We start from the raw sequence: 56,152 nt of genomic DNA, 5'->3' as shown, positions 1-56,152 counted from the left end.
GCGTTTGGCGACGGCTTCGGGACGTTGGGCGTCCAGGCCGGTCGCGTGCCTGGCCAGGGCTTCGGCCAGGTCGGGGCGGATGGCGTCCGGGTCCGCGGTTTCCTCGGCGAGTCCCGTGGCCGCCTCGCCGGCCGCCGACACCTCCACCATGACCAAGGGCCGGCCCTCCGCCACCATGTCGCCGACCCGTGCGGAAAGCGCCGTCACGGTTCCGGAGGCGGTCGCGCGCAGCACGTGCTCCATCTTCATCGCTTCGAGCACGAGCAACTGCTGCCCCGCAGCGACCTGTTCGCCCACCGCCACGTCGACGCTGACAACCGTCCCCGTCATGGGGGCGGTGACAGCCGCGTCACCCGGGAGCACCTGCCGAGGCTCGTCGGGCAGCGGCTCCGCGACATCGGGCAGCAGCTCCGCCATGTGCTCGGTCACGAAGCCCGTGTGCGCGCCGCCCGCGGTGAATCCCGGATGGGCGAGCAGCGCGCGGAGCAGGGGAATCCCGGTGCGTACGCCCTCGACGGCGAAGTCCGCGAGGGCGCGGGACGCGCGTTCGCAGACCGCGGCGAAGTCCCCGTGTGGTGTGTGCGCGATGACCTTGGCGAGCAGCGAGTCGTAACGCGCTCCGATCTCCGCTCCGTTGCGTGCCGCGGTGTCCACCCGCACTCCCGGCCCCGTCGGCACGTCGAAGCGGGTGAGTGTGCCCGTGGAGGGGAGGGCGGTGCCGTCGGACGCCGGGGACTCGGCGTTGACGCGCGCCTGGAGCGCGTAGCCGCGCGGCTCGGGCGGCGGACCCGCGAGTCCGAGGGCGGCGAGTGAGTCGCCCGCCGCCAGCCGCAGTTGGGTCACCACCAGGTCGACGCCCGTCACCTCCTCGGTGACCGTGTGCTCGACCTGGAGGCGGGGGTTCGCCTCGATGAAGTGGAACTCCTCGCCCAGGAGCAGGAATTCGAAGGTGCCGAGACCGGTGTACCCGCACTCGCGTGCCATCCGCAGCGCCGCGGACAAGAGCTTCTCCCGGATCGCCGGGGGGAGCCCGGGCGCCGGAGCGATCTCGACCAGCTTCTGATGGCGGCGCTGTGCGCTGCAGTCGCGCTCCCAGAGGTGGGTGATCTCACCGGTCGCGTCACCCAGGATCTGGACCTCGATGTGGCGGGCGCCGGACAGCAGCTCCTCCACGTACAACTCGGCGCGCCCGAAGCCCTGCAGGGCCTCCGAGCGACAGCGTTCCCAGGCGTCCGCCAGCTCGTCCGGGTGCCGCACGGCCCGCATGCCGCGCCCGCCGCCGCCCCCGATGGCCTTCACCATCACCGCGCCCGAAGGGCCGCGCCCGGCAAGGAATTCGGTGGCCTCGGGCAGACTCGTCGGCCCTCGCGTGCCCGCGAGGACAGGCACCCCCAGCCGCTCGGCGAGCCCGCGCGCGCGTGCCTTGTCGCCGAACAGGCCGAGCACCTCGGGTGAGGGCCCCACGAACCGCAGTCCGGCCTCCGCGCACCGAGCCGCGAAGTGCGCGTCCTCGCTCAGGAATCCGTAGCCGGGGTGCACCAGTTCACACCCGGAGCGACGGGCCGCGGCGAGCACCGCGTCCGCGTCGAGATACGCGGCCGGACCCGTTCCCTCCAACGGCTGCGCCTCGTCCGCCAGTTGGACGTGCCGAGCGGCGGCGTCGTCCTGCGCGTACACAGCGACCGTGCGCAGACCGGACTCCGTGGCGGCCTGCAGGACGCGGACGGCGATCTCCCCGCGGTTGGCGACGAGCACGGCGGCAGAACCCATGGAGCCCTCCTGAGGTATCCGGCGCCGCCATGCTCATTGACATTGGCGTCAACGTCAATAAGCTCGCCGCGTGGCACGACATCAGCAGCCCTGGGCGACCCGCACCGCCCGCGACCGCAGCGACGCCCCGGCCCGCGGGCGGCTTTTGGACGCCGCCGAAGCCGTGTTCACGCGGCGCGGGTACGGCGCGACGACCATCGCCGACATCACCGCGGAGGCGGAGGTCTCGCGGGCGGGCTTCTATGTGTACTTCGCGTCCAAGGAGGAGATCTTCCGCGTCCTCGCGGTGCGTGTACGGGACGCGTTCCTCGCCGCGCAGGACGTGCCGGGCGTCGACCGTGACGACGCCCGCGAGGTCGTGCGGGCCTCGACCGCCGCCTTCATCGCCGCCTACGCCCACCACCTGCCGCTGCTACGGCTGTTGGAGCAGCAGGCGCAGACCGACGACGACGTGCGCGCCCTGTGGGAGGAGACCCAGGAGCGCCCGGTCCACCGCTCCGCCCGCTACATCCGGCGGCTCACGGCCGAGGGCAGGGCCCGGCCGGTCGCCGATCCGCTCGCCGTGGCCCGCGCGGTCGGCGGCATGAGCATCCAGTTCGCCCGGCTCACGGCGTCGGCCCCGGAGGCGTACGACGCGGCCGTACGCGACGTGACCGCCATGTTCCTGCACCTGCTGGGAGTCGAACACCCGGGCGGGGCCCCGGGGACCCCAGGTCGAACCCCACGCTGAGGGGCGCCCCAGGCCCATGGAAGACCAGCGAGCAGCGCGATCACGAACTGCGGGCGGGTGGGCCTGCGGAACGCCGGGTTCGAGATCGTCGTCACGCACAGTTCACTGAGGGGCGTCACGCACAGTTCACCGACCGGCGTGCTCAATGAGGTGCGCGAAGGGAACGGCCGTACGGGACGTCCTGGTGGCCGACGACAGCGAGGCGAGGGCCGCGGCCGAGGGGCGCGCGCCGCTCGGCCGGACGGCCGGTGATCCGGATCCTTGACCAGCTGCCCCTGACCGCCACCGGCAAGGTCAACAAGGCGGAGCTCGCCGAGCGGGCCGCGACCGGGGCCGCATCCGTGTCTACGGCCGCGTCAGCGCGGCCAGGTGGTCCCAAGCCGCCTGCGCCGTGAACTCGGCCTGTCCGCCCCGCAGCAGCAGCTCCGCCGACGCGAACGCCGGTTGGTCGGCGTGGGCGGTGACGTAGGGGATCGCGATGCAGCGCATCCCCGCCGCGTGCGCTGCCGCCGCGCCGGGAGCGGCGTCCTCCAGGACCACGCAGTCGGCCGGGTCCGCGCCGAGGAGCGCGGCGGCGGCCAGGAAGACGTCGGGCGCGGGCTTGCCGTGGTCGACCTCGTCGGCCGAGACGACCGTGGTCAGGAGCGCGTCGAGGCCGGTGCCCGAGAGGATCGCCTCGATGGCGGGGCGGGACGACCCGGAGGCCACGGCCATCGGCACCCCGGCGCCGTGCAGCCGCTCCACGAATTTCCGCATCTCCGGGAAGACGTGCGTGTCGGCGCGGGCAAGAGCGAGATAGCGCCGGTCGAGCTCGGTGAGCAGTTCGGCCACCGGTACGCCGATGCCGTACCGGTCCTTCCACGTGGCGAGGGTCTCCTGGGTGCCGATGCCCACGTACCGCTCGTTGTCGGCCCAGGTGTACGCGACGCCGTGCTCGGCGAGCAGCTCGCGCGACGCCTCGTAGTAGTTCGGCTCGCTGTCCACGAGAGTGCCGTCGAGATCGAAGATGACCGAGGTGTTGCCGAGTATGCGCATGCACCCCAGCATGCCAAAGCCGCAGTTCAACGCAGGCCGAAGCCGCAGCTCAACGTTGCTCGGCGCAGGCCCTGCCGATCGACTGGACGAGCGGGAGGAGACGGTGCGGGACGCGCTCGCGCAGCGCCATCTCCGTACGGGTGCGCACCACGCCCGGCATCTGGATCAGTTGCTGTACCACGTCCTCCAGGTGGCCGTTGTCTCTGGCCACCACACGGGTCAGGAGATCACCGCCGCCGGTGATCGAGAAGGCCTCGATGATCTCCGGCACGGCGGCGAGCGCCTCACCCACCTCGTCCAGATGCCCCTGTGTGACCTCGATGTGCACGAAGGCGAGCACGGGGTGCCCGAGCGCGGCAGCCGACAGGGCGGGCCCGCTCCCGGTGATCACCCCGTCCCGCTCGAGCCGGTCGAGCCGGGCCTGCAGGGTGCCGCGGGCGACACCGAGCACACGCGCGTACTCACGGACGCTGGTGCGGGGCTGCTCCAGGAGGAGACGCAGAATACGGGTGTCGAGTTCGTCGACGGCCATGGCGCGGGTCTCCCGGGGACGAGGGATGAACCACGTGACTGTACCAACGGACCCCGGCGAGCAGCCGCTGGTGACCGACCTGACCTGCGGATACCACTCCGGCCGCGCACCTCACCCCGCCGCGTCCCGCCGGTGGATCGCCCGTACCGCCTCCACCAGGGCCATCACGCCCCGCTCGGCCTTCGCGCGCGGGCAGCCCGCGTTCAGGCGCAGGTGGCCGGGGGAGCCATAGGCCGTGCCGGGCATGATCGCCACCTTCTGCGTGTCGATCAGTTCGCGTTGGAGGGTCTCGTCCCTCACGCCCAGCGGGCTCACGTCGATCCAGGCCAGGTAGCCCGCCTGGGGCGGTTTCCAGTCCAGGGCGGGGAACGCCTTGTTCAGGTGGTCGGCGATCAGGTGGAGGTTGCCGCGGAGGTAGGTGCCCAGGGCCTCCAGCCACGGCCCGCCCTCTCTGTACGCCGCGATGTGTCCGACCAGCGAGAGCACCGCCGGGGACGAGAGGCCGTCGGCCTCCTTGAGATTGCGCAGGTACGCCTCGCGTGTGGCGGCGTCACCGATGATCGCGTAACTGCCCGTCAGCGCCGGGATGTTGAAGGATTTCGAGGCCGATGTCACCACCGCCCAGCGGCCGTCGCGGGCGCCGTGCAGGGACCACGGACGGTGGACGTGCGGCGGGTGGGCGAGGTCCGAGTGGATCTCGTCGCTGATCACCGCGACGCCGTACCGCGCGCACAGAGCCGCGACGCGGTCCAGTTCGGCCTCCGTCCAGACGTGGCCGGTGGGGTTGTGGGGAGAGCACAGCAGCAGCACGGCCGTGTCCGGCAGGGCGAGCAGCCGCTCCAGTTCGGCCCAGTCGCCGAGCGGGCAGCCGAGCAGCCGCCGTCCGTGCGCGGCGACGGTCTTGGGGAACGCGTCGTACGTCGGAGTGTGGACGACGACGCCGTCACCGGGGCGTGACCAGAGCCGCAGGAGCTGGGAGGCCTGGTAGATGACGGACGGGCCGTAGGCGATCGACTCCGGGGCCACCTCGGTCGCGTGGCGTTCGCCGTACCAGTCGACGATCGCGGAGAGGAAGTCGGCCTGTCGCCAGCGGGAGTAGCCGAGCACGCCGTGGTCGAGCCTGCCGCGGAGGGCCGAGAGGACCGCGGGCGCCGTCTCGAAGTCCATGTCCGAGATGGTGAACGGCAGCAGGTCAGGGACGCCGAAGCGGTCCTCGACGTAGTCCCACTGCGTGCACCAGGTGCCGTGCCGGTCGACCGGTGTGTCGAAGTCGAACTCGCTGAAGTCGAAGTCGAAGTCGGAAGGGTGGTCCACCGGTCAGCCCACCCGGACCATCGACGCGATCGCGTCCTTCACCGACTGCACCTGCGGACCGATGATGACCTGCACATTGTGCGCGTCGAGCTTGACGACGCCGACCGCGCCGAGCTTCTTCAGCCGGGCCTCGTCGACCCGTTCGGCGTCCGCGAGCGTCATGCGCAGGCGGGTGATGCAGTTGTCGAGGGTCTGAATGTTCTCGGCGCCGCCGATCGCCTCCAGGATCGCCACGGCGTCGTACTTCCCGGCGATCAGCTCACGCGGAGCCGCCGCGCCTTCCTCGACGGACGCCTCAGCCCCAGCCTCGGCCTCCTCCTCCGCCACCGGCTCGTCGCGCCCCGGCGTCTTGAGGTCGAAGCGGGTGATGGCCCAGCGGAAGAGGAAGTAGTAGCCGGCGAACCACACCGCGGCGATGACGGGTATCAGGTACCACTTCGTCGTCGTGCCCTGAAGGACGCCGAAGACCAGCCAGTCGATGACATTGCCGTCGGTGTTGCCGATGAACACCCCGAGGACCGCGGCGGTCAGGAACCCGAGGCCGACCAGTACGGCGTGGATCAAGTACAGCCACGGCGCGATGAACAGGAACAGGAACTCCAGCGGTTCGGTGATGCCGCCGACGACGCACGCCACGACGCCGGAGATCAGGAGGGCCTTGATCTCCGGGCGCATCTTCTTGTCCGCGCAGTGATACATCGCCAGGGCCGCGCCCGGCAGTCCGCCGAGATAGACCGCCATCTTGCCCTGGGACAGGAAATGGGTGGCGTCGGTGACCGCGTCACCGGGCGGGGTCGCGCAGTTGAGCTGGGCGTAGAAGAGGTTCAGCGCGCCGGAGACGTGGTCGCCGCAGACCGCGCCGGAGCCGCCGACATCCGTGAAGCGGAACATGGCGACGAGGATGTGGTGCAGGCCGATCGGCCGCAGGAGCACCTCGCCCATGCCGAAGAAGAACGGCCCGAAGACGCCCGCGTGACCGATCGCGCGCCCGAGATCGGTGATCCAGCCGTTGAACGTCGGCCACACCAGCGGAATGAGCAGACCGAGGAGGCTGAGGACGAGTGTCGAGATGATCGGCACGAACCGCAGGCCGCCGAAGAAGGCGAGCGCATCAGGCATCCGCTGGGCACGAAAGCGCTGGTGAAGGACGCTGACAACGATGCCAACAGCGACGGCGCCGAGCAGCCCCGTATCGATGGACTGGATGCCGATCACGTCGGCGATGCCGTAGTGGGAGATGACCTTCTCGTCCTCGAGGTCCACGCCCTTGGCGGTGAGGTAGAAGTTCACCGCCAGGTTCATCGCGGCGAAGCCGACGAAGCCGGAGAACGCCGCGACACCCTTGTCCTCCCGGGCCAGGCCCAGCGGGATGGCGATCGCGAACATCACGGGGAGGAACTTGAAGGCCACGAGCCCCGTGCTCGCCATCCACGTGAAGACGAGGTCGAAACCCTCGCCTTGGAGGAAGGTGAGGTTCTCGGTGACGGCTTCACTGGAGAGGGACGAGCCGATGCCCAGCATGATGCCGCAGAACGCGAGCAGGGCCACCGGAAGCATGAACGTCTTGCCGAGGCCCTGGAGAAATTCCCAGAGCGCGGACTTGGTCTTCTGCATGTGTGCGGGTCTTTCGGGCCTGAGCGGAGACGAGCGATGACCGGCCCACAGGCACGCGGGCCAGGACGGTGGCCGGTCACATGCTGCTCGCGGGGATCGCCCGCCGGTCAGCGTGGAAGGTCCGCCGATCCACGCCGAAGGTCGATCGACCCGCCCGGACGGATGAGATCACAGCAGCTCGGGGGCTGTCCATGGCCGTTGCACATGCTGTACGCGGCCTCAGGCGTCCCGCGTCCGCAACACCCATCCGCCCACGAGGAGCGCCACCCCCGCGTACGCGGCGAGCACCCCGATGCCGGCCCACGGCCCGATCGGCAACTGGTCCAGGTCGACGGTCGCCTGGATCGCGAGCCCGGCCGTCGCGGGCGCCGCACGCCGGGCGTACTCCTGCCAGTCGGGGTCGGCGAGCAGCCCCGCGAGCAGCGGGAAGGCGTAGAAGAGGCCCAGCACCGAGGTGACGGCTGCCGCCGTGTCGCGCAGCGCGGTGGCCGCGCCGAGGCCGATCAGGGCGGCGAGCGTGAGGTAGAGGACCGTGCCGAAGGCAGCGCGCACAGTCGCTCCTTCCATGAGGCCCGGTGTCGCGAAGCCGTCGGCGCCGAGCAGCATCCGCCCCACCAGAAGCGAGCCGAGCACCCCGACGGCCCCGGCCACCGCGGTCAGTGTGCACAGCACCAGGGCCTTCGCGGCGAGCAGCCGTATGCGGCCGGGCTCCGTCGTCAGCGTCGTACGCATGGTGCCCGTGCCGTACTCACCGCTCATCGTGAGCACCGCGAGGACGACGACCGCGCCCTGGCCGAGCCAGACGCCCGTGAGGCTCAGTTTCACCGTGTCCTCGCGGCAGTCGGCCGGGACGGGGCAGTCCCCGGCGGTCAGCGACGCGGTGGTGGCGGCGCCCGCGAGGACGGTCAGGACCACCACGGCGAACAGCAGCCACCATGTGCTGCGCAGCGTACGGAGCTTGGTCCACTCGGCCCGCGCCGCACCGAACGCCCGGCCGCCCCGGCCACGACCGCCGAGGCCGCCCCTCACGCGTCCCTCTTCCGGACGCGCCACACCGCGACGCCGAGCACCACGACGGCGTACGCGGCGAGCGTCGCCAAGCCGGTCCACGCGCCCTGCGGGTAGCAGCCGTCCTCGGGAAGGCACAGGCTCGCCACTTGGTCGTAGCGCGGCGTCGACTCCTGGATCGCGAACCCCGCGACGGGCGTGAGCCGTTGCAGCCACTGCGACAGACCGAGCGGCACCACGCTGACCAGGATCAGCGGCAGCACGATCACCACGACGACGGTGGTGATCGCCGCGGCGGTGCTGCGCAGCAGCGCGCCGAGCGCCAGGGCGAGGACGGCGATCAGGGCGAGTACGGCCGAGGTGCCGAGCACCGCCCGCACGACCGGTCCGTCGGTCAGGGAGAACTCGGGGAACCGCGGGGGCTTGTGACCGTTCTCGCGCAGTACGTCCATGCTGAGCAGGAACGACGCGAGGGACGCGACGAGCCCGGCGGCGAAGGTGACCGCGCCGATCACCACGGCTTTGGCGACCAGCACCCGGCCGCGCCTGGGGCTGGCCACGAACGTGGTGCGGATCATGCCGCGCCGGTACTCCGCGGTGATGAACAGGACCCCGAGCGCGGCGATCAGGACCAGGCCGAGCTGGGAGCCGTTCAGGGAAGCGGCGACGAGGTCGGGCTGCATGGGTGCGCCGGGCGCGATGTCGCCGGAGCCGGTGAGCATGAACGTACCGCCGGAGCGTTCCAGTTCACCCTGGGGCGCGCCTTGAGGGGGGCGGGGCCGGCCCTCCTCGCCGTCGGTGCGCCCGACGTCGGTCCGCTGCCAGTCGGCTCCGTCCGCCGCGCCCTCGACCGTCACCTCGTCGAAGCGCGCGGTCGAGCGGGAAGGGCCGTCGCTGAGTGAGACATTGCCGAACTCGCGTTTCATGGTCTGCACGTCGGGCGACGCCACGAAAAGACCGACCGCGACCGCGTCCTTCGTCGTATCGATCGTGGCCGACCCGACCTTGTTCCAGCCGCGGCCGTCGGCCGACGTGTACGCCGTGACCGTGGAGCCCGCCCGGGTCAGCCGCAGCCACCGGGGTTCGTCGGCGGACGCGGCTCCACCGGCGATGTCACCGGTGAAGTGGCTCTGGAAACGCACCCCGTGCCCGGGGGTGACCATCAGGGCCGCGTAGTCCGAGCCGCTCTCGGTGTCCGCCTTGACGAGCACCCCGGCCTTGGCCCAGTCGGGCGCCCGGTCGGGACGCACGCCCGTCGGCCCCGTCACCCGCGCGGTGACGCTGCCGTCGGCGGGTAGCGTGCGGTGCACGAAGGTGAAGTCGTCACGGATGGACTGCCCAGCGGGGCCGGTGGGCGCCGCCGAGCCACCGCCCGCGATCTCCACGCCCGAACTGGACGCGGAGAACAGGGAGATCAGTACGGTCACCAGGACCGCGGCCAGCAGAGCGAGGCCCCAGCGCCGCACCGTACGCAGCTTGGTCCACTCGGCGCGAAGGAGCTGCGGGAAGCCGTCGCGGCCGACCAGCACCGTGCTCGGCCTGCGAGGTGGCGTCTCGGTCGTCGTCATCGGATGCTCCCCTCGGCCGGGTGCTCGGCGGCGAACTCCACGTCGTTCCTGGTCAGTTCCATGTACGCCTCTTCGAGCGTGGCCCGGTGGGCGGAGATCCCCGAGAAGGAGACACCGGCACCGCCCAGCAGCTCCACGACACGTTCCGCCGCCAGATGGGAGACGGCGAGCGTGTCACGCCCGGTGGCCGCGACACTCGCCCCCGCGCCCGCGAGCACGGTCATCGCCGTCGTCCGGTCGGTCGTCCGCACCTCGACACGGTCGCCCGACGCGGCGGCGAGCAACTCCCGTACGCTCGTGTCGGCGATGACGCGTCCGCGGCCGACCACGACCAAGTGATCGGCGGTGTCCTCCAGTTCACTCATCAGGTGACTGGAGACGAGCACGGCCCGGCCCTCGGCGGCCAGGGACTTCAGGAAGCCGCGTATCCACCGGATGCCTTCCGGATCGAGGCCGTTGACGGGTTCGTCGAAGAGCAGCACGGGCGGATCACCGAGCAGCGCCGCCGCGATGCCGAGGCGCTGCCGCATGCCGAGCGAGTACCCCCCTGCCCTGCGCCGCGCGGCCTGTCCCAGCCCGACGAGTTCGAGGACCTCGTCGACGCGCCGAACGGGCAGCCGATGCGAATGCGCCATCCACAGAAGGTGATCGCGCCCCCGGCGGCTGGGATGCACGGCGCCGGCGTCGAGCAGTGACCCCACTTCCAGGAGCGGCGAGCGCAGCTCCCGATAGGGACGGCCGCCGATGAGGGCGGTGCCCTCGTCCGCGCGGTCCAGTCCGAGAACGATGCGCATGGTGGTCGATTTGCCCGCGCCGTTGGGGCCGACGAACCCCGTGACCTGCCCCGGCGAGACGGTGAAGGTGAGACCGTCCACCGCGGTGACCGAGCCGAACCGCTTGCGCAGTCCGCGCACTTCGATCGTGGCTTCGCCACCATCGGTTGTCGCTGTGATGCCATCCATGAGAAGTGAGGCTAGAGACGCCGGGCCCGCGGGTCGTCACGCGGTGGAGCCGTCTTCGTATCCCTCACGTGAGGGACTCCGGCAGGGCCCGCGCCGGTGACAATGACTCGTGTGAGGGCGAAAACTTCCGGGGCGGGCTCCGGGGCGGGTTCGGGGGCGGGCATCAGGGCGGGCCTCAACCGCGGCGTGGTGCGTGGCCGGTTCGCGCGCAGACTGCCGCGGACACCCCTCCCGGCCACGGCGCTGCTGGCACTCGGTGCCGTGAGCGAGGTACTGCTGCGCACGGACGGCGAAGTCCCGCTGCCGCTCGCCCTGTCACTCGCGCTCGGCACGACGGCGCCGGTGGCGGTGCTCGCCGGCGGCGACTGGGTGGCGCGCTCCATCGCAGGCCCGGCGGCGTCCCGCGGCTTTCTCGCCGCCGCTGTCGTCCTCGCCGGCACGGCGGGCATGCTCTCCCTCGCGCCGTTCCACGTGCTGACCGGCGCCGGGCTGTGCGCGCTGCTCGTCTCGTTCCACCAGGCCGGGCGCCGGGGCCTCAAGTACCTGGCCGCCGTCCTTCCCCTGCCCTTCATCGCGTACGCGGTGACCGGGCCCGCGGGCTCCGGCGCGGGCGACCGGTTCCTCGCCGTCCTCACCGCTGTGTGCGCCTCCGTCGCCGCCGGCACCGGCCTGGCCCGGAGCGCGCGCGACACCGCCCTCGTGAACAGCGCGACCGAGCAGGCCATCGCCGACACGCTCCTGGAGCACGCCGCCCGAGGTGAACGGGCCAGGATCGCCAGGGAGTTGCATGACGTCGTCGCCCATCACATCTCCATGATCGCGGTGCAGGCCGAGACCGCCAGGCTGACCACGCCGAGCCTGCCCGCCGTGGGCGCCGAGCGCTTTCTGGCCATCGGCGACACCGCCCGCACGGCGCTGACCGAGATGCGCAGGCTGCTCGGCGTGCTGCGCGAGGACGCCGGGAGCCCCGTACCGGACCGCCGCCCCCAGCCGGGACTCCGCCAGCTCGGCGAACTCGTCGACGAGGCCCGCGACGCCTCGGCCGCCGCCGTGCGCCTCATTGTCGAAGGACCGGTGCGCCCGCTGGATCCCGGCCTGGAACTCACCGCGTACCGCATCGTGCAAGAGGCCCTCACCAACGCCCGACGGCACGCGACCGGCGCCGCCGTGGACGTCGAACTCCGCTATACCGAGGACGTGTTGCGCCTGCGCGTGCGCGACAACGGACCGAGCCCGCACACCTCGGAGGGGCTCGGCGAAGGGCACGGCCTCGTCGGTATGCGCGAGCGCGCGGCGATGGTCGGCGGCGAGCTGCGCGCGGGGCCCGCACGGCGCGGCGGTTTCCTCATCGAGGCGACGTTCCCCGCGCCGGTGAGGGAGCATGCCGCATGAACGCCCCGAGCCCCTCACCGCTGCGCCTCGTCATCGCCGACGACCACGAGGTCGTGCGCGCCGGATACGCCGGACTCCTCGCCACCCAGCCCGACTTCACGGTCGTCGGCACGGCGGCCGACGGCGCCCGGGCGGTCGAACTCTGCCGGGAGCTGCTGCCCGACCTGGTCCTGATGGACGTACGCATGCCCGTGATGGACGGCATCGAGGCGACCGGACGGCTCGCCGGAACCGGCACGCGCGTGCTGATCCTCACCACCTTCGACCTGGACGAGCACGTGTACGACGCGCTGAGCGCGGGCGCCGCCGGGTTCCTGCTCAAGGACGTCACGGCGGAGCGCCTCTTCGACGCGGTGCGCGTGGTGGCCGCCGGCGAGGGGCTGCTGGCCCCCACCGTGACCCGCAGGCTCATCGCGGAATTCGCCCGCCTGCGGCCCGCTCCGCCCTCCGGGCCCGCGGCCCGCGTCGACGCCCTCACGCCGCGCGAGACCGAGGTGCTGCGACTCATCGCGGAGGGTCTGTCCAACCCGGAGATCGCCGGACGGCTGCACGTCAGCGAGGAGACGGTGAAAACCCATGTGAGCCGGGTGCTGGGAAAACTCGGCCTGCGCGACCGCACCCAGGCGGTGGTCGCCGCGTACGAGTCGGGGCTCGTGGTGCCGCGGGCGGGGGCCTGAGCGGGCACAACGGGTGCCCAGGCCCGGGTTCCCGTCCGGCGGGCGGCCCCCGCCGGGGTGCCGGACGGAGCACCAGAACCAGCCCCCCGGGAGCGGGAGTTCACCCCGGCGGCGCCCCGGTCATGAGCGCCGGCCGGAGCCGTCAGCCCAGCGGAACGTCCAGCCGGGCCTTGCGGTGGCTGAACGTGGCGATGGAGTGCGGGCCGTGGTAGTTGCCGACGCCGCTCTCGCCGACTCCGCCGAACGGCAGCTCGGGGACCCGGAGATGAGCCATTGGGAGGCCGAAGCCGAGCCCGCCCGACGACGTCTCCGCCGCGAGGCGTTGCCGCGTGGTCTCGCTCTCGGTGAAGCCGTACAGAGCCAGCGGCTTGTCGCGGTCGTTGATGAACGCGATGGCCTCGTCGAGCCCGCCGACGTTCACGATCGGCAGTACGGGGCCGAAGATCTCCTCCCGCATCACCGGCTCGTCGGGCTGCACGTCGGTGAGCACGGTCGGCGCGATGTAGACGTCCTCGCGGTCGCTCTGCCCGCCGAACGCCGTCTTCCCCGAGCCGAGGAGGGCCGAGACCCGGTCGAAGTGCCGCTCGTTGACGATGCGTCCGTAGGCGTCCGAGGACTTCGGGTCCGCGCCGAACACCCGCTCCACGGCCGTGCGCAGCTCCCGGGCGAGGGCGGGCGCGGTCTCCGGGTCGGTCAGGACGTAGTCGGGGGCGACGCACGTCTGTCCGGCGTTGCGGAACTTGGACTCGGCCAGGCGCGTGGCGACGGCGGTCAGGTCGACGTCCCGGTCCACGAACACCGGCGACTTGCCGCCGAGTTCGAGGGTGACCGGGGTGAGGTGCTCGGCGGCGGCCCGCATGACGATGCGGCCGACGGCGCCGTTGCCGGTGTAGAAGATGTGGTCGTACCGCTGGGCGAGCAGCGCGGTGGTCTCCGGCACGCCGCCCTCGACGACGGCGACCGCGTCCGTCTCCAGGTACTGGGGGATGAGCCGTGCGATCAACTCGGAGGTGGCCGGGGTGACTTCACTCGGCTTGAGGACGGCCGTGTTGCCCGCCGCGAGCGCGCCCACGAGGGGCACCAGCAGGAGCTGGACGGGGTAGTTCCAGGGCGCGATGATCAGGACGGTGCCGAGCGGTTCGTACTGCGTACCGGCGGTGGAACCCTCGGGGAGCCCCGCAAGGGCGTCGGCAGCGAGCGGCTGAGGGGTCAGCCACTCCCTCAGGTGAGCCAGCGTGTGGTCGATCTCCCGTACGGGAAAGGCGACTTCGGCGGTGTACGACTCGGTGCGGGGCTTGTGCAGATCGGCGTGGAGGGCGTCCGCGATGTCCTCGCGGTGCTCCGTGAACAAGGAGCGCAGCCGCGTGAGCTGCTCCTCACGCCAGGCCAGCGGCCGGGTGCGGCCGGTGGCGAAGGTGGCACGGAGCTTGGCCACCAGGGCTTCGGGGTCGAGGGCGCCGGGAGTGAGCGCTTCGGGGTGGTGCATGAGGGGTCTCCTCGGGATGTCTCAGGTACGGCTGTGTGTGGAGGGGGAGGGGGTCGGTCGGCCGGGCGTCGTCGTGGCGACCGGCGTTCCGAGCAGTCCGGCCAGGAGCGCGTCCGCGGCGGGGCCGAAGAGCTCGCGGCCGCCGGACACGGATTCCAGGCCTATGACCAGGGCGATGCAGATGTCGGCGGCCTCGGCGGGTTCCACCGCGGCCGGGGTGCCTGCCTCGGTGAACAGGTCGGTGAGCAGGCGCCGCAGCGAGCCGGTGAAGCCGTCGCAGATGTCGCCGAAGAGGCGGGCCTTCGCGTCGAGCAGTTCGGCGGAGTGCGGCGAGTCCCCTGCCAGCCGCAGGACCAGATCGAGCTTGGCGGCGAGGACGCCCCGGACGCGCTCGGCGGCTGAGGTGTCCTCGTCCGCCGCCTGCCGAGCCCGCCCGAGCGCCTCGTCGTGCAGGCGCTCGGCGAGCTTGCGGAAGGCGTCGTCCTTGTTGCGTACGTGCAGGTAGACCGCTGACCGGGACACGCCCATCGTGGAGGCGATGTCGTCCATCGTGGTGCGCCGTACGCCGTACCGGGTGAGGGAGTCGTAGGTGGCGTCGAGGACCTCGTCGAGCCGGTCGCTGCCCATGACGGTCAGGCCAGCTTCTTGAGGAGCTCGTCCGCCAGGGGAGCCGAGGACGCCGGGTTCTGGCCGGTGACCAGGTTGCGGTCGACGACCACCTTGGGGGCCCACGCCTCGCCCTCCTGGAAGTCGGCGCCCGCCGCGACGAGCCGGTCCTGGAGCAGCCACTTGGCCTTCTCGGCGAACCCGGACTGGGTCTCCTCGGCATTGGTGAAGCCGGTCAGCTCGTACCCCGCGAACGCGTTGGAGCCGTCCTCCTTGGTGGCGGCGAGCAGCGCGGCGGGACCGTGGCAGACGACGCCGAGCGGCATGCCGATCTCCAGCGCGGAGCTGAGCAGCCTGCCGGACTCCGCGTTGACGGCGAGGTCCTCCATGGGGCCGTGGCCGCCGGGGTAGAAGACCGCGGCGTACTCGGCGAGGTCGACCTCCTCCAGCTTGACCGGCGCCAGGAACTCGGCGATCTCCGCGAGGGTGGTGGAGATCTTCTCGGCGCCTTCCTCGCCGCCGTTGAACTCGGGCGCGAGGCTCGCCTGGTCCACGGTCGGCACGACGCCGCCCGGTGTCGCGACGACGATCTCGTGCCCGGCGGCCCTGAACGCCTCGTAGGGCGCGACGACCTCCTCGGCCCAGAAGCCGGTCGGGTGCTGGGTGCCGTCAGCCAGCGTCCAGTGGTCGGCGCCGGTCACGACGAACAAGATCTTGGACATGGTGTCTCTCCGAGGCTGGAATCTCTGACGTTCTGTGCTCAGGACGTCAGTCGGTGCTGTCCTCGAAGGTAGGCGGACGCTCCCAACGAAATCCAATAGGCTGAGCCATATGGGAGATAGGGATTCCGATGGATCGGCGGGAATAGCTTCCGGATCGGCGGGAACAGCTTCGGGGGCCGGAGCGAGCGGGCCGACCGCGCCGGTCCTGGCGCCGGCCGTGGCGCCGGTCGCCGGGGGACCTTTGGACCTGAACCTGCTGCGTACGTTCCTGGCCGTGTACCGGTCGGGTTCCTTCACTGCCGCGGCCCGTGTCCTCGGCCTCTCGCAGCCCACCGTCACCACGCAGATCAGGGCCCTGGAGCGGCAGGTCGACCGGGAGCTGTTCGAGCGGCTGCCCCGGGGTGTGGCTCCCGCGCCGTACGCGGACGCCCTCGCCGCCCGGGTCGTCGACCCCCTCGACGCCCTCGCCGCGGTCACCGGGCACGGCGGTCCCGTGGACGGCGCCCCCGCGGAGCCCGTCCATCTGGCGGGCCCGGCGGAGATGCTCTGCCACTGCGCGCTGCCCGCGCTGGCGCCGCTGGTCGAGAAGGGGGTCAGGCTGCGTGTGACGACCGGCCTGACCGACCGGCTCCTGGACGAGCTGCGGGCGGGGCGGCACGACCTGGTGATCGCCACGGCCCGCCCCCGCGGACGCTCCCTGAGCTCCGTACCACTGGCGGACGAGGAGTTCGTCCTGGTCGCGGCGCCCGCGTGGGCCGAGCGCATCGGCGGCGCGGCGCGGATCGCCGAGGACGGCCCCGCGGTGCTGCTCGGCGTCCCGCTGGTGACGTACGCCGAGGACCTGCCGATCACCCGCCGCTACTGGCGGCACGTCTTCGGCAAGCGGCTGACCTGCGAGGCCTCCGTCACGGTCCCCGATCTGCGGGGCGTGCTCTCGGCGGTCACCGCGGGCGCGGGATTCGCCGTGCTGCCGCGTTACCTCTGCCGTGACGCCCTGGCCGCCGGTGCTCTGACCCTTCTCCACGACCCGGAGGACGCCCCGATCAACACCGGCTTCCTCGTCCAGCGCCCCGGCTCGGCGGACAACCCGCACGTCGCCCTCGTGCACGACCACCTGATCCGGTCGGCTCGCGCCTGGTAGGCGCCTTACGCGTCGCCCGCGGCCTCCCGGGTGATCTGGTCCCACTGGGCGCCCATGGCCGCCGCGAGCGCCTGTGCGCCCGACAGGGGGCGGACCATCACCATCAACTCGTCGATCAGTCCGTCCTCATCGACGTGGAGGAAGTCGCAGCCGGTGATCTGCCGGTCGCCGACCCGCGCCTCGAAGACGAGCGCGGAGTCCCGGCCCTCGGCGTCGTTGATCTCGCGTACGTACCGGAAGTCCTCGAAGACCCGCGTGACGCCGCGCAGGATCGCGGCCGTCGTCGCCTTGCCGGGGTAGGGGCGGAAGACGACCGGGCTGGAGAAGACGACGTCCTCGGCCAGAAGCGCCTCGATCGCCGCGTGATCGTTGGCCTCGACGGCCTTGCGGAAAGCCTGCATGCCCACACACCTCGCGATTGATCGTCGATACGTAGATAGTCAACTTGTTGAGTAGGTGCAAAGGAGAGTAATCACATCGGTGTACGGTGTCCAGATGTCTCTCAAGTACGCGGTGCTCGCTGCGCTCCTGGAGGGCGAGTCGTCCGGCTACGACCTGGCCAAGATCTTCGACGTGTCCGTGTCGAACTTCTGGTCCGCGACTCCCCAGCAGCTCTACCGAGAGCTGGAGCGGCTGGCCGCCGACGGCCTGATCGACGCGCGCGTGGTGCAGCAGGAACGCAGGCCGAACAAACGGATGTTCACGCTCACCGACGCCGGTCTGCGGGATCTGCACGCCTTCGCAGCCGAGCCGCCCCGGCCCATCGCCATCCGGGACGAACTCATGGTCAAGGTGCAGGCCATGGACGGCGCCGACCCGGCAGCCACCCGCGCGCTGATCGAGGAGCGCATGGAGTGGTCGCGGGGCAAGCTGGCCCGGTACGAACGGCTGCGCCTGCACCTTCTCGGCGGCCGGGAGGAGGAGGCGTACCTGCGCGAGGCCGAGCGGCTCGGCCCCTACCTGACGCTGATGGCGGGCAGGTCCCTCGAGGAGTCGAACCTGCGCTGGGGTGAACGGGTCCTTGAGATCCTCGACCGACGATTCAACCATGCCGCCAAGGGCGGGACTTGAGGAGGCAGAAGTGGATGAGGCGTCTGAGGTGTCCGAGGTGTCCGAGGCGTCCGAGGTGCGACCGGCCGGGCCACCGCGTGCGGTGCTCACCGATTTCGGCGGTGTGCTGACCACCAGCGTGCTCGACTCTTTCCGTGCCTGGTCGACGCGGGTGAGCGACGATCCCCTCCTGATCGAGAGGCTGTTCCGGGAGGACACGGAGTCGTCGGCGCTCCTGGTGGAGCACGAGTGCGGGCGCATGAGCGAGGCCGATTTCGAGCGGGGCATCGCGGCGCGGTTGCGCGAGAAGGGCGTGGACGTGGAACCGGCGGGCCTCGTCACCGCGATCGGAGCGGGGATGCGGCCGGACGAGACGATGCTCGCGGCGTTGAACGGGCTGCGCGCCCAGGGCGTCCCGGTGGCGATCGTGTCGAACGCGCTCGGCGACGACTGCTACCAGGGATATGACCTGGACGCGCTCGCGGACGTCGTGGTGATCTCCAGCCGCATCGGCTCCCGCAAGCCGGGCCGCCACATCTACCGAACGGCCTGCGAACGCCTCGGCGTCGACCCGGCCGCCTGCGTCATGATCGACGACCTGGAACACAACCTGACCGGCGCGGCCCGCCTGGGCATCCGGGGCCTGCACCACCTGCACAGCGAGGAAACGGCGCACGCCTTGCGGGAGTTGTTCGACGCCGACGCCGGCCACGCGTCGGGCCCGACGGCCTGTTCTGGAGCGTAGGGCCGCCGGGCCGCACGCCGGGACCGGTGCTGCCGTCCCCGGCGCGAGCCGCTCGTCCGCTCACCCCGCCGCGTACACGTCCTCCACGTAGCGCCCGTTCGCGGTCAGCCCGTCCAGCCAGCGGGTCGAGTCCGCGGGCGTGGCCCCCGGGGTGCGGTCCTGGTGGAGTGCCCGCAGGGCGTCCCGCACACCCGGGGCCATGCGTGAGCCGTCGCCGCACACGTACACGCGGGCTCCGGCGGCCAGCAGGGCCCACACCTCGTCGGCCTCCGCCGCGATGCGGTGCTGGACGAAAGCCACCCCGTCGACGGGGGCGGCGCTGAAGGCGGGGCGCAGCGAGACCGCTCCGGCGGACTCGGCGGCGCGCAGTTCCCCGGCGTGCAGGAAGTCGGCGTCCGGGTGGTCGCAGCCGAAGTAGCACAGCGCGGGCGGCAGTTGGGCTCCCGCCGCGACCAGCGACGCACGGTCCGCGATGGTCCCGCGGAACGGGGCGAGGCCGGTACCCGCGGCGACCATGATAATGGGCGCGGTGTCCGTGTGGTCGATGCGGAAGGCCTCGCGGCAGGGCTGGACCCGGGCCAGGACGGTGTCACCCGGCAGCACCCGGTTGAGGTGACCGGAGCCCGTCCCGCGGTACAGCCGCCCGCTGCCCGAGCGGGCCGGGGCTTCCAGGAGGGACACCATCAGGTCGGCGTGAGCGGGGTGCGCGCCCGGCGACGACGACACCGAGTACTGGCGGGGCCGCAGCGGCGTGAGCACGTCGAGCAGTCGCGGCCACTCCAGGGCCCCGCGCAGGGCAGGGCAGGCCTCGACCAGTTCGAGCAGCGTGCGCCCGTCGGCCGCGCGGGCCCCGGCGTCGGAGGCGAGGGCGGCGAGTTCGGCCCGCTCCGGAGGGCAGGGGTTGGCGGCGGCGAGCACGGCCAGCTGCTCCGCGGTGGGCCGCCCCTGCAACTCGACGTGGTGCCTCAGCAGTTGGCCGACCGTCAGTGGACGGTCCACGGCGAGACCGTCGCGGCGCGGGCGGCTCGCGCGGATGTCGAGGACGGTGTCCAGGTCCACGCCGAGCGCGGCGGCGGCCCGGTCGACGAGCGCCGGGTCGTTGACGGGCAGCACGGCGAGGTGGTCGCCGGTGCGGTAGGCCATGCCGTCGGGCAGAGCGAGCCGCACGAAGCGCTTCGTGCGGGGGTGGCCGGGCGCGGTGAGGTCGTAGGCCTCGCTGACCGTCATCGGGACAAGGCCGTGCCGGGCGGCGAGCGCGTCCAGCGGGCCGCCGGTCAGCTCGCGGACCTCGTACGCGTCGGAGCGGGAAGCGGCGGCGTCCGGGGCCGTCGTCGCGTCGGGGTCGCCGTATCGCTCAAGGAGCGCCGTGCGCAGCCGCGCGGTGAACTCGCGTACGGCGCCGCCGAGATCACCCGAGGCGTCGGCCGCCGTACGCCCCAGGAGCCGGGCGCCGCCCAGTTCCGCGAGCCGCTCGTCGAAGCGCGTCGGGACGTGCTGATATGTGGCGGCCCAGTTGCGGTCGCCCACGCCCAGGACGGCGTACGTGACGTTCTCGGCGGTGGCCGGCGGGGCTCCGTCCAGCCAGGAGGCGAACGCCGTGGCGTCGTCGGTGGGGCGGCCGTTGTAGGAAGCGGCGGTGATGATGACGGGGCGGTCGGCGGGCAGCGCGCCCGCGTACTCGTCCAGCGGCGCGACCTGCGTGTCACAGCCCACCGCCGCCGCCTCGTCGGCGAGTTGCGCCGCGAAGTCCCGGCAGGTCCCGTAGTTGCTGCCGTGCAGGAAGAGCGCGCGGGTGCCGGGCAGGACGCGCGCGGGCAGGGCGGCGGCGTCGATGTCCGCCGCGGCGGGGGCGGCCGTCATGCCGGGCAGCTCGCCGTGCGCGCGGTCGGCGGCGGTGCGGGGCGTCAGGGTGAGGGTGAAGCCGTCGGGCTTGAGGGTGAGCGTCTCCTTGACGGAGAGCCGGTAGTCGGCGTGATCGTGCAGCCGGTAGCGATGAACCAGCATCCCGAGCAGCATGGTCGCCTCGTGCAGCGCGAACTGCCGCCCGATGCAGGCCCGTTCACCGGTGCCGAACGGCAGATACGCGTGCGGGGAGCGCGCGGCCTCCGCCTGTGCGGTGAAGCGCGCCGGGTCGAACAGCTCCGGGTTGTCGCCCCATACGGGCTGCCGGTGCAGCATCGGCGTCAGGACGGTGACGCCCTGCCCCTTGCGCAGCGGGATGCGACCGCCGAGGAGCGTGTCCTCACGGGCGTGCCGGCCGAACGCGGCGGCCGTCGGCCACAGCCGCAGCGCCTCGTTGAGGACCTGACGGGTGAACGTGAGCCGCCCGACGTCGTCGAAGGCCGGCTCCGGATCGGAGGCGTCGCCCCACAGGGCGTCGACCTCGCGCCGTACGAGATCGAGCACGGCCGGGTGCTTGGCGAGGTAGTACAGCGCGAACGACATCGCGCCGGACGTCGTCTCGTGCCCCGCGATCAGGAAGGTGATGACCTGGTTGCGGATGTTGGCGGTGTCCAGCTTCGTGCCGTCGCCCGGATGCGCGGCGCTGAGCATGAGGCCGAGCAGGTCATCGGCGGGTTCCGCGCCGGGCACGCCGCCCGACCGCGCGGAGATGACCTCGTCCACCACCTGCGCCAGATAGTCGGCGTCCGCCCGGAAGGCCGCGTCCGCCGCCGAGTGGTCACTGCCCGGCGTCCGGCTCAGCCGCGTCATGCTCCACTCCAGGCAGCGGACCATGGCATCGATGAAGGGATGCGGCTCCGCCCGCTCGAACGAACCGAAGTCATAGCCGAAGCCGGCGAGTCCGATGGTGTCCAGGGTCATCCGCGTCATGTCGCCCGGAACGTCCACGGGACGCCCGTCCCGCGCACCCCGGTCCCACGACTCGATCAGCCGCCGGGCGACGCGCAGCATCATCGGGTGGTACGTACGCATCGAACCCAGGGCGAACGCGGGCATCAGGATGTCGTGCGCCCGAGCCCAGTTGGGCTCGTCGTTGTACGCGGTGAACAGCCCGTCGGCCGTGAACTCACGCACGTTCTCCAGGGCGGGCCCGACATGCTTGGCGAACCGGGTCTCGTCGGCGAGCTCGGTCACGAGATCGAGATCGCTCACGAACAGCGCGTCGCGGCCGTGCAGCCGCCGTCGCACCACGGGCCCGTGCCGGCGGACCAGTTCCATGATCTGCTGCAGCGGGGCGGGCCCCGGCCCGGTGTCGGAGATGTCGATCAACGGTACGCCGTCGAGGCCGGAGCCGGCGTCCTGGGGGAGCGGTGCGGTGGTGGTGGGGGGCATGGCGTGACAACTGCCTTTCGCCGTACGGAAGTCACTCCTCACCAGCTTGATCGCCGATCCCCGCAGGTCCGCGCCGTACCCCTACATGATTGTGTAGTGGGGAACGACCCCCCGGTCTTGACTCACCCAACTCTTGACCGGCCCCGGTCTTGACTGCCCCCGCTCTCCCACCGTCCTCGGCTGGAAGGAGTCGCCCTGTGGACTCCACGGACTCCGTGCTGTGGCGCAACCGCGCCATGACCCTCTTTGACCGCATCCCGATGCCGATCGCGGTGTGCGACGCGAACGGGGCGGTCATCCTCGCCAACCCGGCGATGACGGCGGAATGGGGCGAGACCTCCGGTTCCCTGCGGGGCCGCAACGTACTGGAGTTGTTCCGCCCCGAGGAGAAGACGCAGGTCCTGCGGATCGCCGAGGCCGTGCGGCTGGGGCGCCGCTCGCGCTATCCGGTCGCGGTGCGCTGGGACGCGCCCGGCGGGGCGCGGCGCCACGGGGAGCTGACGGCGGAGCCGGTGAGCGACACAGCCGACGCGGTCCCCGGGCTCCTGGTGCTGCTGCGCGTCCTGGGCGAGGAACGTGCCCCCGCTCCGGCGCCGCCCGCCCTGTCCGCCAGTCCGGCCGAAGCCCGCATCCTGGCCCTGCTGGCAGGCGGCGCCACCACGGCTCAGGCGGCCCGGGGAACGGGCCTCACCACGGACGGAGTCACCTATCACCTGCGCCGCCTGACCGAGCGCTGGGGCGCGGCGAACCGGACGGAACTGGTGGCGCGGGCGTACGCGCTGGGGGTTCTCGCCCCGGGGGAGTGGCCTCCGGTCACGTGAGACCGGGCCTGCCGGGGGGAGCCGCCCCTCGCGGCAGGGGCGGGGCGCTCAGCTCGGGCGTTCGCCCGCCTCCGCCGAGGTACGGCGGAACTCGGCGTTGATGCGCTGGGCCTCTTCGAGCTGGTCCTCGAGGATGACGATGCGGCATGCCGCCTCGACCGGGGTTCCCTGGTCCACCAGTTCGCGGGCGCGAGCGGCGATCCGCAGTTGGTAGCGGGAGTACCGCCGGTGGCCGCCTTCCGAGCGGAGCGGAGTGATCAGCCGGGCCTCACCGATGGCCCGCAGGAAGCCGGGAGTGGTGCCGAGCATCTCGGCGGCCCGCCCCATGGTGTAGGCGGGGTAGTCGTCGTCATCCAGACGACCAGTGAGCGGGGTATCTGCTGTCATGTCACCTCGTTATGCCAACGCGTCGAGGGGCCCTGGTGCCGTACGGCACCAGGGCCCCGAAGGAAATTCAACACCATCTGTCGGCCCTATTGCTGCGCCGACCTCTTGTTTCCGCTGTCCGACCCTGCGAGAGGGCGGGAACGCGGGGATCGCTGATGCCTGACCGAGGACCACCTTCCGTTACGGGGTCTTGCGGTACCCGGGCCGAATCCCTCTCGGGCCGGGCGATCCTGATGGCGTCTGCTCCCTCCGTTTCTCCCTCTGAGTTACCAGTTACAAGAGAAAGCCTAATCATGTGACCGCTCAATGTCTACTATGGCGGGCATAGATTTTGTGAGCTGTCACATGGGCGCGTGGAGCGGGCAACGCGAAGAGGGCCCTGCCGGCGCGCGCCGGCAGGGCCCTCTTCGTTGTCTGGTGTCGTGCGTCCCGCTGCTCCCGCTACACCGGAGCGGAGGCGCCGAGCATGGCCGTCGCCGTCTGGAGCGGGGTGAGGTCGGGCGGGGCCACGTCCTCGGAAGGCGTGCGGCAGGTGAAACCGAGAGCCCGCATGGCGCGGGTGACTTCCCCGGCGCTGAAGTCACGCCGGTCCTGCCGGGTGATCACCGCGCCCACCTGCTTGATGGGGTAGTGGCGACGGCCGATGATCACGGAGTCACCCGTGACGGGTTCGGGCTTGACGCCCTTCATCGTTTCCAGCACTCCAACCTTGGTGAGGTCGAACGGGAAACGGGCGATGACGCAGCGCATGATGCCTCACAGGGAGGAGATGGGGCGGCTGACAAGGGTGGGGCGATCAACGCGTGAGGGCGAGAACGTCCCGTAGGCGGACCTGGTCCGTGTACGCGGGGTCCTCGCGGACCTCGGCGAGCCGGGCACGCGTGATCAGGCCCGTGCGCTGGTCGTCCGCGTCGCACAGGAACAGATGCGCGGCGTCGGCGCCGCCCATCACCGACAGAGCCAGCTCGACAGTCATGTCGTCACGGACCTGCGGTCCGTGTGACGGTGTCAGAACCGGTGTCAAAAGGGCCTCCTGCGGGGATGGGTGAGCCTGATGGTCGCGAACGCTCTAGGCCGCCGAGCTCGACGGGCCCTGCGCTGCGCGGCGCGGGGCGCGGTCGGTGCGGCGGTCCTGGGCGCTGCGGCTGCGGCGGCCCCGGGACGAGGCGGCACTGGCGCGCCGGGGGCGCTCCGCGACCGGCCTGCTGATGGTGACCGGGACACCCGAGGGAGCCTGAGCGCCGGTGATACGGCTCAACTCCTCCTCGCCGGAGCGCACCTGGGTGGTCTGCGGGGAGATGCCCGCCGCGGCCATCAGGCGGCTCATGTCGCGACGCTGGCCCGGCGTCACGAGGGTGACGACGCTGCCCGACTCACCGGCGCGTGCCGTACGGCCGCCGCGGTGGAGGTAGTCCTTGTGGTCGGTGGGCGGGTCCACGTTCACGACCAGGTCGAGGTTGTCGACGTGGATCCCGCGCGCGGCGACATTGGTCGCCACGAGCACCGTCACATGGCCGGACTTGAACTGGGTCAGGGTCCGCGTGCGCTGCGGCTGTGACTTCCCGCCGTGCAGGGCGGCGGCGCGCACGCCGCTGCTCAGCAGGTGCTCGGTCAGCCGGTCGACGCCGTGCTTGGTGTCCAGGAACATGAGCACCCGGCCGTCGCGGGCCGCGATCTCGGTGGTGGCCTGGTTCTTGTCCGCGCCGTGCACGTGCAGCACGTGGTGCTCCATCGTGGTGACCGCGCCCTGCGAGGGGTCGACGGAGTGGACGACCGGGTCGTTGAGGTAGCGGCGGACCAGCAGGTCGACGTTGCGGTCGAGGGTGGCGGAGAACAGCATCCGCTGGCCCTCGGGGCGTACCTGGTCGAGGAGCGCGGTGACCTGGGGCATGAAGCCCATGTCGGCCATCTGGTCGGCCTCGTCAAGGACGGTGATGCCGACCTGGTTCAGCCGGCAGTCGCCGCGGTCGATGAGGTCCTTGAGGCGACCGGGCGTCGCGACGACGACCTCGGCGCCGCCGCGCAGTGCACCTGCCTGCTTGCCGATCGACATGCCGCCGACGACCGTGGCGAGCTTGAGCCGCAGGGCGCGGGCGTACGGCGTGAGCGCGTCGGTGACCTGCTGGGCCAGTTCGCGGGTGGGGACGAGGACCAGGGCGAGCGGCTGGCGCGGCTCGGCGCGCTGACCCTCTGTACGGGCGAGCAGCGCGAGTCCGAAGGCGAGCGTCTTGCCCGAGCCCGTGCGGCCACGGCCGAGTACGTCACGGCCGGCGAGGGAGTTGGGCAGCGTCGCCCCCTGGATCGGGAACGGAACGCTCATGCCCTCCCTGCCGAGTGCGGCGAGCAGCGGCGCCGGCATCACGAGATCGGCGAACGCCTCGACGGCCGGGAGAGGGGGCGTGACCGTGACCGGCAGGGCGAACTCGCCCTGGGGTGCGGACGGCCGACGACCATGGCCACCGGAACGGCGAGGTGCGCCGGAGCCGGAGCCCGAGCGGGGACTGGAGCCGTAGCTGGAGCCGTAGCTGGAGCCCGAGCCCGAGCCGGAGCGGGCGCGGTAAGGGCGGTCGTTTGAGCGTGTGCGGTTCATGCGGAACCTTCCTCGATGCGGCACGTACCAAGGAATTTCCGCAGCGAGAACGCAGCGCGGAGAATCGCGAGAACGGGCCGGATGAAATGCGTGGGGCGAATCCGGCCGGCTGCAATGTTCTGCGGGCGGATGCGCGGGAACGACGGGCGTTCCGGACGGGGCACGGCTGGCGCGAGTTCGATGAACAGATATGCGCGCAGGAATTCGTGACCCTGGGTGGTGCGAAAAATGCACGAGCTGGGGCCCGCACCCCAAGGTGCGGGCCCCAGCTGCGAAGTACGCGTGAGCGTCAGGCGGGAACGATGTTCTCGGCCGTCGGGCCCTTCTGGCCCTGAGCGATGTCGAAGCTCACCTTCTGGCCTTCCTGGAGCTCACGGAAACCCTGGGCGGCGATGTTCGAGTAGTGGGCGAAGACGTCGGGGCCGCCGCCGTCCTGCTCGATGAAGCCGAAGCCCTTTTCCGAGTTGAACCACTTCACGGTGCCGTTAGCCATATTTATCTCCTTCGGGGCAGTGCCCGGAGCCGCACTGTGCAGACTCCGTGTCGCCGCGATGATTGCCCCGCCGGAAATGACCGGAAATACAAAAGTGCTCCCACCGGCCGAAAAGGCGGTGAGGGCACTTGAAGTTTTTTGGGAACCACAACTGCAACTGAGATCAACAGTAGCACGGTACGGTCGGCGCCGCATGGTGGAAATGGCCTTCCGGGCGTCGTGCAAGAAACTCTGAGAGCGCCTGCCGCTGATTTCTCTCACGGCCGGCACACATATTGCTTCGCTCGAAACACAGCGTTTCTGTGGGGCGGATCAGTTCGCGGGTGTGGGCGAGGTTTCCGTGCCGAGGATCAGGGCGTAGGAGCCCAGGCCGACAAGGCGGCTGCCGGGGAACTGTTCGCGCCCGACGTGGAGATCGCCGAGGCTGCCGGTGTCCGGGTCGAACGTGACTTCGGTGAGCGTGCCGATGTCCTCGCCGTACTCGGTGAGAACCCGCTTGCCCAGCAGCTTCTTGTCCGCGCGGGAGTGCGAACCGCTGTGCACCACGTCGGTCGCGGCGGCGGTGTCGACGATCACGGCGTCGGGTCCCATCCCGCGCACCCGCGCCCAGGGAACGCTGTCGCCGCCGCGCCTGGCGTCCCGCAGGTACAGCTCCGCGATCCTGCGGGTCCGCGGATCGATGCCGATTCCGGCCACCTGCCCGGCGGGGCGCGCGTCCTCGGCGCTGATCACCGGATGCCCCAGGACCTGGCTGAGCAGCATCATCGCCCGTCCCCCTTCCGGAAGCCCGTCTCGCCCGCGGTCCGGGTTCGCTCCCAGGCCGCGGCCAACGCGTCGAGGTCGTCCACCGCCTGCCCGGCGAGCGTGGCCGGGATCACCAGCGTGTCCCCGGTCATGGCCAGTCGCCCGTGCGCCGGCAGGAACGCCTTGCGCTCGTGGCGGCCCATCGCCTCGGTGGTCGCGACCTCGAAGCCGGCCACCCGGCCGCTGGTGCCGCCTTCCACCACGGCGTCCAGCACGGTGCCCAACTCCAGCCCCGCATCGCTCAGTACCCGGGCACCCCGCACCTGGCCGGTGCCCGCCTCGCCCCTGTCCACCACCGCGTCCCTGGCCTGCAGGACATCGGCGGAAGGGATCATCACCGCGTCCGGCCCCAGCGCGTGGACGCCCGACCAGGGCAGGCTCTGCTTGAGCGGACCGGACAGCAGCCCGCGGCCCGCCAGCGTGAAACCGGTGATCTGCCCGCCCGAGGCGTCGAAGACCGTGTCCTTGACCTGGGCCACCGCCTCCCCGCCGAGCGTGACCACGGGCCGCTTGGTGAGCTCGGCGACGAGCATCAGCGTGATCACCGAATCCCCCCGCGCCCCGTGCGGCGCCCCCGCCGGACCACGATCGCGCCACCGCCACGGCGCTTCGCCTGAACCCCGAGAACCGTGCCGGCCAGCAGAAGCAGTGCGACAAGCACCGCGGCCAGCCACATCCACCAGATCACAGCCGTCCACCTCCCGTGTCGTCCCGCGGTTGAGCCGAGTTCCCCGGAAGGCGCTTCCTATACGGAGTGTCAAGTCACGGGAATGTAACGGGAGATGGTGGGTAAGAGCCCCTGCACAGCGCGCTCTCGTCCGGAGGGCGCCTTCTGTGCCGGGAGTGACGACGGTGTCCCCGAAGACCAGCAGCCCAGCCTCCATGGTGTCGTACGCCGAACGACATACCGTCGGCCCCGACTTCGCCGCAGCCGAGCCGCCGGTCACCGAGCACCTCCCGCCGTACGCCGGGCCGAACACCGGCAGTCGGCGCACGGCCGACCTCCGGGCGCTCTCCGGGGCGCTCTTCGCCCGCCTGGAGGCGGTGGAGGAAGGAACGCCCGAGCACTCCTACGTACGCAACTCACTGGTGGAGCTGAACCTCAACCTCGTGCAGTACGCGGCGCATCGGATGCGTCCGCGCGACGAGTCGTACGAAGACGTCGTCCAGGTGGGCACGATCGGCCTGATCAAGGCGATCAACCGCTTCGACCTCCACCGGGGCGTGGAGTTCACCACCTTCGCGCTGCCGACGATCATGGGTGAGATCAAACGCTTCTTCCGGGACACCACCTGGGCCGTGCACGTTCCCCGCCGGCTGCAGGAACTCCGCCTGGACCTGGTGAAGGCCACCACCGACCTCGAGCAGGCCAACGGCCACGCGCCGACTATGGCCGAACTCGCCGAGCACCTCGACCTGGACGAGGCGGAGATCAGCGAAGGTCTCACCGCGGCCAACGGCTACACCACTGCCTCCCTGGACTTCCCGGCCGACGGCGTCGACTCGGACGACACGCTGGCCGACCACCTCGGCTACAGCGACCCGGAGCTGGACAAGGTCGAGGATCTGCACAGCCTGAAGCCGCTCATCGCCGCGCTGCCGGCGCGCGAACGCGAGATGCTCGCGATGCGCTTCGCCGCCGACATGACGCAGAGCGAGATCGGTGCGGAGCTGGGAATCTCGCAGATGCACGTCTCGCGCATCCTCAGCCGGACCCTCGGGCGGCTGCGGGTCAAGCTCCTCGACAAGAGGTAGCAGCAGCGGGACACGCCGCGCGGAGCTGTTTCGGGAGAGGTCACTGGGCCGGTCTCGGTACGATGGCCCACGGGGGTGTGATGTCCACTGAGACCCATCGCCTGACCATCACCGAGTCCGCGAGTTGCTCCGACTCCGCGGTGCTGCGGGTCAGCGGCGAGCTTGACCAGTCCTGCGAGGAGTACTTTCTGCGTACCCTCGGCGCTTCCGTCGAGGCCGGGCACCGGCATCTGGTCCTGGACGTGACGGCGCTGATGTTCTGCGACTCACGCGGACTGAACTGCCTGCTCGCCGTGCGCTGGCTGCTCGCCCGCCGCGAGGGCAAGCTGCTGCTCGCCGGAGCGGGACGACGTCTTTCGGAGATGCTGGCACTGACGGGCAGCACGGAACTGCTGCCCGTCCACCGGACGGTCGGCCAGGCCCTGCAGACCCTCCCGGCCGACCAGCGCCCCCAATGGCCGCCGGCCGAGCCCTAGGCCGCAAGAACGCGTCAGCGACGCCCCCGCAGCTTGCCGAGCATCCGCTTGGCCTGGGCGCGCTTCCTGGGATCGGCCGAAGCCTGGCGGACCTGCCGGATCGTGCGCTGCCCCTGAGGACTGCGGACGAACTGCTTGATGCGGTTGATGACTCCAGGCATGCCAGCTCCTAAGACGTGAGACCCCCAGCCTACGGCGGGGGTCTCGACCCTACGGCGGGGTTCTGGACGGGTACCCCGGCCCGTGGCACTTACGCCGCGAGCCGTCGAGCGCCTCCGGAATGATCCGTTGGCCCTCCCGTGGTACGGCGTGCGGGCGAATGGGTGGCCCAATGGCTCAGTGAAATCGGTGCCTGTTGAGCCAGACGGGCTCCGGATGGTGAAATGCTTCTGTCGATGGCGCTGCGGATCTCCGCGGCGCCTTTTGCATGTGGGCAGGTCGAGCTGGAGGCGAAAGGGGCGGGATGGCTGTGCTGAAGAGGGTGTTCGTGGCGCCGGATCCCGGACGGGTGCGGTTGCGGTTCGCGGTGCGGGCCGTCATCGGCATCGCGCTGGCGGTGACCCTGTGCGGCCTGGCCGGTCACTCGCTGGCCGCGGCGATCACCGGTGGGCTCGCGGCGCTGCTCGCTCTGTTCACCGTGGGCGACGCGACGGTGAAGGGGCAGGCTGTCACCACGCTGCTGCTGCCGGTGGTCGGGCTTCCCGTGCTGGCGCTCGCGGCCGGGCTGCACGACGTGCCCGTGGCGCGGGACGTCGCCTTCCTCGCCGTGATGGGTGCGGGCGTGTACGCCCGGCGGTGGGGGCCGCGCGGGCACTCGCTCGGAGTGTTCGCGTTCATGATGTTCTTCGCGACGCAGTTCCTGCACACGGGGCCGGGGCAACTGCCCGAGCTGTTCGCCGCCATCATGTTGTCCTTGTGCGCCTCCTCGGCCGTGCGCTTCGGCGCGTGGTGCTACGAGCGCCGCCTGCCGCTCCCTGTCGCGCCCGCGCCGCCCGGCGGCACGGGACTGGCCAGGACGACCACCCGGCAGGCGGTCCAGGCGACGCTCGGCGGCGCCTTCGCGCTCGCGGCGGGACAGGTGCTCTCCCACGAGCGGTGGTACTGGGCCGTGGGCGCCACCTGGTGGGTGTTCGTGAACACCGCGTCGAGCGGGGAGACGCTGGTACGCGGCTTCCGGCGGGTGCTCGGCACGGTCATCGGCATCGGCGCGGGCTTCGTCCTCGCCGTACCGCTGCACGGCGCGCCGGTGCCTTCGGCGATCATCGTCGCCGTCAGCGTCTTCGGGATCTTCTACACCGCCGCGGTCTCCTACACGTGGATGATGCTCGCGGTCACCGTGATGGCCGGGGTGCTCTACGGGCTGTTGGGCGTACTGAACCCGGGGCTGCTCGCCCTGCGGGTCGCCGAGACCGGCGTGGGCGCGCTCGGCGCCGTCCTCGCCGTGCTCCTGGTGCTGCCCGTCACCACGCATGCCACGACCAACGCCTGGATCGAGCGCGCCCTGCGGTGCGTGCACGCCTGCACGGCGGAGGCCGCGGCCCGGCTCGCCGGCTCGGCGAGCGCCGACCCCGCGCCGCGCGTCGCCGAGCTTGAGCAGCTCCTGGGCAAGGTGCGGTTCTCGCTCGCCCCGCTGGTGCACCCGCTCAGTCCGCTGCGGGCCCGCAAGGAGCGCGCCCGTCAGGTGCTCGCGCTGCTCGACACCTGTGCCCGCGAGGTGCGCGGGCTCGCCTCGATCGCCGCGGACCCCGAGGCCTCGCACGACGACCGGCTCGCCGCCGCCTGCTGGCGCGTGGAGGCCGCCGTGGAGGCGCTCACCGCGCCGGAGGCCGCACGCCGCCCGGCCACCGATGCCACCGCTCTGCCGCACCCTGTCGGCGTCGAGCCCGTACTCGCCCATCTGCACGGCCTGGAGAAGGCGCTCGTCGAATTGGCCGTGCCGCTGCGCAGTTCGCCCCGTACGCCCTTGATCGAGGCCTGAGCAGGCACGTTCCCCTCGGTCTCCGGAGCCGGAGCGGCTGTGCCGGTCGACGGTTCGATCGACTGCTGCGGCCGACGAGACATGACCCGGTTCATCGCGTGGTAGACGAACTTCCGCTCCTTCCGGCGTCGGGCCCAGCCGTGCGCCTCCGTCCGGAGGGCGCTGCCGGACCCTGAGGCGCGCGACTGAGAGGGATGCTCACCATGCGGGAGGAATCACCGTCGATCGTGCACGACGTGTCGGTCGCGGCAGCTGTCGGGCGACGCGCGCTGCCGAACCGGCTCTGCACCGCGTTCACGCAGTCCCTGGGCGCGCAACGCGCGGCCCTCTCCTGGCTGCCCCGACTCGAACACTGGCAGCTCCTGCACGCCACCGACGAACCGGCCCTGCAGGCCGAGGCCGCACAGTTCACCCGCGCCGACGGCCCCTCGGTCAGCGCCGCACTGGGGATGCAACCCGTGTTCGTGCCGGACCTGCGCGACTATCCGTGCCGCACCGGACCGCCCCTGGCCGAGGAACTGCCGGGCACCCGGCGGGTGCTCGCGCTCCCGCTGCACGCCCGCCACACACCAGTGGGCGTGCTCTGCCTCTACTACACCGAGCGCGCCGATGTGACCTCCGACCACATCGCCCACGCGCAACGCGCCGCCGCGCTGGCGCTCGAGGCACTGCTGCGCTGGCGGCCCGTGCACGACGCGGGCACCGGCTGCCGGCGTCCGGTGTGGACCACCAGCACGCGCGCGGCACGCTGGGAGCGCATCCACCAGGCGGCCGACTACGTAGCCGCCCGCCAGGAGTGCGCCGTGGCCGAGGGGCTGGCGTGGCTGCAGAAGGTGAGCGCGCGCGACGGTCTCTCGCTGCTCGACGTGGCCGACACCGTCCTGCAGCCGCCCAGCGCCCACCACGACGACATGCCCGAGAAAAGGAGCGGCCATGAACGAGCCCGTGGAAGTGCTGCTTGACCGCGTCCAGGCACGCGGGGGTTATGCGGAGCGGCAGGAGGCCGCCGGGGCGGTGCAGAACGTCCTCGAGGTCCTGGGGGAGCATCTGGTGGGGGACGACCGCACCGACCTCGCGCGCCTGCTGCCACGGCAGTGCGGCCCGCTGCTCACCGAGGGTTCCCCGGCCAGTGAACCCCTGACACCCACGGCCTTCGTCGCGGCGGTGGGCGCACGCGTCGACGTCGACGGGGGACAGGCGCGCCGTGCCGTCACCGCGGTGCTCGCGACTGTCGCGGAGGTCGCCGACGACGCCCTGCTGCGCCGCATCCTCACGCAGCTTCCGCCGGGGCACGCCGGTCTGTTCGGCCGCACGGACCCCACGTGAGCCGGTGAGCCGCGCGGCCCACGGGGCCCGCCCACACCGGACCCGCACACCGGAACCCGCACCAGGACACCGACCGGAAGCGGATCCACCGCACGCGCGAGGGAAGACGCAGACAGAAGACCCCCTTAATGGAGGCTCGTGATGGCACGGACGGTTCCGCAGGGCAAGACCACGAAGGAAGCGGGGGGCCGGAAGGCTCCCGGTGCGGGGCCCCCGCTCTCCGGGTGGGCCCGCGCGATGGCCATGCTGCTGGCCTTCGTGGGGACGGTGGTCTTCGCCGTGCTGCTCGCCAGGCTGACACTGGAGCCCTCGGCCGCCTCCGAGCATTTGACGCACAGCAATCTTCGCCCGGGCGACTCGATCCGTGACTATCTCGGACAGCCCGCCTTCCGCGACACCGTGAAACAGCTCGGCGGCAACATCGTGCTCGGCCTGCCGTTCGGCATGCTGCTGCCGGTGCTCGTGCCGCGCGCACGGGGGCTCATACGCGTCATAGCCGTCACGGCACTGGTGATGCTCCTTGTCGAGCTGACTCAGGGCGTCCTGGTCACCGGGCGGGCCTTCGACGTCGACGACGTCCTGCTCAACACCACGGGCGCCGTGCTCGGCTACCTGCTGATCGGCCGCAGGCTCGGCCGCGCCGTGCACCCGCGCCGCCGGCATTGGTGGCACCGCTTCACGAAGCGGCCCACCGCCGCCGACCGAGCCGACTGACCAGGCCTCGCCCGGTCACCGGGGTCACACGGTCAGGCGGGCGATGTCCTGCGGGTCGAGTCCGGTGAGCCGGGCGATGCGGGGCGTGGGGATGCCCGCGGCCAGCGCCCGGTGCACCAGGGCCGCCCAGTCCTGGGTCGTCTCCCGGTACTCCAGCAGTTCGCCCTCCATGTCCGTGACGGACTGGGGCGCACACTCCTGCCGGACCCGAAGCGCCTCCTCCTCGCTCAGCGGGATGGGCAGGCGCTCGGCGTCCTTCGGGATGGACGCCTCCGCTTCGGCGGGCAGGATGCGGACCAGCTCGGACGAGTCCGACGCGTCGTGCGCCTGGAGCCAGCCATGTACGGCGGGGGTCTGCGTGCCCTCCAGGGCGCCGACGGCGCTGAGCGCCGTCCCGAGCCGGGGGTGCCGGTCGGGGAGGAGGAAGAGGTATGCGTCGTCGGCCATCGTGGTCAGTATCCTTCCCGGTCGGACATCAGTGGTGCACGGAACAGAACATCAGCGGGGCACTGAGGCCGGTGCCCGCGAGCGGCCGACGACCCCGCCTTGTCCCCGCCGTCCCCCGACGGGGTGCCAGTATGCGGGAGAGCAGGTGCGTGACGTGCGTCTGGGAGACGCCCAGGTGTCCGCCGAGCTGGGACTGGGTGAGTTCGGCCGACGTGAGTTCGGCTGACCGATGAAGCGCACGTACCCGCACGCCGGCGCTTCATGCGCGTCGCTCCGCGACAAGATCCGTTATGCGCCGGGGCGTTACAGGCCCGTCATCGCGGGCAAGTGTGCATCTCGGACAGCGGCCATCCCATATTCGGACAGAGGTCAACCCGTACGAGGAGGGCTCATGAAGACGCACGGGACGCGACGGGACACCGGCCCGCCGCACCTGGACACCGGACCGACGGACGGAGCGGTTTTCGACAAGCGACCGGAAGTCGTCGCGCACGCCCGGGACTTCGCTCGCACTTTCGTGGACCGGCTCCGTCCGGCCATGCGACCGCAGGACGTCGTGAGCATCGAGCTCACGGTGTCCGAACTCGTCACCAACGCCGTACGGCACGCGCGCGGGACATCGTGCTCCCTGCGCCTGCAGGCGGAGCCGGACGGCGTGGCGGTGACGGTCGGCGACGCCGATCCGCGACCGCCGCAGGAACGCGCGCCCGACCTGGCCGGCGGCACCGGCGGATTCGGCTGGCCCATGGTCCAGCACATGGCCAGAACGGTCACCGTGACCAGGGGGCCGAACGGCAAGACCATCCGTGCCGTCCTGCCCCGCTAGCGGCTGCCACGCCGCCGCGCGGAGGCCGCCGCGTGAAGGGAGGTGCGGCATGACAATGGGCCGACGGGGCAGGAGAGGTCAATGGACGACCTGTCTCAGCTACTCCAACAGACCATGCGCCGCCGCCATTTGACGCCGCAGGCGATCGCGGACAAGACCGGGATCCGTACCCCACGCATCCGGGCCTTCGCGCAGGACGGCGCCGAGGGGCCCGTCCGCCCGACCGACGAGGAGCTGGCCGAACTGGCCGGCGCCCTCGCACTGCCCGCCATCAAGGACGCCGCGCGGCACACGGCCTCGGCGACCTCGCCCTGACCTCGGCGATCTCCCCTTGGCCGCGGCGGCATCCCCTGGCCGGCCGCGTGCAGCTCTCCTGAGCACGAAGCCCTCGCCGACCTGCCGCGACCTGCCGTTCGCGGTCGTGGTGTGGACACTTCGACCACGTCTGAGGCATGTGCACCGGGCACATACAGGGTGGATCACCCCGTCGGAGGGGTAGTTCCGCGGCTGACAGACGCGCGGACCGTGCGGGAGCGGTCCGTGCCCCGGAGCCGCCCCTGGGGGTGCACCATGCGGAAATTCCTGCGCAGGGCCGGATACGAAGCTCCTGCGGACCGCGGCGCGCAGGGTGACGCCGCCCCTGCGGACCCCCACCAGCGGGCCGCCGAGACGGCCTGCCCGGCGCGTGCCGCAGGGCACGAAGCCCCAGGCCATCAAGCCCCAGGCCATGAAAAGGCCGACACGCCGCCGGCCCCACGCCCCGCCGACGAGGCGCCGTCCGGGCCCGCCCTGCGCCGGGCCGCCGCCGACTTCGTCCGCCTCCACCACGGCGAGGCCGGGCGCGGCGACCCCGGGCCGCGGATCGCCCAGGTGTACGCCGAGATCGCGGAGACGGGCACCTACCGCCACACCCACGAGGAACTCGTGTTCGGCGCCCGGCTCGCCTGGCGCAACGCGGCCCGCTGCATCGGACGCCTCTACTGGCGCTCCCTGCGCGTCCTGGACCGCAGGGAGCTGACCCGCGCCGACGACGTAGCCGCCGCGTCCGCGGAGCACCTGCGGCAGGCCCTCGGCGACGGGCGGCGGATCAGGACCCTCATCACCGTCTTCGCGCCCGACGCGCCCGGCCGCCCCGGGCCCCGCATCTGGAACGAGCAGCTCATCAGGTACGCCGGATACCGGCACCCGGACGGTCGTGTCGTAGGAGACCCGCGCAACGTCGGGATCACCGCGTTCGCGCGCGGCCTCGGCTGGCCGGGCGGCCCCGGCACCCCCTTCGACGTACTGCCCCTGGTGGTCCAGGGCACCGGCGGCACACCCCGCTGGTTCCGGCTGCCGCCCGACGCCGTGCTCGAAGTGCCCATCGAGCACCCCGACCACGCCTGGTGGGCCGGGCTCGGGCTGCGCTGGCACGCCGTGCCCGCGCTGGCCTGCATGTGCCTGGAGATCGGGGGCGTCTGCTATCCCGCGGCGCCCTTCAACGGCTGGTACATGGGGACCGAGATCGGCGCCCGCAACCTCGCCGACGGCGACCGCTACGACCTGCTGCCGCGCGTCGCCGAACGGCTCGGCCTCGACACGGCGAGCGACCGCTCGCTCTGGAAGGACCGCGCTCTCGTCGAGCTCAACCGCGCGGTGCTCCACTCCTTCGACCGGGCCGGTGTCACCATCGCCGACCACCACACCGAGTCCCGGCGCTTCCTGACCCACGTGGGCCGCGAGGAGAGCAAGGGCCGCACCGTGGGCGCCGACTGGTCCTGGATCGTGCCGCCCCTGTCCGGCAGCGCGACCCCCGTCTTCCACCGCACGTACGACCTGGTCGAGCGGCACCCCGCCTACGTCCACCACCCGGCGGCGCTCGCGAGGACGCGCGGCGAAAGTCGAGGCGCCTTGGTCTAGACCGCCTGCTAGCGTCTGCGGCACGAGCGCCCCCTGGACACGGTGCTCGGTTCAGAGTCGAAAGGGGAACGCAGTGGTCGGCAGGCACGGCGACAGCCAACGGGCGTACATCGGGTCCTTCACCGCGGCGGGCGGGGCCGGGATCCTCACCGCGGCCGTCGACCCGGACAGTGGTGAGCTGACCGTTCTCGGCGCCACGGAGACCATCGCCGACCCCTCGTACCTCGCGCTGTCGGCGGCGGGCGACACCCTCTACGCCGTCAGTGAGACGTCCGACGGCGCCGTCGTCGCGTACCGCCTGGACGGTGACAAGCCCGCGCAGGCCGGACCGCCGGTCGCGGTCGGCGGCGACGCGCCCACACATCTGGCCCTGCACGCCGGGCACGTCCTCACCGCCAACTACGGCTCCGGCAGCGTCACCGCCGTGCCCGTACGCTCCGACGGCAGCCTCGCGCCCGCCGCGTCGGGCGTCCTGGCGCACACCGGCTCGGGACCCCACCCGCAGCGCCAGCAGCGGCCGCACGCCCATCAGGTCCTGCCCGACCCGAGCGGCCGCTGGGTGGTGAGCGTCGACCTCGGCACCGATTCCGTACGCGTCTGCGAACTCTCGGCGGCGGGTGAGCCGACGCTGCGCCGTGAGATCGCGCTGCGGCCCGGCTCGGGCCCGCGGCATCTCGTGTTCCACCCGCGCGGCGATCGCGCCTACGTCCTGAACGAGCTCGCCCCCACCCTCACGATCTGCGCCTGGGACGCTGCCGAAGGGGCGCTCAAGCCGCTCGGTGAGGCGGCCGTGCTGCCGGGCCCCACGGACGGCGACGGCGAGGCCTACCCCTCCGAGATCGTCATCGCCCCCGACGGCCGCTTCCTGTGGACCGCGACCCGCGGCCAGGACGTCATCTCGGTGCTCGCGCTCGACGAGGCGGGCAGGCGGCCGCGGCTCGCCGCCACCGTGCCGTGCGGCGGCCACTGGCCGCGTGACCTGGCCATCGATCCGTCGGGGCGGTTCCTGTACGCGGCCAATGAGCGCTCCGGCGACGTGACCTGGTTCGCCGTGGACCCGGAGACCGGCATTCCGCGGCGCGCCGGCTCGATCGAGGCTCCGGCCGCCTCCTGCGTGATCTTCAACTGAGCTGCTGAGCCACCGAGCCACTGAGCCGCGTACGCCGATGGGCCCGCCCCCTGCAGCAGGGGGCGGGCCCATCGGCGTGACGGCATCAGGTCTGCCGGCGCGGCACGGTCAGTGGACCGGCGCGCCCGACGGCTGCTGCGGGGCGATCCCGAGCGCCGCCGTGTACTTGGAGAGGGCGAGCTTGCCGATCGCCGGGTAGGCGCCGAGCGACTCGGCGACCGAGCAGCCGGCCTCCTTGGCGGCCGCGTCGAGCAGGCTGCCGTCGATCTCGGGACCGATCAGGTATGGGGCGAGCGCCAGCTGTGTGGAGCCGGAGCCGCGCAGCTCTTCGGCGGTGTTCGCGATGGCGCCATCCTGGTCGAGCGCGGCGGCCATCACCGGCACCGCGAGGCGGGCCGCGAGCAGCATGCCGGTGATGCCTGCGGCCTGCACGGCCTCCTCGCCGCCGACCGTGGCGAGGATGATGCCGTCCGCCGCGGTGGCCACCGTGAAGAGCCGGGCGCGGTCGGCGCGGGCCAGACCGGCCTCCGACAGGCGCACGTGCAGGCCCTCGGCGAGCAGCGGGTGCGGGCCGAGGACGTCGGTCAGCTCGGCGGGGGCACGGCTGTCCATCACGGCCTGGCGTACGCGCCGCATCAACGCGTTGTCGGGGCCCGCGAGGAGGGGGACCACGACGGCGACCGGGCCTTCGGGCTCGGGGACGTCCGCCCCCGCGGCGCGCGCCTGCTCGAAGCGCGCGGTGCGCTCGGCGGCGGCGTGCGCGAGAACGGAGTGCAGCGAGGGGAACTCCGGGAACGAGGTGACCGTGGCGTCCTCGGTCCCGTCGAGGTATCCGATCCGGGCGTCGAGGCCGGGCAGCTCGGAGCGGGCGATGCTCACGACTTCCTCGGCGAGGCTGCGCGTGGCGCTGCTGGGTACGCCCGGTACGGCGAGAACGAGCGCGGGCGCGTTCTCGGGAGCCGCTACGGGCTCCGGGCGGCGGTGCCGCCCGGGCTGGCGGGGTCGCGGCATTCGTACGGGCAGGCCTGATGCGGGCCCAGTGGAGGAGCTCATGGCGCCGCATGCTACTGGTTTGGAGGGCTTCGCTGTTCGGGGAGGGTGCAGGTGGGCGGTATAAGTCCGATTTTGTCTAATGGGTTACGTAGAGGTCGACTGTCACATTGCGGAGCGGTCGTCCGGGGTGGTCAACTGTCGACCATCGTGTGCACGGTGAGCATGCGCGGATCGAGCGGAAGGCGCAGCCGGTCCGTGGCGATGTCGGCGGCGATGCGCACGGCGCCGTCCAACGGGTCACCGGCGGCGGGAACGAGTCGCACGTGCCGCAGGTGTTCGCGCATCTCTGCGCGCACCGGGTCGAGCAGTGCGTCACCCATCTTGAACAGCCCCCCGGTCAGGGAGACTTCGGGTCGCTCGCCCCGGCTCACCGCGTCGGACGACGGGCAGACGGCGGCCGCGGCCTCGACGATGTGCCGGGCGGCGTCCCGCAGGATCGCGTCGGCCACGGGGTCGTCCGGGGCGCACCGCGCCACCTCGGGTGCGAACGAGGCGAGCATCGCGGGCCGGTCCGTACGGGGATAGAGCTGTGCGGGGAGTCCCGGCGCGGGGCCGAAGAGCTCCTCGGCGCGGGCCAGCAGCGCCTTCGAGCCGCGGCCCCGGCCGTCGAACGCCCGCATCGCCGCCTCGAGTCCCGCGCGGCCGATCCAGGCGCCACCGCCGCAGTCACCGAGCAGATGCCCCCAGCCGTCGGCGCGGTGCCAGGCAGTCAGGTCCGTGCCGATCGCGATCAGGCCGGTGCCCGCGGCGACGACCGCGCCGGGACGGTCGCCGAGCGCGCCCGTGTACGCGGTGACGGCGTCCGCGGCGAGGGCGAGGCGCCGCACGCCCAGCGCCCGGTGGAGCGCGGTCGGCAGCTGGGCGCGCAGGTCGTCGCCGAGGGTCGCCATGCCCGCGGCGCCGACGGCGACCCCGGTGACCGGCCCTGCGCCCGCCCGCGCCAGCAACTCCCGGGCCATGGGCACCAGTTGTTCCGTGAAGTGCCCGGCGTCGATTCCACGCGCCCCCGTACGCACCGGCTCCTTCGAGCTCACCGGGGCCGCGCGGACCGCCCCGTCGAGGCCGCCGACGGTGACCCGCATCCCCGAGCCGCCCGAGTCCACCCCGAGGACACACGAGGTGTCCGTCACGGAAGCCGCCAGTCCACCGGCTGCCCGCCCTGCTGGACCAGCAGGTCGTTGGCCCGGCTGAAGGGGCGCGAGCCGAAGAAGCCGCGGTCCGCCGACATCGGCGAGGGGTGCGACGACTCGACCGACGGCAGCGGGCCGAGCAGCGGCCGCAGATTGCGCGCGTCACGCCCCCACAGGATGGAGACGAGGGGGCGGCCGCGTGCGGCGAGCGCCTTGATGGCCTGCTCGGTGACCTCCTCCCAGCCCTTGCCCCGGTGCGCCGCGGGACGCCCCGGGGCCGTGGTGAGCGCCTTGTTGAGCAGCAGGACGCCCTGCCGGGTCCAGGGCGTCAGGTCGCCGTTGGACGGCTGCGGGAGCCCCAGGTCGGAGCCCAGCTCGCGGTAGATGTTGATGAGGCTGCCGGGCAGCGGGCGCACCTCGGGCGCGACCGAGAACGACAGACCCACCGCGTGCCCGGGGGTCGGATAGGGGTCCTGGCCGACGATCAGCACCCGCACCTCGTCGAAGGGCTGTTGGAACGCGCGCAGGACGTTCGGCCCGGACGGGAGATAGGTGCGTCCCGCGGCGATCTCCGCGCGCAGGAAGTCTCCCATCTCGGTGATCTTCCCGGCGACGGGTTCGAGGGCCTTCGCCCAGCCCGCCTCGACGATTTCATGCAAGGGTCGTGGTGCCACGGCGTCACCCTACTGCCGTAACGGGGGCATCGATCAACCGATGGCCGCCGCCCTCACGCACAGTACGTCGGGCAGGTGGGACGCCAACTGCCGCCAGCTGTCCCCGTCGTCCGCCGAGGCGTACACCTCGCCGTTGCGGTTGCCGAAGTAGATCCCCGCCGGGTCCTGGCCGTCGCTGCACATCGCGTCGCGCAGCACCGTGCCGTAATGGTCGCCCGTCGGGAGGCCCTCGCTGAGCGGCTCCCAGCTCTGGCCCGCGTCGCCCGTGCGGTAGACCCGGCAGCGGTGGTCGGCGGGGACGCGGTCCATGTCGGCGGTGATGGGGAAGACATAGGCGGTGTTCGCGCGGTGCGGGTGGGCGACGGCGGCGAAACCGAAGTCCGAGGGCAGGCCCTCGCCGATGTCCGTCCAGTGCGCGCCGGCGTCGTCGCTGCGGAACACGCCCCAGTGGTTCTGCAGATACAGCCGGTCGGGGTCCACCGCGTCCCGCGCGACCTTGTGCACGCACTGGCCGAACTCCGGGTTCGGGTCCGGCAGGAAGACCGCGGAGACGCCGTTGTTCGACGGGGCCCAGCTCTTGCCTCCGTCCAGGGTGCGGAAGACCCCGGCGGTGGAGACGGCGACCGTCACCGCGTCCGGGTCCCGGGGGTCGGTCAGGATGGTGTGCAGGCCCTCGCCGCCGCCTCCCGGCTCCCACCGGTCGCGCGTGGGGTGCTCCCAGAGCGGGCGCACGAGCTCGAAGGTCTCGCCCCGGTCCCGCGATTTGTACAGGGCGGCCGGTTCCGTGCCCGCGTACACGACGTCCGGTTCGGCGGCGGCCGGGTGCAGTTGCCAGACCCGCTCCAGGGAGGCCTCGGTGTCCTTGGGGAACTTGACGGCTGCCTTCGACGGTTCCGTCCAGGTCCTGCCCAGGTCGTCGGAGTGGAAGACGGACGGCCCGAAATGAGAACTGTCGCCGCCCGCCAAGAGGCGAGGCGTGCTGCCGCGGGTGTCGATGGCCACCGAATAGATGGCCTGGGCGTTGAAGTAGGGACTGTCGTCGAACTGCCAGGTGTTCGAACCGGCGCGCTTGCGGCCGATGAAGAGGCCCTTGCGGGTGCCTACGGTCAGGATGATCTCGGCCATGGTGAGCCACCTCCGGGACGTCGTTGTCTCAGGTACGGCTCAGTCTGCACCTCGGCACTGACAGTTACCCCCAGGCAGGACGTCCTCGCAGGCCAGGGCGGGTGTGGCGGAGCCGCCGCGCGCCCCTCGACGTCACCGCGGCCGGTCGGCCCCGGACAGTTCCCCGGCCACCCGCGAGATCGTTTCGGGCCCCACCCGGCAGCACCCCCCGATCAGCCGCGCCCCCGCGTCCCGCAACCCCGTGGCCCGGCCCGCCGTGAAGTGCGCAGGGCCACGCCAGGTCCGTGCGGTCGCGTCCCACGTCTCGCCGCTGTTCGGGTAGGCCACCACCGGCTTCCCCGTGATCCGAGCGGCGAGGCGCACCGCGGCGTCCGCGTCCTGCGGGTCGCAGCAGTTGACGCCGACCGCGAGGATCTCCTCGGCGTCGGCGGCCAGCGCGAAGGCCTCCGTCAAGGGCTGGCCCGCCCGCGTGTAGCCCCCGGAGACGGTGTACGACAGCCAGGCCGGCACCCCCAGGCCCCGTACGGCCCGCAACAGGGCCCGTGCCTCGTCCGTGTCCGGGACGGTCTCCAGGGCGAGAACGTCGGGCTCCGCGTCGGCGAGCACCTCCAGGCGCGGGCGGTGGAAGCGTTCGAGTTCGGCCACCGTCAGGCCGTACCGGCCGCGGTACTCGGAGCCGTCCGCGAGCATCGCTCCGTACGGTCCCGCGGAGGCGGCCACCCATACCTCGCGGCCCGCGTCGGCCCCTGCCTCGCGGGCCAACTCCACGCTCAGGCGCAGCAGCTCCGCGGTGCTCACCGCGTCGATGCCGTGCCGGCCGAAGCCCTCGAACGTGGCCTGATAGCTCGCCGTGGTGGCGATGTCGGCGCCCGCCTCGAAGTACGCACGGTGCGCCGCGGCGACGGCCCCCGGCTCGTCGGCGAGGAGCCTCGCCGACCACAGGGCGTCGCTCAGGTCGTGCCCGGCGGCCTCCAGCTGATTGGAGAGGCCGCCGTCGAGCACGAGCGGGCGGCGGGTCAGGGCATCCGCGAGTTTCACACCGCCGACGCTAGCCGAGGCGCGGACAGGGGGAAGTGGCACGCGACCTGGTGTCCCGGACCGTTCGGCGTGCTCGCCGGCGGTTCCGTGGTCGCGCAGACCTCCTGAGCCGCGGGGCAGCGGGTACGGAACCGGCAGCCCGAGGGCGGTTTCGCCGCTGACGGTGTCTCGCCCTCCAGGGGGGTGCGGTCGACGCCGTGCGCCGCTTCCGGGTCGGGCAGGTTGACCGTGTCGAGCAGGCCTCGCGTGTAGGGGTGCAGGGGATGGGCGTACACCTGCTCGGCGGGGCCCGACTCGACCAGCTTGCCCAGGTACATCACGCCGACCGTGTCCGCGAGGTGGCGCACCACCGCGAGGTCGTGCGAGATGAACAGATACGTCAGGCCGCGCTCCCGCTGCAGCTCCCGCATCAGGTTCAGGATCTGTGCCTGCACGGAGACGTCGAGCGCGGAGACCGGCTCGTCCGCGACCACCAGATCGGGGGAGAGCGTCAACGCCCGCGCCAGGCCGAGGCGTTGGCGTTGGCCGCCGGAGAACTCGTGGGGGTAGCGGTGCACGGCGCCGCGCGGCAGGCCGACCGCGTCCAGGAGTTCGGCGATCAGCTTCTCCTGGTCGGCGCGGCTGCCGACGCCCTGGATGACCAGGGGCTCACGCAGGATCTCGCCCACTCGCATCCGGGGGTCCATGGCGGCCGTGGAGTCCTGGAACATCAACTGCACGCGCCGCCGGTGCGCCCGCCGCTCGGCCCGCGACATCGTCGCCGGGTCGTGTCCCTCGAAGCGCACGTGCCCGGCGGTCGGCTCCTCCAGGCCCGCGACGATCCGCCCGAGCGTCGTCTTGCCGCACCCCGACTCGCCGACCATGCCGAACGTCTCGCCCTTGCGGATCTTCAAGGACACCCCGCCGACCGCGCTCACCGTGCCACGACTGCGCGAGAAGGCGCCGCCCTTGAGGGGGAAGTCCTTGACCAGGGCGTCGAGTTCGAGGAGTACGTCACCGGGTGCGCGCGGCGCGGGCACCGTCGGCGGGACGACCACCTCGCCCTCCGAGTCGTCCTGCGGCACCGGATGGAAGCAGGCGAACCGGTGCTCGCCGCCCCGCACTTCGTCGTCCACGAGCGGCGGCTCCTGCTCGCGGCACTCGTCCGACGCGAAGGTGCAGCGAGGCGCGAAACGGCACCCGGTGGGACGCACCGCCAGGTTCGGCGGCAGGCCCGGGATCGTGTGGAGCGCGGTGCCGCTGCCCGCGGCCCGCTCGGGGAGCGAGGCGAACAGCGCCTCCGTGTACCGGTGCCGGGGCCTCGCGAACAGGCCCCGCACGTCCGCCTGTTCGGCGACCTTGCCCGCGTACATCACCGCGACCCGGTCGACCCGGTTGGCGATGACGCCCAGGTCGTGCGTGACCAGGATCATCGCCATGCCGAGCCGCTCGCGAAGCCCGTCGATCAGCTCCAGGATCTGGGCCTGCGTCGTCACGTCGAGGGCGGTGGTCGGCTCGTCCGCGATGAGCAGCTTCGGCTCGCAGACCAGGGCCATGGCGATCGCCACGCGCTGGCGCATGCCGCCGGACAACTGGTGCGGGTACGCCTTCATGCGCTCGGCGGGCTGCCCCATGCCGACCAGGCGCAGCATCTCCTGGGCGCGCGCCCACGCCTCTTTCCCGCTCAGTTCGGGGCGGTGCAGGACGAGCGGCTCGGCCACCTGGGCGCCGATCGTCATCGTCGGGTTCAGTGAGGTGAGCGGGTCCTGGAACACCATGCCGATGGTGTTGCCCCGTACGTCCTGAAGGACCGGCGCGGGGGCCGCGGCCAGGTCCCGGCCGTCGAACAGGACGCGTCCGCCGGTGATTTCACCGCCCGGCGGAAGGAGACCGAGCACGCTGAGCGCGGTCATCGTCTTGCCGCAGCCCGACTCGCCGACGATGCCAAGGGCTTCCCCCGGCGCGAGTTCGAGGGAGATGCCGTCGAGGGCGTGGACGGTGCGCTCGCGCGAGGTGATGTCGACGCGCAGGTCGTCGATCTTGAGCAGCGGCCCGGTCTTGAGCAGGGGCTCGGATGGGAGCAGAGGCTCGGTCATTTTTTCGGTTCTCCCTTACTTCCGCAGCCGTACTTCGAACGCGTCCCGCAGCCCGTCACCGATGAAGTTGAACGCGGCGACGACCAGGACGATCGCGATGCCCGGCGGGAAGATCAGCCACCAGTAGCCGTTCTGGGTGTAGGTGATGCCGGCCGAGAGCATCGAGCCCCAGTCGGCCGACGGAGGCGGAATGCTCAGGCCGAGGAAGGCCAGATAGCTGACGTAGAGGATGGCGTCGGCGATCTGGAAGGTGCAGTTGACGATGACCGTGCCGATCGCGTTCGGCACGATGTGCTTGAACACGGCCCGTGCGCCGCCGCCGCCCATCATCCGCATCGCCTGCACGTACTCGCGGTCGCGCAGTGAGAGCGCCTCGCCGCGCACCAGGCGGGCGGGGGAGAGCCAGGCGACCGATGCGATGATGACGATGAGGACGCCCTTGCTGGGCGTGATGATCGCGGCGACCACGACGAGCAGGAACATCGCGGGGATCGCGAGCGCGGCGTCCGTGACACGCATCATGGCCGCGTCCACCCACCCGCCGAAGTAACCCGCGACCGCGCCGTAGACGGTGCCGAAGAGCGTCGCCAACAGGCCCGCCGCCAGGCCGATCTCGAGCGAGGTCCGCCCGGCGACCATCAGCCGCCCGACCATGTCGTAGCCGAGGTCGGTGGTGCCCAGGAGATGGCCGGAGGCGCCCGGTGCGAGATTCGCCTGGGACAGGTCGGTGTGCGTCTGTTCGGTGGGGTGGAGCAGCGGCCCGAGGTAGCTGAAGGCGAGCAGCAGCACCAGGACCACCACGCCCGTCAGGGCGAGCTTGTTGCCGGTGAAGACCTGGAGCGTGCGGCGGGCGAGCGAGGGCGTGGCCTGCGCCGCCGCCTCGTCCCCCGGGGCCGCCCCGGGGGTGACGTCTGCGGTCGCGGTACTCATGCCACGCTCCGTATCCGGGGGTCGAGGACGGCGTACAGGATGTCGGTGAGGAGCGAGCCGATGACGGTGGCGACGCCGACGACGAGCGTCACGCCGAGCAGGACCGGGAAGTCGGAGCCCTGCGCCGCGTTCCAGAACAGGAGCCCCATACCGGGGTAGTTGAACATTGACTCGACGACGAGCGCACCGCTGAAGAGCGTCGGCAGATACAGGCCGAGCAGTGTGGCGAGCGGGATCAGCGCGTTGCGCAGGACGTGGCGGACCATGATCCGGCGGCTGGACTGCCCCTTGGCCATCGCCGTACGGACGTACTCCTCGGTGAGGTTGTCGAGGACCGCCGAGCGCATGTAGCGGCTGAACATCGCCACGATGCCGAACGCCATGGTGACGACCGGAAGCACCAACCCCGTGAAGTCGCCCAGGAGTTCACCGACGCTCTCGCCCTGCGGTGCCTCCGCCGGGAGGATCGGCATCACCTGCGCGAACAGGATGATCATGATGAGGCCGAGGAAGAACACCGGCGTCGCGTAGAGCAGGAAGGCGAGCCCCGTCAGCGCGTAGTCCGACGCCTTGCCGCGCCGCACGGCCTGGAGCAGGCCGAGCGGGACGGCGATGACCACGGCGAGCGCGGTGGAGAGCACCGTCAGGAGCAGGGTCTTGGGCAGGCGCTGCTTGAGCAGGTCGAAGACCGGCGAGTTGAGCTTGAACGACTCGCCGAGGTCGCCGGTGAAGAGACGCTTCAGGTACATCACGTACTGCGCGGGAAGCGAACGGTCGTAGCCCTGCTGGTGGTTGAAGGTCTCGATCTGCTGCGGTGTGCCCTTGGGGCCGAGGATGGCGCGTGCCGGGCCGCCGGGCAGCATGTGCAGCAGCGTGAAGACGATGATCGAGACCAGGAACAGCACGACCAGCGCCTGAAGGAAGCGCTTGACCAGAAAGCCGGTCACTTGTCGGCTCCCTTCTTCTTGACGTAGTACCAGTCCTGCGGCGCGAAGGTGACCGTCGGGTTCTGGCTGACGCCCCGCAAGTCGTTGCGGATCACGGAGACCTGGTAGGCGGGGTTGGGCATCCACATCACCGGCAGCTGCTCGGCGAGGTACTCGCCGTACTCGTGCACGGCCCGCATGTCGGGCGAATACTGCACACCGCGGATGATCCGGTCGGCCTTCTTGTCGCTGTAGTTGCCGAAGTTGGCCGACGCCCCGGTGGAGAAGAGCTGTTCACCGCTCGGGTTGAGCGGGTAGTACCAGCTGCCTGCTGTGCCGAAGAACGACATGTCCCAGTCGCAGCCGGGGTCCTTCGCCTTGCAGGGAACGGAGTTGCCGAGCACCGAGTTCAGCGGCTGCTGGCGCACGGTCAGGTCGATCCCGCCCTTGGAGAGCGAGGACTTGAGCTCCTGCATCATGTTCGTCGTCTCGGTGGAGCCGGACTGGGAGAGCAGGGTGAGTTCGAGGGGGGTGTTCTTCGCGATGCCCTTGCCGCACTCGTCGGCGCCCGTTCCCGGACGTACGCAGCGGGCGGTGCCGTTCACGGTCTTCCAGCCGTGGTCGCCGAGGAGCCGCTGGGCCGTCCGTACGTCGAAGGGGTACTGGTTCTTCTCCATCGCCCTGGAGAGGTACTGGCTCTTCGGCGTCACCGGCACCGGGCCGAGCGTGGGCGTGGCGCTGCCCTGCCAGATGACGTCGCTCATCGCCTTCTGGTCGACGAGGTGCTGCATCGCCTGGCGGATGTAGAGCTGGTTCATCATCGGGCCCGCGTGCGTGGAGTTGAAGTTGTAGACGATGTACGTCGCCGCCCAGCCCTCCCAGGGGTCGGTGCGGTACCCCTTCTCCTCGAACTTCTCCTTCTGTGCCATCACCGACGGCGGGATGTAGCCGTAGTCCACGCCTCCCGAACGCAGGACGTTGTACTCGGAGTCGGCCGTGGTGAAGGGCTTGAAGACGACCTTGTCGAGGTGCGGGCGCTGTGACTTCGGACCGGTGTACTCCTCGTTGGGCACGATGGTGACCTGGCCGCTGTCTCGCCAACCCGCCAGCTTCCAGGGCCCGTTGACCGTCTTCCAGAGCGGGTCGGAGCCATATGACCCAAGGCTCTTGGCGTGCCGGGTGAGCCGCGCGAAGACGGCCTTGGCGCCGGCCTTCGTGCGGTCCCAGTCACCGACCTCGCCGCCGTCGGTCTTGGCGTCCCAGGCGTGCCGGGGGAGGGCGCGCATCAAGGTGAGCTGATTGGCGGTGAACCAGTCGGGGTTGTACGCGCGGCTCAGGTGCAGGCGCACGGTGTGGTCGTCGACGGTCTCGAACCGCTTCACGTTGTCGGGCATCGTGCCGACCGAATAGTTGCCCCAGCTCGTCTTGTTGGCCTTGACGAGGTTGAACCAGAACTCGATGTCCCGTGTGGTGACCGGCTGTCCGTCGGACCACTTCACGCCCTCGCGCAGCGGCACGGTCACGGTCTTGTTGCCGTCGCTGAACTTCGGCTTCAGACCGAGCGTGCTCGGGCCGTGCGTGGTCAGCTTCCCCTTCTCCTGCACGGCGTCGTACACCGGCATGAAGAGCAGCGACTGGATCCCGTAGTTGTACGAGGCCCCGTAACCGGGGGCGCCGATCGGGAAGATCCAGTTCGGTGTCGCGGCGGGCGGCAGGGCCATCGTGGCGGTGCCGCCCTCGACCGGGGTGCCGCCGGTGGGGCCCATGTCGACCCGGCCGCCCTCCTGTGTGCAGCCGGTGACCGCCGTGAGGGCGAGCGCGGCGACGGCCGCCGCCGCGGCTATGAGCGCCCGGCGCCGGGCGCGGGGTCGTGATCGCCTTGAGCGCATGGCGAAGGGCCTCCAAGGATGCGAGAGCCGGACCGTGCCGGAAATCGACGGGCGGCGCCTGAACGCTAGGACTGGCGACAAAATCAAGTCAAGGGCTTCGTTCGGCAAGAAGTCCTAAAGTCGGGAGGGTCTGGCCAACTTGCTTTGACGGGACCTAGTGTTCCTCCCGATGTCGAACGAACTGATCGAAGCAACTGGGGGCGGCATGTCCGGAACACCGCACGGCGAACCGGGGTCGGCGCAGCACATCCTGCAGCTCGTCTCCTCGGGTGCCGCCTCCTCCCGGGCCGATCTCGTACGGGAGCTGGGGCTCGCCCCGTCCACCGTGTCGCTGCGCGTGCAGGAACTCGTCACCGCCGGCGTGCTCACCGAGTCCGGCGAGGGAGCATCGCGCGGCGGCCGCCGCCCCCGGCTCCTACGCGTCCACGCGCAGGGCGGCGTCGCCCTCGCCGCCGACCTCGGCAGCCACCACGCGCGCATCGGCGTCGTCGACCTCGGCGGCACCGTCCTCGACGCCGTCGACCTGCCGCACGACATCACCGCGGGGCCCGAGTCCGCCGTCGACTGGCTCTGCGGCCAGGTCGCCGAACTGGGCGCCCGGCAGCGCGAGGCGGGCCGCACCGTCCGCGCCCTGGGCGTCGCCTTCCCCGGCCCCGTGCAGCCCGCCGAGGGCCGCGTCCTGAGCCCCTCCCGCATGCCCGGCTGGCACCGCTACCCACTGCGCGACGTCCTCGCCGAACGCCTCGAAATCCCCGTCACCGTCGACAACGACGCCACGATGATGGCCGTCGGCGAGCACCGCACCGCACGTCCAGGACTCGACCACATGGTCGTCGTCAAGGCCGGCCGCGGCATCGGCAGCGGTGTCATCGTGGCGGGCAGGCCGCACGACGGCGCGAACGGCTCGGCGGGCGACATCAGCCACGTACGCATCGAGGCGGCGGGCGACCGCCCGTGCAGCTGCGGCAACATCGGCTGCCTGGAGACCGTGGCCAGCGGCGCCGCCCTCATCCGCGAACTGGCCCTCCAAGGCGTCGAGGTGGAGGACACCACCGAGCTCCTGCGGCTCGTCGCCGACGGCGACCCGCAGGCCACCACCCTCGTCCGCACCGCCGGACGTCACATCGGCACGGTCCTCTCCGTCGTCGTGAACTTCTTCAACCCCCAGGCCGTCGCCCTCGGCGGCGTCCTGGCCACCGCCGAACCGCTCGTCGCCGCCGTACGCGGTGTCCTCTACGAGCGCTGCCTGCCCCTGGCCACCGCGGACCTGGAGATCACCACCACCGTGACCGGCCGGGACGCGGGCCTCCTCGGCGCCGGACTCACCGCCCTGCGCCAGAACCTCCCGACCACCCCGGCACCCCAGGAAGAGAGCGTCCAGGCATGACCACCCCGACGAACCAGCGTCGCCTGCGCATCGGCATCGGCGGCATCGGCATCGAGTCCTCCACCTTCTGCCCGCACCGCTCCACCACGGACGACTTCCGCCAGACCCGTGGCCAGGACCTCCTGGACCGCTACACCTGGACCCGGCCGGACGCGGACCTCGCCTACACCGTCGAATGGGTGCCGCTCCTGCACGCGACCTCGCTGCCCGGCGGCCCCGTCGAAGCGGAGTCGTACCTGATCCTCAAGGACGAACTGGTCACCCGCATACGGGAAGCGGGCCCCCTGGACGGCCTGGTCTACGACATCCACGGCGCCATGAGCGTCATCGGCCTGACCGACGCGGAGGCCGACCTGACGGAGGCCGTCCGTGCCGCCCTGGACGCTGTCGGCACCCCCGACGGCGGCCGTCCGATGATCTCGACCGCCATGGACCTGCACGGCAACGTCTCACGCCGGTTCGCCGAACCCGTCGACCTGCTCACCGCCCACCGCCTCGCCCCGCACGAGGACGCCTGGGAGACCCGTGAGCGGGCCGCGCGCAATCTCGTGCGCTGCCTGCGCGAGGGAGTGCGGCCGCACCGCGCCTGGGTCCAGGTGCCGGTGCTCCTGCCCGGTGAGAAGACCAGCACCCGCCTGGAGCCCGCCAAGTCCCTCTACGCCTCGCTCGCCGACATCGAGAAGCTGGACGGCATCCTCGACGCCGCGATGTGGGTCGGCTACGCGTGGGCGGACGAGCCGCGCTGCAAGGCCGCGATCGTCGTCACCGGGGACGACCCCGAACTGGCCGCCGCCGAGGCCGAGAAGCTGGCCCGCCGCTACTGGGACGCGCGCCGTGACTTCGTCTTCGTCGGCCCGACCGGCGGCGCCGAGGAGTGCATCGCACAGGCGGTGGCCTCGACGAAGCGGCCCTTCCTGATCAGCGACTCCGGCGACAACCCGACGGCGGGCGGCGCGGGCGACCTCGCGTACATGCTCGGCAAACTCCTGGAGAACGACGCCATCCGCTCCGGAAAGGTCACCGCCGTCCACCCCGGCATCACCGACCCGGTCGCCGTTGCCCGCTGCTTCGAGGCCGGAGTGGGCGCCGAGGTCACCCTGAGCGTGGGCGGCAAGGTCGACGCCCACCACGGCGGACCGTACGAACTGACCGGCACCGTCGTGGCGTTGCAGCGCGCGACCGAGCAGCAGGACCGGGCGGAGGGCGGCGCCTACGACCGGGGCGTCGACATGGCGGCGGTGCGGGCCGGCGGCGTGACCGTGATCCTGGTCGAGCGCCGCAAGCCCTTCCACACCCTCGCGGACTTCATGGGCCCGGCGGACGGCGGCCTCGGCACCGACCCACGCACCTACGACCTGGTGGTCGTCAAGATCGGTTACCTGGAGCCCGAGCTCTACGACATGGCCGCCGACTGGCTCCTGGCCCTCACCCCGGGCGGTGTCGACCAGGACCTGCCGCGGCTCGGCCACCACCGGGTGGAGCGCCCTCTCTACCCGTTCGACGAGGACGCGTACGACACCGGGGCGGGCCCGGACCTGACGGCGGCCCGGCTGGCCCCGCTCGCCTGAGAAGCCCGGTGAACGCCTGAAGAGCCCGGTGATCGTCTGCTGAGAAGGGGCTTCACCGGCCACATCGCTTCTGCGAAGGTGATCCCTCCGAGCCGCGAACCCGTACGGAGGAGCCCCCGTGAAGCGTGCCGCCACCCTGTCCGCCCTGGTCTGTCTGCTCGCCGTCACGGCCGCCGCGCCCGCGTCGCCCGACGCCGGGCGCGGCAAGGACCGTCACCACCGCAGCCTCTTGGACTCCGTGCCGAAGTCGGGCGTCCTGAGGGTGTGCACGACCGGCGACTACCGTCCGTTCACGCACCTCGACCCGGCCGACAAGACGTACAGCGGCGTGGACATCAAGATGGCCGAGGACCTGGCCGAGAGCCTCGATGCCAAGCCGTCGTACACGGCCACCACCTGGGCGAACATCACCAAGGACGTCGCGGCGGGACGCTGTGACATCGCGGTCGGCGGCGTCTCCATCACCCTGCCGCGCGCCCGCCAGGTCTACTTCAGCGAGCCGACCCGCGAGGACGGCAAGACGCCGATCGTGCGGTGCGCCGACAAGGAGAAGTTCGGCGAGGGCACGCTCCAGGACATCGACAAGCCGGGCACCACCGTCATCGTCAACCCCGGCGGCACGAACGAACAGTTCGCGCGCGAGAACATCAAACAGGCCACGATCAAGCAGCACCCGGAGAACACCACGATCTTCCAGGAGATCATCGAGGGCCGCGCGGACGTGATGATGACCGACGCGAGCGAGACCCGCTACCAGTCCAAGATCCACCCCGAGCTCTGCTCGCTGCATCCCGACAAGCCCTTCACCTTCTCCGAGAAGGCCTACGCGCTGCCGCGCGGGGACGATGAATTCAAGGCGTACGTCGACCAGTTCACGCACCTGGCGACGCACGACGGGACGTACGCGGCGTACGAGGCGGAATGGATGGGTCCTGCCTCGGGTTCCTAGCCGTTCGTGATCAGGGGTTATCCCTGAGCCCGTCCCCGATGCCGCGACGGTGGCGCCCGCCCTACCTTCCTGGGCATGGCTTCCTACCGTGAGCGGTGCATCCACAGCAGGCAGGGCGGTCGGCTCGCCTCGACCACCACCGCCGACATCGACGAGCTCGTGGCCGGGCTCAAGGACCGGCCACGGGTGGTGCTCCACTTCCACGGTGGACTCATCGACGACACGCTGGGGTTCGCCACGGCCGAGCGGCTCACGCCCGTGTACGAAGCGGCGGGCGCCGAGCCCGTCTTCTTCGTGTGGAGCAGCGGCCTCCTGGAGACCCTGCGGGGCAACCTGCCGCAGATCCTGAACGAGAGCGTCTTCCGCACGCTGCTCAACAGGGTCACCCGGTACGCCACCGGCACCGTCTTCCGGGAGCCGGGACAGCGAGCCCTCGGGGCGGTGACCACCCCTTCCCCGAGGGCTGTAGCAGCCGAACTCGCCCAGGTACGAGCCGGGCAGGAGCCTTACGCGCGGTTGACCGCCCCGCCCGAGGTGCCTGCCCTGAACGAGTACGAGCAGAGGCAGATCGCCACCGAGCTCTCGGCGGACGCCGAACTGGCCCAGCGCACCCGGGAGATCGTGAACTCGGTGATGCCCCAGGACGGGCCTGCGCCCACACCCACAGAGCCGGTCGCCGCGGCGCGAGACATCATCGGGGGGCGTGCCGCGGCGGCCACACTGATGTCACCGGACGTCGTGGCCGACCTCGCGGAGAGGGCGGCCACGGGGGAACGCGCCCTGGTGAGCACCGCCTTGATGGTGCGCAAGACGGTGCGTGTCGTGGCGGCCGTCGTCGGCCGTTTCCGGCAGCGCAACGACCACGGCCTCTATCCGACGGTCGTCGAGGAGATCCTCCGCGAGTTCTACGTGGCCAACGTGGGCGCCGCGATCTGGGACGCGATGAAGCGGCAGACCGCGGACACCTTCACCGGCGGGGACGACGAGGTCCGCGCCGGACGGTACTTCCTCGACCGGTTCGCCGAGCTGCTCGCCGGCGGCACCCGTCCCCAGGTGACCGTGGTCGGCCACAGCGCGGGCGCCGTCTTCATCGGCAACCTCCTCGACGACCTCGTGCGCAGGCGCGCCGCGGACGACGACCCCCTGCCCGCCGACTTCCGACTGCGCGACGTGGTGCTCCTCGCGCCGGCCTGCACGGTGGCGCAGCTCGCGCCCGTGGTCCGCCGCCAGAGCGAACTCTTCGACCGGCTGCGGATGTTCACCATGACCGACAGGGCGGAGCGGGCAGACCACCTGGTGCCGTTCCTGTACCCGAGGTCGCTGCTCTACTTCATCTCCGGGGTCCTCGAGCGCGGCCCGTCCCGGCAGCCGGCCGTCACGCCCATCGCGGGCATGCAGCACTGGTACCTCGACACAGCCGCCCTGGGCCCCGACTCCGACGACCTGCGCGGCTACCTGCGGGCGGACCCGGCGCGCACGGTCTGGTCACCGGGCGACGGCGGCCCAGGCCTGAGCGCGGGGGCCCGCAGCCACATCGCGTTCGACGACGACCCGCAGGTCCTGGAGAGCGTGGCGGCGATGCTCGCGGACTGACGCGCGAGCACCGAACGTAGGGGGAGAGTGACGATGAACGACCTGCACTACGCCGTGGTCGTCGGCATCAACCGTTATCCGGCCATCAGCGACCTGCAGGCGGCGCGGGGTGATGCGGTCCGGTTCCGCGACTGGCTCGTCGACCCCGAGGGCGGCGATGTGCCCGAAGGCAACGTCACGCTGGTCACCGCCACCGAGGAGCAGGAGCGCACCGCGGACTTCATGACCGCCGTACCGACCAGAGAAAACGTCGACCAGGCGCTCTACCGTGCGAACAGCGCCGTCCAGCACGCGATCGAGGACCGGCCCGAGGAGGAGTGGGAGGCCGCGAGGCAGCGGACGCGGCTCTACTTCTTCCTCGCGGGGCACGGATTCCTGACGCCCCCCAACAGCACCGCGCTGCTGATGGCCAACGCCGCGTTCGACCTGCTCGGCAATCACCTCGCCGTCGGCCAGTACCTGGACTGGTACGAGTCGTCGTCGCCGTTCCGCGAGATCGTCTGCTTCGCGGACTGCTGCCGCACGAGCAGCGGCAGCGGCTCCATGTATCCCTTCGGGCCGCCCTTCACCACCACGGCGGCGGCCCTGGAGAAGGTCGACTGCTTCGTCGGGTACGCCACCTCGCAAGGAGACCCGGCCTACGAGGAACAGAACGCCCAACCCGACCTGGCGCGCGGCCATTTCACGACCGCGCTCCTGGACGGTCTCGCCGGTCGCAGCGCCAACCGCAAGGGGGTCATCACCTCCGACAGCCTCGCGGACTATGTCGTACGGCACGTGGAGGACCGCACGAAGCACCTGCTGGTGCCGCAGCAGCCGAGATTCGTCAAGGGCAGCGCCCCCATGGTCTTCGCCCGTGACGTGGAGAACGGGACGCCCCGGGTCACGCTGCGCTTCCCGGACGGATTCCGGGGCTGGGTGCAGCTGCGTGGCGGCGACCCCGACGAGCCGCCGCTGAGGCTGCTCGTCGACGCCACGGAACGCGTCGAGAAGCTCGCGCCGGGGCTGTACCGGGCCACGCCGGAGAGCTGGAACGCGGACGACTTCCAGAACGGTGGATTCTTCGAGGTAATGACGGGCGGTGGGAATGGTGTCCAGCTCTGAAGAGCGGCGGCGCGCACGGGAGGAGACGGCGAAGCGAGTGCCGTTCGTCGTCATACCGGACACCCCGTCGGTCCTCGTCACGGTCACGGACTCGGCGTTCCGCGAGGTGGCGCACGCGATGGGCACCATCGACACCACGCTGCCGCCCGGCATCTACCGCATCGAACAGCGCTTCGGCGGAGAGGTGGAGAACCGCTTCGTCGAAGTCGGCGCCGAGCCGTTCACCGAGCGTCTCGCGCTGCCCCGCATGCCCACGGCCACCCCGGTCGAGGGCACCCCGACGACCCGGGAGGACCACCGCGCGGCCGCGATGCGCTGGAGCACCGAGGCGACCCACGGCGGGGGACCACCGACCCTGATGGTCCTCGTCCGCAACCTGCGCCGTGGCTGGCAGCTCGACCCGTTCGCCCTGGAGATCGCCGACGAGCGCGGTGCGCCCGTGGACGGCGGAGCCGGCGGCTGGGAGCCCTCCGGCGGACAGGAATGGGCGGCCTGGAGCGCTGAACTGCCGCCCGGCGGATACCGGTTGAGGACGCGTAGGCAGCCCGCGGACGGGCTGCTCCTCGCGCAGGCGCTGCACGTGCTCGACGGATGGACCACCCTGGTGTTCGTGAGCAACGGCCCGCAAGGCCCGCAACCGCAGTTCGCCTCGGTCCAGATGGTGCCCCACGGAGTCGGCTGGCAGCCGGCCGACCGCACCCTGGACCTCGCCATGGAGGCCGCGCTCTCCGGCCTGCGGCAGGGGATCGACCTCGTGTCGACGCGACAACTGCACGGCCTGCTCGACGCGCGCAGCGTCAATCCCTTCCTCGGCATCATCGGCGCCCATGCCCTGCTGCTGCACCCGGATCCCGATCTGGGGCTGCTCGGCACCATCCTGGACCGACTCGTCGAGTACGCCCCCGTCCAGCCGGACATCGCCGCGCTGTGCACCCTGCTCGGCGAGCCGGTGCCGCCGGTCGCGTCACCGCCCATGCTCGCGGCCTCCTGCCGCCTGCTTGTCCGGGCGGACTCGGCGGAGCCGGGGATACTCCGGGACGGTTCGCCGGCCGAGAGCGCGGCGGGACATCTGGTCGGGCGCGGCGTCTGGACGACCTGGCTGGAGCAGGAGCGTCGGCCGGGCATCGCGGCGCGCGACGGCCTCGCCGCGCCGGTGGGGGACGTCCTGGCGGCGAGGTGGTCCCGGAGCGTCGACCCGGTCGACCGGGTCCAGCGCTACGTGTGGGAGATCGCGGGCGTCGAGGACAGAAGCGTCGACGACGTACTGAGCAGCATGGAGCCGAGGGACCTGGCACGCAGGACGGGGCTGCCGCACAGGGCCGTCGACCAGGCCATCGAGAAGCTCAGGCACCCGCGCGGGGAGGGAAGCCACGGGGAGTGAAACCGAAGCGGCGGCGGTCGGGAGGCACTGCCTCCCGAC

General features: G+C 71.7%; 54 protein-coding genes (1 of these 54 cut by a window edge). 23 read left to right on the top strand and 31 right to left on the bottom strand.

Annotated elements, in window-relative coordinates; genetic code table 11:
* On the bottom strand, window positions 1-1,770 hold the 5' portion of the coding sequence (locus tag AB0I94_RS31595) for a carboxyl transferase domain-containing protein (RefSeq protein ID WP_363313131.1). It extends 1,437 nt beyond the left edge of the window; only the first 1,770 of its 3,207 coding nucleotides appear in the window; it begins with the start codon at window positions 1,768-1,770; its stop codon lies off the left edge, out of view.
* Window positions 1,771-1,840: 70 nt separating this feature from the next.
* Here AB0I94_RS31595 and AB0I94_RS31590 point away from each other — a divergent pair, with 70 nt between their 5' ends.
* On the top strand, window positions 1,841-2,500 hold the full coding sequence (locus tag AB0I94_RS31590) for a helix-turn-helix domain-containing protein (RefSeq protein ID WP_363313130.1): 660 nt from the start codon (window positions 1,841-1,843) through the stop codon (window positions 2,498-2,500).
* A 345-nt stretch (window positions 2,501-2,845) separates the two neighbouring features.
* Here AB0I94_RS31590 and AB0I94_RS31585 read toward each other — a convergent pair whose 3' ends face one another.
* The 7 genes from AB0I94_RS31585 to AB0I94_RS31555 form a co-directional block, all read right to left on the bottom strand.
* Window positions 2,846-3,535, bottom strand: coding sequence for an HAD family phosphatase (locus AB0I94_RS31585; RefSeq protein ID WP_363313129.1), 690 nt, complete (start codon window positions 3,533-3,535; stop codon window positions 2,846-2,848).
* 49 nt (window positions 3,536-3,584) lie between these two features.
* On the bottom strand, window positions 3,585-4,067 hold the full coding sequence (locus tag AB0I94_RS31580; RefSeq protein WP_363313128.1) for an Lrp/AsnC family transcriptional regulator: 483 nt from the start codon (window positions 4,065-4,067) through the stop codon (window positions 3,585-3,587).
* Window positions 4,068-4,178: 111 nt separating this feature from the next.
* Window positions 4,179-5,381, bottom strand: a complete 1,203-nt coding sequence (locus tag AB0I94_RS31575; protein WP_363313127.1) for a MalY/PatB family protein — start codon at window positions 5,379-5,381, stop codon at window positions 4,179-4,181.
* 3 nt (window positions 5,382-5,384) lie between these two features.
* Window positions 5,385-6,995: a maltose/glucose-specific PTS transporter subunit IIBC gene (gene malX / locus AB0I94_RS31570; RefSeq protein WP_363313126.1), complete on the bottom strand. Its 1,611-nt coding sequence runs from the start codon at window positions 6,993-6,995 to the stop codon at window positions 5,385-5,387.
* A gap of 219 nt (window positions 6,996-7,214) precedes the next feature.
* On the bottom strand, window positions 7,215-8,024 hold the full coding sequence (locus AB0I94_RS31565) for an ABC transporter permease (protein WP_363313125.1): 810 nt from the start codon (window positions 8,022-8,024) through the stop codon (window positions 7,215-7,217).
* Window positions 8,021-9,571, bottom strand: coding sequence for an ABC transporter permease subunit (locus AB0I94_RS31560; RefSeq protein WP_363313124.1), 1,551 nt, complete (start codon window positions 9,569-9,571; stop codon window positions 8,021-8,023). The genes AB0I94_RS31565 and AB0I94_RS31560 overlap by 4 nt, the downstream gene beginning before the upstream one ends.
* On the bottom strand, window positions 9,568-10,533 hold the full coding sequence (locus tag AB0I94_RS31555; RefSeq protein WP_363313123.1) for an ATP-binding cassette domain-containing protein: 966 nt from the start codon (window positions 10,531-10,533) through the stop codon (window positions 9,568-9,570). Before AB0I94_RS31555 ends, AB0I94_RS31560 begins: the two co-directional genes overlap by 4 nt.
* A gap of 186 nt (window positions 10,534-10,719) precedes the next feature.
* Here AB0I94_RS31555 and AB0I94_RS31550 point away from each other — a divergent pair, with 186 nt between their 5' ends.
* Window positions 10,720-11,925, top strand: a complete 1,206-nt coding sequence (locus tag AB0I94_RS31550) for a sensor histidine kinase (RefSeq protein WP_363313223.1) — start codon at window positions 10,720-10,722, stop codon at window positions 11,923-11,925.
* A complete protein-coding gene (locus AB0I94_RS31545; protein ID WP_363313122.1) occupies window positions 11,922-12,602 on the top strand; it encodes a response regulator transcription factor in 681 nt (226 codons plus the stop codon). The genes AB0I94_RS31550 and AB0I94_RS31545 overlap by 4 nt, the downstream gene beginning before the upstream one ends.
* 142 nt (window positions 12,603-12,744) lie before the next feature.
* Here the strand turns inward: AB0I94_RS31545 and AB0I94_RS31540 are convergent, their stop codons facing one another.
* Genes AB0I94_RS31540 through AB0I94_RS31530 form a run of 3 tightly spaced genes read right to left on the bottom strand, consistent with a single transcriptional unit; the run spans window position 12,745 to window position 15,416 of the window.
* A complete protein-coding gene (locus tag AB0I94_RS31540) occupies window positions 12,745-14,088 on the bottom strand; it encodes an aldehyde dehydrogenase family protein (protein ID WP_363313121.1) in 1,344 nt (447 codons plus the stop codon).
* A gap of 21 nt (window positions 14,089-14,109) precedes the next feature.
* The gene (locus AB0I94_RS31535) at window positions 14,110-14,715 is read right to left on the bottom strand and encodes a TetR/AcrR family transcriptional regulator (protein WP_363313120.1); all 606 of its coding nucleotides are present in this window, start codon (window positions 14,713-14,715) and stop codon (window positions 14,110-14,112) included.
* A 5-nt stretch (window positions 14,716-14,720) separates the two neighbouring features.
* A complete protein-coding gene (locus AB0I94_RS31530; protein WP_363313119.1) occupies window positions 14,721-15,416 on the bottom strand; it encodes a type 1 glutamine amidotransferase domain-containing protein in 696 nt (231 codons plus the stop codon).
* Window positions 15,417-15,657: 241 nt separating this feature from the next.
* Between AB0I94_RS31530 and AB0I94_RS31525 the strand changes: the two genes are divergently transcribed.
* Window positions 15,658-16,557, top strand: coding sequence for a LysR family transcriptional regulator (locus AB0I94_RS31525; RefSeq protein WP_363313118.1), 900 nt, complete (start codon window positions 15,658-15,660; stop codon window positions 16,555-16,557).
* 5 nt (window positions 16,558-16,562) lie between these two features.
* Here the strand turns inward: AB0I94_RS31525 and AB0I94_RS31520 are convergent, their stop codons facing one another.
* Window positions 16,563-16,958, bottom strand: a complete 396-nt coding sequence (locus AB0I94_RS31520; protein ID WP_363313117.1) for a nuclear transport factor 2 family protein — start codon at window positions 16,956-16,958, stop codon at window positions 16,563-16,565.
* A 94-nt stretch (window positions 16,959-17,052) separates the two neighbouring features.
* On the opposite strand from AB0I94_RS31520, the gene AB0I94_RS31515 reads away from it, so the two are divergent.
* Window positions 17,053-17,628 carry a PadR family transcriptional regulator gene (locus tag AB0I94_RS31515; protein WP_363313115.1) on the top strand — a complete coding sequence of 192 codons (576 nt, stop codon included), beginning with the start codon at window positions 17,053-17,055 and terminating at the stop codon, window positions 17,626-17,628.
* Between the two features lie 10 nt (window positions 17,629-17,638).
* The gene (locus AB0I94_RS31510; protein WP_363313114.1) at window positions 17,639-18,352 is read left to right on the top strand and encodes an HAD family phosphatase; all 714 of its coding nucleotides are present in this window, start codon (window positions 17,639-17,641) and stop codon (window positions 18,350-18,352) included.
* Between the two features lie 60 nt (window positions 18,353-18,412).
* Here AB0I94_RS31510 and AB0I94_RS31505 read toward each other — a convergent pair whose 3' ends face one another.
* Window positions 18,413-21,646 carry a cytochrome P450 gene (locus AB0I94_RS31505; RefSeq protein WP_363313113.1) on the bottom strand — a complete coding sequence of 1,078 codons (3,234 nt, stop codon included), beginning with the start codon at window positions 21,644-21,646 and terminating at the stop codon, window positions 18,413-18,415.
* A 236-nt stretch (window positions 21,647-21,882) separates the two neighbouring features.
* Here AB0I94_RS31505 and AB0I94_RS31500 point away from each other — a divergent pair, with 236 nt between their 5' ends.
* Window positions 21,883-22,467 carry a PAS domain-containing protein gene (locus tag AB0I94_RS31500; RefSeq protein ID WP_363313222.1) on the top strand — a complete coding sequence of 195 codons (585 nt, stop codon included), beginning with the start codon at window positions 21,883-21,885 and terminating at the stop codon, window positions 22,465-22,467.
* A 48-nt stretch (window positions 22,468-22,515) separates the two neighbouring features.
* Here the strand turns inward: AB0I94_RS31500 and AB0I94_RS31495 are convergent, their stop codons facing one another.
* The 7 genes from AB0I94_RS31495 to AB0I94_RS31465 form a co-directional block, all read right to left on the bottom strand.
* Entirely contained in the window at window positions 22,516-22,854 is a 339-nt protein-coding gene (locus AB0I94_RS31495; protein WP_363313112.1) for a MerR family transcriptional regulator, read from the bottom strand.
* A 441-nt stretch (window positions 22,855-23,295) separates the two neighbouring features.
* Window positions 23,296-23,604, bottom strand: coding sequence for an SCO5918 family protein (locus AB0I94_RS31490; protein ID WP_363313111.1), 309 nt, complete (start codon window positions 23,602-23,604; stop codon window positions 23,296-23,298).
* A gap of 46 nt (window positions 23,605-23,650) precedes the next feature.
* On the bottom strand, window positions 23,651-23,830 hold the full coding sequence (locus AB0I94_RS31485) for a hypothetical protein (protein ID WP_363313110.1): 180 nt from the start codon (window positions 23,828-23,830) through the stop codon (window positions 23,651-23,653).
* A 93-nt stretch (window positions 23,831-23,923) separates the two neighbouring features.
* Window positions 23,924-25,444 carry a DEAD/DEAH box helicase gene (locus tag AB0I94_RS31480; protein ID WP_363313109.1) on the bottom strand — a complete coding sequence of 507 codons (1,521 nt, stop codon included), beginning with the start codon at window positions 25,442-25,444 and terminating at the stop codon, window positions 23,924-23,926.
* A gap of 289 nt (window positions 25,445-25,733) precedes the next feature.
* Window positions 25,734-25,937 (bottom strand): cold-shock protein, encoded by a 204-nt coding sequence (locus AB0I94_RS31475; protein ID WP_363206525.1) that lies wholly within the window; start codon window positions 25,935-25,937, stop codon window positions 25,734-25,736.
* 312 nt (window positions 25,938-26,249) lie between these two features.
* Window positions 26,250-26,702 carry a PRC-barrel domain-containing protein gene (locus tag AB0I94_RS31470; protein ID WP_363313108.1) on the bottom strand — a complete coding sequence of 151 codons (453 nt, stop codon included), beginning with the start codon at window positions 26,700-26,702 and terminating at the stop codon, window positions 26,250-26,252.
* On the bottom strand, window positions 26,699-27,286 hold the full coding sequence (locus AB0I94_RS31465) for a PRC-barrel domain-containing protein (protein WP_363313107.1): 588 nt from the start codon (window positions 27,284-27,286) through the stop codon (window positions 26,699-26,701). Before AB0I94_RS31465 ends, AB0I94_RS31470 begins: the two co-directional genes overlap by 4 nt.
* Window positions 27,287-27,593: 307 nt before the next feature.
* Between AB0I94_RS31465 and AB0I94_RS31460 the strand changes: the two genes are divergently transcribed.
* Together AB0I94_RS31460 and AB0I94_RS31455 are read left to right on the top strand one after the other, a co-directional pair.
* Window positions 27,594-28,496 carry an RNA polymerase sigma factor SigF gene (locus tag AB0I94_RS31460; protein WP_363313106.1) on the top strand — a complete coding sequence of 301 codons (903 nt, stop codon included), beginning with the start codon at window positions 27,594-27,596 and terminating at the stop codon, window positions 28,494-28,496.
* Window positions 28,497-28,576: 80 nt separating this feature from the next.
* Window positions 28,577-28,972 (top strand): STAS domain-containing protein, encoded by a 396-nt coding sequence (locus tag AB0I94_RS31455; RefSeq protein ID WP_363313105.1) that lies wholly within the window; start codon window positions 28,577-28,579, stop codon window positions 28,970-28,972.
* A gap of 14 nt (window positions 28,973-28,986) precedes the next feature.
* Here the strand turns inward: AB0I94_RS31455 and AB0I94_RS31450 are convergent, their stop codons facing one another.
* A complete protein-coding gene (locus tag AB0I94_RS31450; RefSeq protein WP_363313104.1) occupies window positions 28,987-29,133 on the bottom strand; it encodes a hypothetical protein in 147 nt (48 codons plus the stop codon).
* Window positions 29,134-29,441: 308 nt separating this feature from the next.
* Here AB0I94_RS31450 and AB0I94_RS31445 point away from each other — a divergent pair, with 308 nt between their 5' ends.
* From AB0I94_RS31445 to AB0I94_RS31430, 4 genes are all read left to right on the top strand, one after another.
* Window positions 29,442-30,950, top strand: coding sequence for an FUSC family protein (locus tag AB0I94_RS31445; RefSeq protein WP_363313221.1), 1,509 nt, complete (start codon window positions 29,442-29,444; stop codon window positions 30,948-30,950).
* Between the two features lie 203 nt (window positions 30,951-31,153).
* Window positions 31,154-31,912 (top strand): GAF domain-containing protein, encoded by a 759-nt coding sequence (locus AB0I94_RS31440; protein WP_363313103.1) that lies wholly within the window; start codon window positions 31,154-31,156, stop codon window positions 31,910-31,912.
* Window positions 31,884-32,276, top strand: coding sequence for a DUF2267 domain-containing protein (locus AB0I94_RS31435; RefSeq protein ID WP_363313102.1), 393 nt, complete (start codon window positions 31,884-31,886; stop codon window positions 32,274-32,276). The genes AB0I94_RS31440 and AB0I94_RS31435 overlap by 29 nt, the downstream gene beginning before the upstream one ends.
* 237 nt (window positions 32,277-32,513) lie before the next feature.
* Window positions 32,514-32,990, top strand: a complete 477-nt coding sequence (locus AB0I94_RS31430) for a VanZ family protein (RefSeq protein WP_363313220.1) — start codon at window positions 32,514-32,516, stop codon at window positions 32,988-32,990.
* Between the two features lie 24 nt (window positions 32,991-33,014).
* Here the strand turns inward: AB0I94_RS31430 and AB0I94_RS31425 are convergent, their stop codons facing one another.
* Window positions 33,015-33,437 (bottom strand): DUF6003 family protein, encoded by a 423-nt coding sequence (locus tag AB0I94_RS31425; protein ID WP_363313101.1) that lies wholly within the window; start codon window positions 33,435-33,437, stop codon window positions 33,015-33,017.
* Window positions 33,438-33,828: 391 nt separating this feature from the next.
* On the opposite strand from AB0I94_RS31425, the gene AB0I94_RS31420 reads away from it, so the two are divergent.
* The 4 genes from AB0I94_RS31420 (at window position 33,829) to AB0I94_RS31405 (ending at window position 37,291) form a co-directional block, all read left to right on the top strand.
* Entirely contained in the window at window positions 33,829-34,263 is a 435-nt protein-coding gene (locus AB0I94_RS31420; RefSeq protein WP_363313100.1) for an ATP-binding protein, read from the top strand.
* An 81-nt stretch (window positions 34,264-34,344) separates the two neighbouring features.
* Window positions 34,345-34,578 (top strand): XRE family transcriptional regulator, encoded by a 234-nt coding sequence (locus tag AB0I94_RS31415; protein ID WP_363313099.1) that lies wholly within the window; start codon window positions 34,345-34,347, stop codon window positions 34,576-34,578.
* A gap of 255 nt (window positions 34,579-34,833) precedes the next feature.
* Window positions 34,834-36,162, top strand: coding sequence for a nitric oxide synthase oxygenase (locus AB0I94_RS31410; protein ID WP_363313098.1), 1,329 nt, complete (start codon window positions 34,834-34,836; stop codon window positions 36,160-36,162).
* A 73-nt stretch (window positions 36,163-36,235) separates the two neighbouring features.
* The gene (locus tag AB0I94_RS31405) at window positions 36,236-37,291 is read left to right on the top strand and encodes a lactonase family protein (protein WP_363313097.1); all 1,056 of its coding nucleotides are present in this window, start codon (window positions 36,236-36,238) and stop codon (window positions 37,289-37,291) included.
* Between the two features lie 108 nt (window positions 37,292-37,399).
* On the opposite strand, the gene AB0I94_RS31400 is transcribed toward AB0I94_RS31405, so the two are convergent.
* The 9 genes from AB0I94_RS31400 to AB0I94_RS31360 form a co-directional block, all read right to left on the bottom strand.
* Entirely contained in the window at window positions 37,400-38,344 is a 945-nt protein-coding gene (locus AB0I94_RS31400; protein WP_363313096.1) for a hypothetical protein, read from the bottom strand.
* Between the two features lie 131 nt (window positions 38,345-38,475).
* Window positions 38,476-39,474: a BadF/BadG/BcrA/BcrD ATPase family protein gene (locus tag AB0I94_RS31395; RefSeq protein ID WP_363313095.1), complete on the bottom strand. Its 999-nt coding sequence runs from the start codon at window positions 39,472-39,474 to the stop codon at window positions 38,476-38,478.
* Window positions 39,471-40,148: a uracil-DNA glycosylase gene (locus AB0I94_RS31390; protein ID WP_363313094.1), complete on the bottom strand. Its 678-nt coding sequence runs from the start codon at window positions 40,146-40,148 to the stop codon at window positions 39,471-39,473. The genes AB0I94_RS31395 and AB0I94_RS31390 overlap by 4 nt, the downstream gene beginning before the upstream one ends.
* 33 nt (window positions 40,149-40,181) lie before the next feature.
* Window positions 40,182-41,273, bottom strand: coding sequence for an exo-alpha-sialidase (locus AB0I94_RS31385; RefSeq protein ID WP_363313093.1), 1,092 nt, complete (start codon window positions 41,271-41,273; stop codon window positions 40,182-40,184).
* A gap of 132 nt (window positions 41,274-41,405) precedes the next feature.
* On the bottom strand, window positions 41,406-42,311 hold the full coding sequence (gene mmuM / locus AB0I94_RS31380; protein WP_363313092.1) for a homocysteine S-methyltransferase: 906 nt from the start codon (window positions 42,309-42,311) through the stop codon (window positions 41,406-41,408).
* Complete coding sequence (locus tag AB0I94_RS31375; protein ID WP_363313091.1) at window positions 42,308-44,386, bottom strand: dipeptide ABC transporter ATP-binding protein; 2,079 nt, start codon at window positions 44,384-44,386, stop codon at window positions 42,308-42,310. Before AB0I94_RS31375 ends, mmuM begins: the two co-directional genes overlap by 4 nt.
* 15 nt (window positions 44,387-44,401) lie before the next feature.
* Window positions 44,402-45,316 carry an ABC transporter permease gene (locus AB0I94_RS31370; RefSeq protein ID WP_363313090.1) on the bottom strand — a complete coding sequence of 305 codons (915 nt, stop codon included), beginning with the start codon at window positions 45,314-45,316 and terminating at the stop codon, window positions 44,402-44,404.
* Window positions 45,313-46,263: an ABC transporter permease gene (locus AB0I94_RS31365; protein ID WP_363313088.1), complete on the bottom strand. Its 951-nt coding sequence runs from the start codon at window positions 46,261-46,263 to the stop codon at window positions 45,313-45,315. The genes AB0I94_RS31370 and AB0I94_RS31365 overlap by 4 nt, the downstream gene beginning before the upstream one ends.
* A complete protein-coding gene (locus tag AB0I94_RS31360) occupies window positions 46,260-48,131 on the bottom strand; it encodes a peptide ABC transporter substrate-binding protein (RefSeq protein WP_363313087.1) in 1,872 nt (623 codons plus the stop codon). Before AB0I94_RS31360 ends, AB0I94_RS31365 begins: the two co-directional genes overlap by 4 nt.
* A 169-nt stretch (window positions 48,132-48,300) precedes the next feature.
* Here AB0I94_RS31360 and AB0I94_RS31355 point away from each other — a divergent pair, with 169 nt between their 5' ends.
* From AB0I94_RS31355 to AB0I94_RS31330, 6 genes are all read left to right on the top strand, one after another.
* Window positions 48,301-49,518, top strand: coding sequence for an ROK family transcriptional regulator (locus AB0I94_RS31355; protein WP_363313086.1), 1,218 nt, complete (start codon window positions 48,301-48,303; stop codon window positions 49,516-49,518).
* Window positions 49,515-51,086 (top strand): M81 family metallopeptidase, encoded by a 1,572-nt coding sequence (locus AB0I94_RS31350; RefSeq protein WP_363313085.1) that lies wholly within the window; start codon window positions 49,515-49,517, stop codon window positions 51,084-51,086. Before AB0I94_RS31355 ends, AB0I94_RS31350 begins: the two co-directional genes overlap by 4 nt.
* 118 nt (window positions 51,087-51,204) lie before the next feature.
* The gene (locus AB0I94_RS31345) at window positions 51,205-52,035 is read left to right on the top strand and encodes a transporter substrate-binding domain-containing protein (RefSeq protein ID WP_363313084.1); all 831 of its coding nucleotides are present in this window, start codon (window positions 51,205-51,207) and stop codon (window positions 52,033-52,035) included.
* A 75-nt stretch (window positions 52,036-52,110) separates the two neighbouring features.
* A complete protein-coding gene (locus AB0I94_RS31340) occupies window positions 52,111-53,628 on the top strand; it encodes a hypothetical protein (protein ID WP_363313083.1) in 1,518 nt (505 codons plus the stop codon).
* Window positions 53,629-53,661: 33 nt separating this feature from the next.
* Window positions 53,662-54,732: a caspase family protein gene (locus AB0I94_RS31335; RefSeq protein WP_363313082.1), complete on the top strand. Its 1,071-nt coding sequence runs from the start codon at window positions 53,662-53,664 to the stop codon at window positions 54,730-54,732.
* Window positions 54,719-56,113, top strand: a complete 1,395-nt coding sequence (locus tag AB0I94_RS31330; protein WP_363313081.1) for a hypothetical protein — start codon at window positions 54,719-54,721, stop codon at window positions 56,111-56,113. The genes AB0I94_RS31335 and AB0I94_RS31330 overlap by 14 nt, the downstream gene beginning before the upstream one ends.
* Window positions 56,114-56,152: the final 39 nt, after the last annotated feature.

The sequence above is a fragment of the Streptomyces sp. NPDC050147 genome, from assembly GCF_040660195.1.
Classification (GTDB): domain Bacteria; phylum Actinomycetota; class Actinomycetes; order Streptomycetales; family Streptomycetaceae; genus Streptomyces.
Note: the sequence above shows the minus strand (reverse complement) of the source record. Positions and strands in the feature narration are given on the sequence as shown.

Coding starts and splice junctions, on each gene's coding strand:
- AB0I94_RS31585 (WP_363313129.1), bottom strand. CDS start 3,535: ATGCGCATACTCGGCAACACCTCGGTCATCTTCGATCTCGACGGCACT.
- AB0I94_RS31580 (WP_363313128.1), bottom strand. CDS start 4,067: ATGGCCGTCGACGAACTCGACACCCGTATTCTGCGTCTCCTCCTGGAG.
- malX (WP_363313126.1), bottom strand. CDS start 6,995: ATGCAGAAGACCAAGTCCGCGCTCTGGGAATTTCTCCAGGGCCTCGGC.
- AB0I94_RS31560 (WP_363313124.1), bottom strand. CDS start 9,571: ATGACGACGACCGAGACGCCACCTCGCAGGCCGAGCACGGTGCTGGTC.
- AB0I94_RS31555 (WP_363313123.1), bottom strand. CDS start 10,533: ATGGATGGCATCACAGCGACAACCGATGGTGGCGAAGCCACGATCGAA.
- AB0I94_RS31545 (WP_363313122.1), top strand. CDS start 11,922: ATGAACGCCCCGAGCCCCTCACCGCTGCGCCTCGTCATCGCCGACGAC.
- AB0I94_RS31540 (WP_363313121.1), bottom strand. CDS start 14,088: ATGCACCACCCCGAAGCGCTCACTCCCGGCGCCCTCGACCCCGAAGCC.
- AB0I94_RS31535 (WP_363313120.1), bottom strand. CDS start 14,715: ATGGGCAGCGACCGGCTCGACGAGGTCCTCGACGCCACCTACGACTCC.
- AB0I94_RS31530 (WP_363313119.1), bottom strand. CDS start 15,416: ATGTCCAAGATCTTGTTCGTCGTGACCGGCGCCGACCACTGGACGCTG.
- AB0I94_RS31520 (WP_363313117.1), bottom strand. CDS start 16,958: ATGCAGGCTTTCCGCAAGGCCGTCGAGGCCAACGATCACGCGGCGATC.
- AB0I94_RS31515 (WP_363313115.1), top strand. CDS start 17,053: ATGTCTCTCAAGTACGCGGTGCTCGCTGCGCTCCTGGAGGGCGAGTCG.
- AB0I94_RS31505 (WP_363313113.1), bottom strand. CDS start 21,646: ATGCCCCCCACCACCACCGCACCGCTCCCCCAGGACGCCGGCTCCGGC.
- AB0I94_RS31500 (WP_363313222.1), top strand. CDS start 21,883: ATGACCCTCTTTGACCGCATCCCGATGCCGATCGCGGTGTGCGACGCG.
- AB0I94_RS31495 (WP_363313112.1), bottom strand. CDS start 22,854: ATGACAGCAGATACCCCGCTCACTGGTCGTCTGGATGACGACGACTAC.
- AB0I94_RS31490 (WP_363313111.1), bottom strand. CDS start 23,604: ATGCGCTGCGTCATCGCCCGTTTCCCGTTCGACCTCACCAAGGTTGGA.
- AB0I94_RS31485 (WP_363313110.1), bottom strand. CDS start 23,830: ATGACTGTCGAGCTGGCTCTGTCGGTGATGGGCGGCGCCGACGCCGCG.
- AB0I94_RS31480 (WP_363313109.1), bottom strand. CDS start 25,444: ATGAACCGCACACGCTCAAACGACCGCCCTTACCGCGCCCGCTCCGGC.
- AB0I94_RS31475 (WP_363206525.1), bottom strand. CDS start 25,937: ATGGCTAACGGCACCGTGAAGTGGTTCAACTCGGAAAAGGGCTTCGGC.
- AB0I94_RS31470 (WP_363313108.1), bottom strand. CDS start 26,702: ATGATGCTGCTCAGCCAGGTCCTGGGGCATCCGGTGATCAGCGCCGAG.
- AB0I94_RS31455 (WP_363313105.1), top strand. CDS start 28,577: ATGTCCACTGAGACCCATCGCCTGACCATCACCGAGTCCGCGAGTTGC.
- AB0I94_RS31450 (WP_363313104.1), bottom strand. CDS start 29,133: ATGCCTGGAGTCATCAACCGCATCAAGCAGTTCGTCCGCAGTCCTCAG.
- AB0I94_RS31440 (WP_363313103.1), top strand. CDS start 31,154: ATGCGGGAGGAATCACCGTCGATCGTGCACGACGTGTCGGTCGCGGCA.
- AB0I94_RS31435 (WP_363313102.1), top strand. CDS start 31,884: ATGAACGAGCCCGTGGAAGTGCTGCTTGACCGCGTCCAGGCACGCGGG.
- AB0I94_RS31430 (WP_363313220.1), top strand. CDS start 32,514: ATGGCCATGCTGCTGGCCTTCGTGGGGACGGTGGTCTTCGCCGTGCTG.
- AB0I94_RS31425 (WP_363313101.1), bottom strand. CDS start 33,437: ATGGCCGACGACGCATACCTCTTCCTCCTCCCCGACCGGCACCCCCGG.
- AB0I94_RS31420 (WP_363313100.1), top strand. CDS start 33,829: ATGAAGACGCACGGGACGCGACGGGACACCGGCCCGCCGCACCTGGAC.
- AB0I94_RS31415 (WP_363313099.1), top strand. CDS start 34,345: ATGGACGACCTGTCTCAGCTACTCCAACAGACCATGCGCCGCCGCCAT.
- AB0I94_RS31410 (WP_363313098.1), top strand. CDS start 34,834: ATGCGGAAATTCCTGCGCAGGGCCGGATACGAAGCTCCTGCGGACCGC.
- AB0I94_RS31400 (WP_363313096.1), bottom strand. CDS start 38,344: ATGAGCTCCTCCACTGGGCCCGCATCAGGCCTGCCCGTACGAATGCCG.
- AB0I94_RS31385 (WP_363313093.1), bottom strand. CDS start 41,273: ATGGCCGAGATCATCCTGACCGTAGGCACCCGCAAGGGCCTCTTCATC.
- AB0I94_RS31375 (WP_363313091.1), bottom strand. CDS start 44,386: ATGACCGAGCCTCTGCTCCCATCCGAGCCCCTGCTCAAGACCGGGCCG.
- AB0I94_RS31370 (WP_363313090.1), bottom strand. CDS start 45,316: ATGAGTACCGCGACCGCAGACGTCACCCCCGGGGCGGCCCCGGGGGAC.
- AB0I94_RS31360 (WP_363313087.1), bottom strand. CDS start 48,131: ATGCGCTCAAGGCGATCACGACCCCGCGCCCGGCGCCGGGCGCTCATA.
- AB0I94_RS31355 (WP_363313086.1), top strand. CDS start 48,301: ATGTCGAACGAACTGATCGAAGCAACTGGGGGCGGCATGTCCGGAACA.
- AB0I94_RS31350 (WP_363313085.1), top strand. CDS start 49,515: ATGACCACCCCGACGAACCAGCGTCGCCTGCGCATCGGCATCGGCGGC.
- AB0I94_RS31340 (WP_363313083.1), top strand. CDS start 52,111: ATGGCTTCCTACCGTGAGCGGTGCATCCACAGCAGGCAGGGCGGTCGG.
- AB0I94_RS31335 (WP_363313082.1), top strand. CDS start 53,662: ATGAACGACCTGCACTACGCCGTGGTCGTCGGCATCAACCGTTATCCG.